At 36.1% G+C, this 57,671-nt stretch carries 45 protein-coding genes and 1 tRNA gene (2 of these 46 running past the window's edge); 26 read left to right on the forward strand and 20 right to left on the reverse strand.

Annotated elements, in window-relative coordinates:
- The 13 genes in view from OZP10_RS14675 to OZP10_RS14735 are tightly spaced (at most 29 nt apart) and all read left to right on the forward strand, a layout consistent with a single transcriptional unit that may run on beyond the window.
- On the forward strand, positions 1 to 291 hold the 3' end of the coding sequence (locus tag OZP10_RS14675) for a DNA cytosine methyltransferase (protein WP_281631536.1). Its footprint begins 360 nt before the window's first position; only the last 291 of its 651 coding nucleotides appear in the window; the start codon falls outside the window, past its left edge; it ends in the stop codon at positions 289 to 291.
- Positions 272 to 2,740, forward strand: coding sequence for a TraG family conjugative transposon ATPase (locus OZP10_RS14680; RefSeq protein WP_281631537.1), 2,469 nt, complete (start codon positions 272 to 274; stop codon positions 2,738 to 2,740). The genes OZP10_RS14675 and OZP10_RS14680 overlap by 20 nt, the downstream gene beginning before the upstream one ends.
- 13 nt (positions 2,741 to 2,753) lie before the next feature.
- Entirely contained in the window at positions 2,754 to 3,437 is a 684-nt protein-coding gene (locus OZP10_RS14685; RefSeq protein WP_281631538.1) for a conjugal transfer protein TraI, read from the forward strand.
- A gap of 15 nt (positions 3,438 to 3,452) precedes the next feature.
- Positions 3,453 to 4,067: a hypothetical protein gene (locus OZP10_RS14690; protein WP_281631539.1), complete on the forward strand. Its 615-nt coding sequence runs from the start codon at positions 3,453 to 3,455 to the stop codon at positions 4,065 to 4,067.
- Positions 4,068 to 4,077: 10 nt separating this feature from the next.
- Complete coding sequence (locus tag OZP10_RS14695; protein WP_281631540.1) at positions 4,078 to 4,713, forward strand: TerB family tellurite resistance protein; 636 nt, start codon at positions 4,078 to 4,080, stop codon at positions 4,711 to 4,713.
- Between the two features lie 4 nt (positions 4,714 to 4,717).
- Complete coding sequence (gene traJ / locus OZP10_RS14700) at positions 4,718 to 5,923, forward strand: conjugative transposon protein TraJ (protein ID WP_281631541.1); 1,206 nt, start codon at positions 4,718 to 4,720, stop codon at positions 5,921 to 5,923.
- A gap of 17 nt (positions 5,924 to 5,940) precedes the next feature.
- Positions 5,941 to 6,567, forward strand: coding sequence for a conjugative transposon protein TraK (traK, locus tag OZP10_RS14705; protein ID WP_281631542.1), 627 nt, complete (start codon positions 5,941 to 5,943; stop codon positions 6,565 to 6,567).
- A complete protein-coding gene (locus OZP10_RS14710; protein ID WP_281631543.1) occupies positions 6,564 to 6,821 on the forward strand; it encodes a hypothetical protein in 258 nt (85 codons plus the stop codon). The genes traK and OZP10_RS14710 overlap by 4 nt, the downstream gene beginning before the upstream one ends.
- 12 nt (positions 6,822 to 6,833) lie before the next feature.
- Entirely contained in the window at positions 6,834 to 8,120 is a 1,287-nt protein-coding gene (traM, locus tag OZP10_RS14715) for a conjugative transposon protein TraM (RefSeq protein WP_281631544.1), read from the forward strand.
- 15 nt (positions 8,121 to 8,135) lie between these two features.
- Positions 8,136 to 8,978, forward strand: a complete 843-nt coding sequence (gene traN / locus OZP10_RS14720; RefSeq protein WP_281631545.1) for a conjugative transposon protein TraN — start codon at positions 8,136 to 8,138, stop codon at positions 8,976 to 8,978.
- A 29-nt stretch (positions 8,979 to 9,007) separates the two neighbouring features.
- Complete coding sequence (locus tag OZP10_RS14725; protein WP_281631546.1) at positions 9,008 to 10,162, forward strand: hypothetical protein; 1,155 nt, start codon at positions 9,008 to 9,010, stop codon at positions 10,160 to 10,162.
- A 5-nt stretch (positions 10,163 to 10,167) separates the two neighbouring features.
- Entirely contained in the window at positions 10,168 to 10,455 is a 288-nt protein-coding gene (locus OZP10_RS14730; protein WP_281631547.1) for a hypothetical protein, read from the forward strand.
- A gap of 20 nt (positions 10,456 to 10,475) precedes the next feature.
- Positions 10,476 to 10,898 (forward strand): hypothetical protein, encoded by a 423-nt coding sequence (locus tag OZP10_RS14735; RefSeq protein ID WP_281631548.1) that lies wholly within the window; start codon positions 10,476 to 10,478, stop codon positions 10,896 to 10,898.
- 510 nt (positions 10,899 to 11,408) lie between these two features.
- Here the strand turns inward: OZP10_RS14735 and OZP10_RS14740 are convergent.
- Together OZP10_RS14740 and OZP10_RS14745 are read right to left on the reverse strand one after the other, a co-directional pair.
- Complete coding sequence (locus OZP10_RS14740; protein ID WP_281631549.1) at positions 11,409 to 12,974, reverse strand: SCO family protein; 1,566 nt, start codon at positions 12,972 to 12,974, stop codon at positions 11,409 to 11,411.
- Between the two features lie 3 nt (positions 12,975 to 12,977).
- Positions 12,978 to 15,209 carry a tyrosinase family protein gene (locus OZP10_RS14745; protein WP_281631550.1) on the reverse strand — a complete coding sequence of 744 codons (2,232 nt, stop codon included), beginning with the start codon at positions 15,207 to 15,209 and terminating at the stop codon, positions 12,978 to 12,980.
- A 406-nt stretch (positions 15,210 to 15,615) separates the two neighbouring features.
- Between OZP10_RS14745 and OZP10_RS14750 the strand changes: the two genes are divergently transcribed.
- The 6 genes from OZP10_RS14750 (at position 15,616) to OZP10_RS14775 (ending at position 20,555) form a co-directional block, all read left to right on the forward strand.
- Positions 15,616 to 17,217, forward strand: coding sequence for a hypothetical protein (locus OZP10_RS14750; RefSeq protein ID WP_281631551.1), 1,602 nt, complete (start codon positions 15,616 to 15,618; stop codon positions 17,215 to 17,217).
- 127 nt (positions 17,218 to 17,344) lie between these two features.
- On the forward strand, positions 17,345 to 18,019 hold the full coding sequence (locus OZP10_RS14755) for a DUF4339 domain-containing protein (protein ID WP_281631552.1): 675 nt from the start codon (positions 17,345 to 17,347) through the stop codon (positions 18,017 to 18,019).
- Positions 18,020 to 18,194: 175 nt separating this feature from the next.
- On the forward strand, positions 18,195 to 18,485 hold the full coding sequence (locus OZP10_RS14760; RefSeq protein ID WP_281631553.1) for a hypothetical protein: 291 nt from the start codon (positions 18,195 to 18,197) through the stop codon (positions 18,483 to 18,485).
- An 80-nt stretch (positions 18,486 to 18,565) separates the two neighbouring features.
- On the forward strand, positions 18,566 to 18,982 hold the full coding sequence (locus OZP10_RS14765; protein WP_281631554.1) for a hypothetical protein: 417 nt from the start codon (positions 18,566 to 18,568) through the stop codon (positions 18,980 to 18,982).
- Positions 18,983 to 19,124: 142 nt separating this feature from the next.
- The gene (locus OZP10_RS14770; RefSeq protein WP_281631555.1) at positions 19,125 to 19,769 is read left to right on the forward strand and encodes a hypothetical protein; all 645 of its coding nucleotides are present in this window, start codon (positions 19,125 to 19,127) and stop codon (positions 19,767 to 19,769) included.
- Between the two features lie 84 nt (positions 19,770 to 19,853).
- Positions 19,854 to 20,555 (forward strand): competence protein CoiA, encoded by a 702-nt coding sequence (locus OZP10_RS14775; protein WP_281631556.1) that lies wholly within the window; start codon positions 19,854 to 19,856, stop codon positions 20,553 to 20,555.
- A 105-nt stretch (positions 20,556 to 20,660) separates the two neighbouring features.
- On the opposite strand, the gene OZP10_RS14780 is transcribed toward OZP10_RS14775, so the two are convergent.
- Positions 20,661 to 21,020: a winged helix-turn-helix transcriptional regulator gene (locus OZP10_RS14780; RefSeq protein ID WP_281631557.1), complete on the reverse strand. Its 360-nt coding sequence runs from the start codon at positions 21,018 to 21,020 to the stop codon at positions 20,661 to 20,663.
- A gap of 100 nt (positions 21,021 to 21,120) precedes the next feature.
- Between OZP10_RS14780 and OZP10_RS14785 the strand changes: the two genes are divergently transcribed.
- The gene (locus OZP10_RS14785; RefSeq protein WP_281631558.1) at positions 21,121 to 21,720 is read left to right on the forward strand and encodes an FMN-dependent NADH-azoreductase; all 600 of its coding nucleotides are present in this window, start codon (positions 21,121 to 21,123) and stop codon (positions 21,718 to 21,720) included.
- Between the two features lie 273 nt (positions 21,721 to 21,993).
- Here OZP10_RS14785 and OZP10_RS14790 read toward each other — a convergent pair.
- Positions 21,994 to 22,078, reverse strand: a tRNA-Ser gene (locus OZP10_RS14790).
- Positions 22,079 to 22,343: 265 nt separating this feature from the next.
- Between OZP10_RS14790 and OZP10_RS14795 the strand changes: the two genes are divergently transcribed.
- The 3 genes from OZP10_RS14795 to OZP10_RS14805 all read left to right on the forward strand — a co-directional run bounded on the left by OZP10_RS14795 (position 22,344) and on the right by OZP10_RS14805 (position 29,465).
- On the forward strand, positions 22,344 to 23,417 hold the full coding sequence (locus OZP10_RS14795; RefSeq protein ID WP_281631559.1) for an HNH endonuclease domain-containing protein: 1,074 nt from the start codon (positions 22,344 to 22,346) through the stop codon (positions 23,415 to 23,417).
- A 234-nt stretch (positions 23,418 to 23,651) separates the two neighbouring features.
- Positions 23,652 to 28,385, forward strand: a complete 4,734-nt coding sequence (gene avs2 / locus OZP10_RS14800; protein ID WP_281631560.1) for an AVAST type 2 anti-phage system protein Avs2 — start codon at positions 23,652 to 23,654, stop codon at positions 28,383 to 28,385.
- 3 nt (positions 28,386 to 28,388) lie between these two features.
- Positions 28,389 to 29,465: a ComEC/Rec2 family competence protein gene (locus tag OZP10_RS14805; RefSeq protein ID WP_281631561.1), complete on the forward strand. Its 1,077-nt coding sequence runs from the start codon at positions 28,389 to 28,391 to the stop codon at positions 29,463 to 29,465.
- 433 nt (positions 29,466 to 29,898) lie between these two features.
- Here the strand turns inward: OZP10_RS14805 and OZP10_RS14810 are convergent, their stop codons facing one another.
- The gene (locus OZP10_RS14810) at positions 29,899 to 32,841 is read right to left on the reverse strand and encodes a type I restriction enzyme HsdR N-terminal domain-containing protein (RefSeq protein WP_281631562.1); all 2,943 of its coding nucleotides are present in this window, start codon (positions 32,839 to 32,841) and stop codon (positions 29,899 to 29,901) included.
- Positions 32,842 to 33,384: 543 nt separating this feature from the next.
- Entirely contained in the window at positions 33,385 to 34,608 is a 1,224-nt protein-coding gene (locus OZP10_RS14815; RefSeq protein ID WP_281631563.1) for a site-specific integrase, read from the reverse strand.
- 996 nt (positions 34,609 to 35,604) lie between these two features.
- Between OZP10_RS14815 and OZP10_RS14820 the strand changes: the two genes are divergently transcribed.
- Both OZP10_RS14820 and OZP10_RS14825 read left to right on the forward strand, forming a co-directional pair.
- The gene (locus OZP10_RS14820) at positions 35,605 to 36,405 is read left to right on the forward strand and encodes a hypothetical protein (RefSeq protein WP_281631564.1); all 801 of its coding nucleotides are present in this window, start codon (positions 35,605 to 35,607) and stop codon (positions 36,403 to 36,405) included.
- 66 nt (positions 36,406 to 36,471) lie between these two features.
- Positions 36,472 to 37,125 (forward strand): hypothetical protein, encoded by a 654-nt coding sequence (locus OZP10_RS14825; RefSeq protein WP_281631565.1) that lies wholly within the window; start codon positions 36,472 to 36,474, stop codon positions 37,123 to 37,125.
- A gap of 437 nt (positions 37,126 to 37,562) precedes the next feature.
- On the opposite strand, the gene OZP10_RS14830 is transcribed toward OZP10_RS14825, so the two are convergent.
- The 6 genes from OZP10_RS14830 to OZP10_RS14855 form a co-directional block, all read right to left on the reverse strand.
- Complete coding sequence (locus OZP10_RS14830) at positions 37,563 to 38,738, reverse strand: sialidase/neuraminidase family protein (RefSeq protein WP_281631566.1); 1,176 nt, start codon at positions 38,736 to 38,738, stop codon at positions 37,563 to 37,565.
- 895 nt (positions 38,739 to 39,633) lie between these two features.
- On the reverse strand, positions 39,634 to 40,956 hold the full coding sequence (locus OZP10_RS14835) for a TolC family protein (RefSeq protein ID WP_281631567.1): 1,323 nt from the start codon (positions 40,954 to 40,956) through the stop codon (positions 39,634 to 39,636).
- A 15-nt stretch (positions 40,957 to 40,971) separates the two neighbouring features.
- A complete protein-coding gene (locus OZP10_RS14840) occupies positions 40,972 to 42,558 on the reverse strand; it encodes a DHA2 family efflux MFS transporter permease subunit (protein WP_281631568.1) in 1,587 nt (528 codons plus the stop codon).
- A 1-nt stretch (position 42,559) separates the two neighbouring features.
- Positions 42,560 to 43,654: an HlyD family secretion protein gene (locus tag OZP10_RS14845; protein ID WP_281631569.1), complete on the reverse strand. Its 1,095-nt coding sequence runs from the start codon at positions 43,652 to 43,654 to the stop codon at positions 42,560 to 42,562.
- Positions 43,655 to 44,055: 401 nt separating this feature from the next.
- Positions 44,056 to 44,904, reverse strand: coding sequence for a helix-turn-helix domain-containing protein (locus tag OZP10_RS14850; RefSeq protein WP_281631570.1), 849 nt, complete (start codon positions 44,902 to 44,904; stop codon positions 44,056 to 44,058).
- 94 nt (positions 44,905 to 44,998) lie between these two features.
- Entirely contained in the window at positions 44,999 to 46,408 is a 1,410-nt protein-coding gene (locus OZP10_RS14855; protein WP_281631571.1) for an MFS transporter, read from the reverse strand.
- Between the two features lie 7 nt (positions 46,409 to 46,415).
- On the opposite strand from OZP10_RS14855, the gene OZP10_RS14860 reads away from it, so the two are divergent.
- Positions 46,416 to 46,538 carry a hypothetical protein gene (locus OZP10_RS14860; protein ID WP_281631572.1) on the forward strand — a complete coding sequence of 41 codons (123 nt, stop codon included), beginning with the start codon at positions 46,416 to 46,418 and terminating at the stop codon, positions 46,536 to 46,538.
- A 19-nt stretch (positions 46,539 to 46,557) separates the two neighbouring features.
- Here OZP10_RS14860 and OZP10_RS14865 read toward each other — a convergent pair whose 3' ends face one another.
- From OZP10_RS14865 to OZP10_RS14900, 8 genes are all read right to left on the reverse strand, one after another.
- Positions 46,558 to 47,733 (reverse strand): FecR family protein, encoded by a 1,176-nt coding sequence (locus OZP10_RS14865; RefSeq protein ID WP_281631573.1) that lies wholly within the window; start codon positions 47,731 to 47,733, stop codon positions 46,558 to 46,560.
- Positions 47,734 to 47,776: 43 nt separating this feature from the next.
- Complete coding sequence (locus OZP10_RS14870) at positions 47,777 to 48,340, reverse strand: RNA polymerase sigma factor (RefSeq protein WP_281631574.1); 564 nt, start codon at positions 48,338 to 48,340, stop codon at positions 47,777 to 47,779.
- Positions 48,341 to 48,433: 93 nt separating this feature from the next.
- Positions 48,434 to 49,474, reverse strand: a complete 1,041-nt coding sequence (locus OZP10_RS14875) for a TlpA disulfide reductase family protein (protein ID WP_281631575.1) — start codon at positions 49,472 to 49,474, stop codon at positions 48,434 to 48,436.
- A 12-nt stretch (positions 49,475 to 49,486) separates the two neighbouring features.
- Positions 49,487 to 50,902 (reverse strand): PKD-like family lipoprotein, encoded by a 1,416-nt coding sequence (locus tag OZP10_RS14880; protein ID WP_281631576.1) that lies wholly within the window; start codon positions 50,900 to 50,902, stop codon positions 49,487 to 49,489.
- 73 nt (positions 50,903 to 50,975) lie between these two features.
- Complete coding sequence (locus OZP10_RS14885; protein ID WP_281631577.1) at positions 50,976 to 51,758, reverse strand: DUF4843 domain-containing protein; 783 nt, start codon at positions 51,756 to 51,758, stop codon at positions 50,976 to 50,978.
- Positions 51,759 to 51,770: 12 nt separating this feature from the next.
- The gene (locus tag OZP10_RS14890; RefSeq protein ID WP_281631578.1) at positions 51,771 to 53,189 is read right to left on the reverse strand and encodes a RagB/SusD family nutrient uptake outer membrane protein; all 1,419 of its coding nucleotides are present in this window, start codon (positions 53,187 to 53,189) and stop codon (positions 51,771 to 51,773) included.
- A gap of 12 nt (positions 53,190 to 53,201) precedes the next feature.
- Entirely contained in the window at positions 53,202 to 56,576 is a 3,375-nt protein-coding gene (locus OZP10_RS14895) for a SusC/RagA family TonB-linked outer membrane protein (RefSeq protein WP_281631579.1), read from the reverse strand.
- An 88-nt stretch (positions 56,577 to 56,664) separates the two neighbouring features.
- A protein-coding gene (locus OZP10_RS14900) for a FecR family protein (RefSeq protein ID WP_281631580.1) crosses the window boundary here: on the reverse strand, positions 56,665 to 57,671 show its 3' portion. It continues 193 nt past the right edge of the window; 1,007 of the gene's 1,200 nt are visible here — the last part of the coding sequence; the start codon falls outside the window, past its right edge; its stop codon occupies positions 56,665 to 56,667.

Below are 57,671 nucleotides of genomic sequence, written 5' to 3' on the forward strand. Positions count from 1 at the left end.
CCCCTGATATGTCCCGATGCCACTTTGCAGCGCCATCTTTTCTGGTCCAATTTCAAGATTCTGCAGGCTGATATGCAGGCACCGATAAAAATACGCCATGCGCAAATACCGGATCTGGAGGAGGCGTTAGGGTTCAGTCTAAAGGATTTCAGCATTGCAAACAAAAGGCAGGTTCTTAGAAACTGTGTGGATCCGAAGCTCGGAAGCCATGTTTTAAATTCTGCCAGATGGTCAATGCAGAAAAAAGTGAAAATTAGTAAAGCAAGGAAAAATGGAAAGGGAGTTAAATAATGTTTTGCCGATTATGGATGTGGAGCATGACTGTATTATCTCAAAACAAGGAGATATCACAATAGTATTTAAAGCGGTTCTGCCAGAGATTTTTACATTGTCCGATCAGGAATATGAAGCTTTTCATCAATCCTGGATCAAGGCGATAAAGATGCTGCCTAAGTTTTGTGTGTTTCACAAACAGGACTGGTTTTTACAGAGTACCTACAAAGCAGATTTTTCAAATGATGATAACAGTTTTCTGAGCAGAAGCAGTGAGCGTTTCTTTAATGAAAGACCCTTTTTGGATCATTCCTGCTACATTATTCTGACTAAGAAACCTGTCGGGAGAAAGAATTCAAGTTCTTTATTTTCTACGCTTATTAGAAGATCTATTGCACCAGAAGAAACTCTAATCACTCAAATACTTCAGGATTTTTTAGATTCAGTGGGCCAGTTTAAAAGAATTATGGAAGACAGCGGTTTTATTAAACTAGACCGTCTTTCAGATGATGAGCTGAGAAGCCAAAGCCGTAAAATTGGTTTTATAGAGAAATATTGTTTTTTATCTGAAAAGGAGGAATCCTTTATTTTCAAGGATATTAAGTTTAATGATGGACTTCAAGTAGGGGATAGGCATTGCCAATTATTTACTCTTGGAGATGCAGCCGATTTGCCTGGACTTTGCGGTTCAAGAATCAACTTTGACAGATACTCTACTGATAAAACGAAATTCAGTATTGGATTTGCATCAACACTCGGCCAGCTATTATCCTGCAATCATATTTATAATCAGTATTTGTTTATTGAGGATGCTCAGAAAACAATTCAGAAATTGGAAAGCAAAAGGCTTAGACTTCAGTCTTTATCTGCTTACAGCAGAGAGAATATGATTGCAAGAGATGCTGTCAACGATTTTCTAAACGAAGCAATCACTCAGCAGAGACTTCCTGTCAAAGCTCATTTTAATGTACTGGCTTGGACTGATGATAAAGAAGAACTCAAAGAAATTAAAAACAAGGTGTCGTCAGCTCTTGCCCAAATGGATGCAGCCGCCAAGCAGGAAACAGTCGGAGCACCTCAGATTTATTGGGCAGGAATTCCGGGAAATGCGGCAGATTTTCCGATGAATGACACTTTTGATACTTTTTCAGAGCAGGCAGTTTGTTTTCTAAATATGGAAACTGGCTATAGATCGTCTTTGAGTCCAACGGGAATTAGACTTGGAGATCGTTTGACAGGAAAACCTGTTCATGTGGATATCAGCGATGAACCTATTAAAAGGGGAATATGCACTAACAGAAACAAATTTATACTCGGGCCTTCGGGAAGCGGTAAGTCTTTTTTTACCAATCACATGGTTAGAAGCTACTATGAACAGGGAACACACATTGTTTTAGTAGATGTTGGTCATAGCTACAAAGGATTGTGCGATATGGTTGACGGCTATTATTTCACTTATGATGAAAAGAACCCGATTCGATTTAATCCGTTTTATATCGGTGAAGGAGATAATCTGGATACGGAGAAAAAAGAAAGCATTAAAACGCTGCTGCTTGCACTCTGGAAAAAAGATGATGAGACTTTTAATAGAAGTGAATATGTAGCACTGTCTAATGCGCTGCAGCTTTATTACGAAAAGTTAGAGACAGATCAAAAACTCTTCCCGTGCTTCAATAGCTTTTATGATTTCCTGAAAGACGATTTCGTGACTATTCTCCAGGGAGACAAAGTAAAGGAGAAAGACTTTGATGTAAATAATTTTCTCTATGTGCTTAGGCCTTATTATAAAGGCGGAGAATTTGATTACCTGCTCAATGCTACAGAGAATCTAAATCTTTTAAAAGAGCGGTTTATTGTATTTGAACTCGATAACATCAAAGATCATCCTATACTATTTCCAGTCGTGACTATTATCATAATGGAAGTTTTTATAAGCAAGATGCGAAAGCTGAAAGGAATCCGCAAAATGATTCTGATCGAGGAAGCCTGGAAGGCCATTGCACGCGAGGGAATGGCAGAATATATAAAGTATTTGTTTAAGACTGTGAGGAAGTTCTATGGTGAGGCAATTGTAGTTACCCAGGAAGTGGAAGATATTATTTCTTCACCAGTGGTCAAGCAGGCGATTATCAATAACAGCGATTGTAAAATTCTTCTGGACCAGAGCAAGTATCAAAACAAATTTGACTTGATACAGGAACTGCTGGGACTTACTGAAAAAGAGAAGGCTCTTGTACTTTCTGTAAATAAAGCCAATGATCCAAACAAGAAGTACAAAGAAGTTTTTATTTCACTTGGCGGTATGCTTTCCAAAGTTTACCGTACAGAAGTTTCTTTGGAGGAATATTTAACTTATACCACCGAAGAAAGCGAGAAGGTAAAAGTGAACGCTTACGCCGCAAAGTTTGGCGGTGACATCAAAAAAGGAATTGCTGCATTGGCTCAGGATATGAGAAACGGAAATTAAATGAAAAGGAAAAATGAAAAGAAAATTAATTGCCAGCCTAATTTGTCTGCTGCTTATTAGTACCCCTGCAAGACCAGCTGATAAAGTAGCCATACTTCCAATACTGGAAATTGTAAAGGCTGTAACCAAGAAAGTGATCAAAGCTATTGATCTTCGAATCCAAAGACTTCAAAACAAAACGATTTGGCTTCAGAATGCACAGAAACAGGTTGAGAATATTCTTTCTAAATTAAAACTGGATGAAATCTCAGACTGGACCAAAAAGCAGAAAGATCTTTATAAAGGCTACTATGAAGAGCTGGCTAAAGTAAAGTCAATCATTACTTACTACCAGCGTATCAAAGAGATTGCCCAGAAGCAGACCAAACTTGTTCAGGAATATGAGAGAGCATGGAATCTGTTTAAACAGGACAGCCATTTCAAAGTCAGCGAGATTGATTATATGGAGAAAGTCTATACGGGAATACTAGAAGAAAGCGTAAAGAATATTGATCAGATTTTTTTTATACTGGATTCTTTTACCACGCAGATGAGCGATCTGAAAAGACTAGAGATTATTAATAAGGCGGCGGAACAGATTGATTCCAATTATGATGACCTTTTAATGTTTAATCAGCAGAATGTATTATTAAGTCTGCAGAGAGCAAAAACTGAAGCTGATGTAAATCAAGTAAAACAATTTTACGGAATTCCGTAAGACAAATAAAAAACTATGAAAAAATTAATCTTACTACTCTTTATATTGATGGTTTTTCAGTCAGTAGTGCATGCGCAGGCAAAACAGAGAAAAGAATTGCTGCTTCAGATAGCTGCACTTCAGGTTTATATGGATTATGCCAAGAAAGGATATTCCTTAGTGTCAAAGGGATTAAATTTTATAGGCGATGCTAAAAAAGGAGAAGTGAATCTTCATAAAGATTACTTTGCCTCCTTATTGAAAATCAATCCCAAAGTCAAAAATTATTACAAGACAGCCGAAATCATCGCGATGCAGTTTAAAATAATGAAGATCTGCAAAGTAATTTTCGCAGAACTCAAAGGCAACGATCTTTTTCACGGCAGTGAGCTCGATTATATTGAAAGATCTTTTGACAGACTGCTTAACAGCTGCACAGATACTTTAGAAAACCTTTTGGTTCTGAGCACAGATTCAAAACTGGAGCTTAAGGATGATGAGCGCATAGAGCGAATAGATGAGCTTTATGATACGATGATGGATGATTATAATTTTTGTCTGACGTTCAGCAGTCAAGCAAAAATGCTTTCAGATTCCAAAGCGGGAGAGAAATCAGATACTAGGTCTTCAGCTTTCTTATACGGCTTATAAAAGAATTTCTATGAAAAAGATAATTTTTGGAGCATTGCTGATTTTATTCAGCATGCTTCCCTTAAAAACAAATGCACAGTCAGCCGAAATTCAGCAGTTGATCTTAAATATCGAAAAACTCTCTCAGTTCAAAAAGATTTTAACCGATATGAAAAAAGGCTATGAACTTTTATCAGGCGGCTATAAAATGGTAAAAGATATGTCGGAAGGAAACTTCAGTCTTCATAAAACATTTTTGGATGCACTGATGCAGGTCAGCCCAGCTGTAAAAAATTACAAAAGAGTAGGTGAGATAATCAATTTTCAAATCCTTCTGGTCAAAGAAAGCAAGAATGGACTTAGCAGGTTTTTAAAATCCGGAAATTTCAGCCCTAAAGAAATCACATACTTTGAAAAGGTCTACGGCAATCTTTTAAATCAAAGCCTTAGAAATCTAGATGAACTTACCTTGGTCGTGACTGCAGATAAACTCAGAATGTCTGATGATGAAAGGCTCGAAGCGGTAGATAAAATTTATTTAGAAATGCAGGACAAGCTTTTCTTCTTGCGATATTTTAATTCTACATCTAATCTTCTGGCACTTCAGAGAGCAAAAGAAGGAAGTGATATACAGTCATCGAAGTCCTTTTACGAATTAAAAAACTAGAGCGATGAAAGGCTTAAAATTTAAAAAAGAAATTGCTTTAACAGCAATTCTTCTTCTGATGCCTTTTGCAATGTCAGCACAAGGAATTGAAGAAGATATGCAGAGCCTGCATTCAGTCTTAGACCAACTCTATGATGAGATGATGCCAATGTGCAGCAATCTCATTGCAGTAGGGCAGGGTATTGCTGGATTTGGAACCATCTGGTATATCGCATCTCGGGTCTGGCGCCATATCGCAAATGCGGAACCGATTGATTTTTACCCTCTTTTCAGGCCATTTGTAATCGGATTCTGCATTATGATTTTTCCTTCTGTTCTTGCTCTCATCAATGGAGTTATGAAGCCCACTGTTACAGCCACCGCTGCTATGGTTTCAGGCTCCAATAATGCGGTTGCAGTACTGCTAAAAGAAAAAGAAAAGGCAATCAAAGAAACTGATCCTTGGAAAATGTATGTAGGTGCAGCCGGAAACGGTGACCGAGACAAATGGTATAAATATACTCATGACGGTGCTGATCCTTCAGATGAGAGCATGCTGGCTGGAATTGGCAATGATGTAAAGTTTGCTATGGAAAAAGCATCCTACAGCTTTAGAAACTCTGTAAAAGAATGGATGAGCGAGGTGCTCAGAGTTCTCTTTGAAGCGGCAGCTCTCTGCATTGATACCCTCAGGACATTTCAGCTGGTTGTATTATCGATTTTAGGGCCACTGGTTTTTGGAATAGCAGTTTTTGATGGATTTCAGCATACGCTAACAGTTTGGCTGGCGAGATATATAAATATTTATCTCTGGCTTCCTGTTGCCAATATTTTCGGAAGTATTATCGGCAAGATCCAGGAAATGATGCTCAAACTGGATATTTCACAAGTCCAAAGTTCGGGAGATACTTTTTTCAGCAGGACCGATATGGCTTACCTGATCTTTATGATTATCGGCATAATAGGATATTTCACTGTTCCTTCAGTAGCTAATTACATCGTTAATGCAGGAGGAGGAGGGGCTTTGGGGCAAAAGGTCACAAGTATGTTCGGAAACTCGACGGCTTCCGTGGTCAGAAGTTCATCTAATGCTGTGGGAATGGCTGCTGACGCTATGGGAGATGCAGACCGCAGAATGACAAGCAGCATGGCCGCAACAGCTGGAAGCAGCCCTTATTTTGCGGAAAAAGGGAATTTTATGGCAGAAAAACTAAAAGGGAATTCCAATTAACTTTTAAAGGACCGAATATGTTTACCAAAATGAAAAATATTGATTCAGCATTCAGATATGTGAGAGGCTTTACAATGATGGTTATTGTGGGCTGTATATCGATTTGCTGTTATACGGTTTACAAAAGTTTTAAAACAGTAGGCCAGATGCAGGATAAGGTTTATATTCTTGCCAATGGAAAGGCTCTTGAAGCTTTTGCTTCAGAGAGAAAAGATAATATTCCCGTAGAGGCACGAGATCATGTGAAAACATTTCACATGAATTTCTTTACGCTCGATCCTGATGATAAAGTTATTAAAACCAATATAACAAAAGCTCTCTATCTGGCAGATGACAGTGCGAAACGAATTTATGACGATCTGAAAGAGAACAATTTTTATTCTGGAATAATATCAGGTAATATAAGCCAAACTATTCAGATCGACAGCGTAAGTATTGATACAAAAGAATACCCATTTCGGTTTAAATGTTATGCGCGCCAGAATATCGTCCGAACTACCAGTGTTTTGAAAAGAAGCCTGATTACCGAGGGCACTCTTCGAAACGTATCAAGAAGCGACAACAATCCACATGGCTTTTTGATTGAGCGATTTTATACTCTTGAAAATAAAGATCTGGCAGTTGAAAATAGAAAACAGCGATGATGAAGTCTTTATTCAATAAACAGTCTGAGCCTTTTGTATATCATAAATATTATCTGCTGCTGCAGGAAAAGTGGGCAGTCAAGATGAATAGTTTATCGGCGGGAATGTCAAGAAGAAAACTGATCTGCGCACTTGTACTATTCACGCTATTATGTTCAGGCTATCTGATTTATATTCTGTATACATCATTGAAAAAAAGTCCTGAGAAATCCCAAAGCGTGAGCTATGTTTCTAAAATTAAATCAATCAATTAAAAAAATAAAATTATGGAAGAGAAAATAATTTCTGCAGGCGAATCTAAAAAAAGAAAAATGTTTTTGGTGCTTCCACTTATAACACTTCCTTTTATAACATTTTTATTCTACATCTTGGGAGGAGGACAAGCGGAAGTTAAGACAGCTGGGAACGATATTAAAAAGGGATTTAATTTTGAATTGCCTCTGCCCAAATTTAAAGAAGACTCAGCCCTTGACAAAATGAGCTATTATGACCAGGCAGCTGTAGACTCCATTAAACTTCATGAGCAGATTAAAAAAGACCCTAATTATTCAACCGGAAGCTTATCGGATGAAGATATGGATTCTTATTCTAAGGAAGATTATGAAACCGGAAATTTTTCCAAAGAAAGAATAGGTTTTAATTCTACGGCGATTCAGAACAAAAACGAACAAAAAGTTTACGAAAAATTAAGGGCTCTTCAAAAAATAATCAATCAGCCTTCTCCAGTCAATAATTACGGGCAGGACATGAGTGAATTTGAGGATAACAGTTCAGGAATTGACCCTGATGCGGTTAAAAAACTAGAAGGACTCATGTCATCGATGAGCACTCCTCAGGAACCTGATCCCGAACTCCAACAGCTTGGAGGCATGCTTGAGAATATTTTGGATATTCAGCATCCTGAGCGCGTTCAGGATCGCTTAAAGCAGTCCTCAGAGGATAAGAAAGGAAAAGCGCTGAGTGTAAATAAAAAGAAAGAAGAAAATAATATCAGCTCTTTACAGGACAATATTACATATCAGAATGTTCCAAAATCAAACGCTTTTTATTCTCTAAATGAAGATTCAGAACTGGAAGAAACACAAAATTCTGTGCAGGCAGTTATACATGAAACACAGACAATTGTAAACGGATCCGTAGTCAAGCTAAGACTGGCTCATGATATTCTTTTACATGGAACCACGATTCCTAAAAATACATTTTTATATGGAATTGCAGCTTTGAAAGGAGAGAGACTGGAAGTTAAGATTACCAATATCCAATTTAAAAATTCAATTTTCCCAGTCGAACTTGCTGTTTACGATATGGATGGCATAGATGGCATTTACATTCCGGGAGCAATTGACAGAGATGTTGCTAAAGCTTCAGCGGAACGTTCGATTCAGACTTTGGGTCTAACAGGAATCTCAGAATCTTGGGGAGCACAGGCTGCCGGAATGGGAATCGAAGCGGCCAAAAGTCTAATGAGTAAAAAAGTAAAACTCATTAAAGTTGTGGTAAAGGCCGGGTATAAGGTTTTACTATACGATGAGAAACAAAAGGAAGTAAAATAATTAAAAGCTAAAAAAATGAAAAATTTCAATTGGTTGTTTTTGGTTTGTTGGCTCCTGATTGCCCTGCCAAGCTGCGCACAGTTCATAAAGAGAGACACTGGTTTGAATCAGAATGAATTCAAAAATCTGCTTATTGGGTATTCAAAAACCACGAGCATTGTTTTTCCATATGCAATAAAAAGCATTGACAGGGGCAGTCAGGATATTATAATTCAGAAAGCCAAGGGAGTAGAGAATATTTTACTGGTCAAGGCCGCCAAGCAGAATTTTGAACAGACCAATCTGACAGTTGTTACTGCCGATAGCAAACTATACGTCTTTGTGCTGAACTACGATGAAGTTTGTCCAGATCTAAATTATAAAGCAGAGGACTTGGCAGCTGCAAATGATGATGTCTTATTTTCAATTGACAATGAAAACAAGAAGAAAATAGAGCAGTCCGCTTCCCTTGCATTATCAAAGAAGAAAAAGATCAGTTTTGCAAAAAAGTCAAAGTTTCAGATAAGTATTGAAGTAAATGGAATTTTTATTCACGAAGATGTTCTTTATTTAAGAGTTGCTTTTGAAAACAAATCCAAAATTAACTACGATATTGATCAGCTTCGCTTTTTTATAAGAGACCAGAAAAAATCAAAGCGAACTGCATCACAGGAAATAGAAATCCTGCCATTGTTTTCTACGTCATTAGCTTCTGTCATACCCTATAAGTCTGAAGTGATGAAAGTCTATGCACTTGAGAAATTTACCATCCCGGAGAATAAATATCTCACACTTCAACTCATTGAAAAAAGTGGGGGACGGCATTTAGAGCTAAATATTGATAATAATCGAACTGCTAAGGTATCTCCAATTCCTTAAATCGACTCTGATCCTTTTTAAAGAATATTATGATAATCGATTTAACTGAAACTGAAATGATATTGTCGTTTACGGAAGAAATGGCTTCCTATGGTTATCGCTATGTGGCTTTTAACACAGATATAGTAAATAACGCGGATACGATTGAGTTTTTTAGATCATCACCCGATGCCCAGGAATATTGCTTAGTGATGACAAATGATGCTAATTGCTACATAAATAAACCGATTGATCCGCTTCTTGAAGATTTAAGAGCACTTGTGCAGAGCGGATTGGATCTTTCTTTAATTGAAGCGATCGATTTAACTGGATTTGCTCGAAGATTAAGGGATAGAAAAGAATTATTAGAAAATAACTTAAATACAAACAAAATGAATCAGAAAAATTTTGAATACCTGAGAGACCAGTTGAAATATACTGGATTTGGAGAAACGTTCGATGCTGAACTGAAAGCGAACATGATGAAAGGAGACAAGGATTTTAAAATTATGCACACCGGCATTATGAACAATGGATTGCCAAATAAGGACACTTTGACTGTCGAACTGAATTTCAAGAAGTCAGACCAGACCGATTTGTATTTTTTTAATTCCTATCATGTGAATCTGAAAAAAGAAGAAAACAAGCCGGGACTGGAGCAGACTTTTTACATCAATAATGACAGTGGGAGCATAACCATGAAGGAAGCTTATAATTTAATGGAAGGCCGATCAGTAAATAAGGATTTTAGAAGCAAAGAGGGAGAAAGCTATAACTCATGGATTTCTTTAAATTTTAAGGATGCCGACAACAATGGAAACTTTAAGTTTAATCAGTATCATCAGAATTACGGTTATGATTTGGAGGCAAGCATTGCAAAACATTCCATTAAAGAGCTCGATACGCCGCAGTATAAAGAAGATCTTATGAATTCGCTAAAAAAAGGAAACCTTCAGTCTGTAACTTTTGTAGCTGGCGGTGTGGAAAGCAAAATGTATGTGGAGGCAAATCCCCAATTCAAAACTATAAATGTTTATGACGCTAATCTTAATCGAATCAATCAACGTGAAGGCAAGAATCAGAAGCAAGGCGAGTCTGAAGGCCAAAGTTCTGGTAAAGATTTAAATGTCAATCAAGAGAACTCTGACGATAGTGAAAAGACGGATAAAAAAATGCATAGAAAGATAAAATCTAAATCAATATAGATGTGATGGATAATTTAAAACCTTTATCAGCTTTTTTTCTCGCCATTGAAAAAGATTTTCGTATTGGAACCGCACATATCGCTATATATGCGGCACTTCTTCAATTTCGAAATGATAAAGGTTTTACCAATCCAGTTCTGGCTTACAGCATAGAAATCCAACAGATTGCTAAAATATCATCTCCAAAGACTTATCAGAAATGCATGCGCGAACTAGATGAATACGGATATCTGGTGTATGTTCCGACAAGAAATAAAAATAGGCGCAGCAGCATCTATTTTTCCGTGATATGAAAATGTTAAATATCGAAGAAATGAAAGAGGAAAAACTTTTAAAGTTTTTGGGAAAGGCTGCAAAGTTTGACAAGAGGCTACGGTTATTAGAAAATTTATTAGCTTCCTGCCAGACCGGCATCCTGCACATGGATGCTTCAAATGAAAAATGCAAATGCCTATATAATAAAATTGATTTTGCGCAGCTGTTTTATATTTTAATGGATGAAGGGATCCTGTTTTTTGACAAATCAGATGAAAAAACTAACCGAAGCAAGTTTCAGGTTTTCTTGGAAACTAATTTTACATATTCAGGTGATAAGGGCATACAGGTTAGGGTAAAGTCAATAAGCAGACAGATTTCGGAATGCAAAGGATACACCTATAAAGAAAAGCAGCTAACATTTTTAGAAGGTCTTATTGAGAAACTGCAGAAAAGGAAAAGTAAGCTTGAGAACTGGTAGGCATTATAGATGAAAAGTTTAATAAAAATGAAATTTTACACTGATGACAAAGACAGAAAAGAAACTCTCTATTATATTGGGGGTAAAGCAGTTGATTGAGCCAATCTTGTTAAGGCTGGAATCATTGGACTCAAAAATTGGAAGACAAATTCATGATACAGATTCTTTATACTACCGAAATGAAGACTTGAAAAAAAAATTCAAGCTATCCAACAATACGATTATAAAATACAGGCAGACCGGAATTCTCCCTTACACCAGATTAGGAGATATTTTTTTTTACGATAGGAGCAAAATAGATAAGATACTGCAAACCAACGCTAAGTAAATATTATTTTTCGAATAAAATAGTGGTTTAAATCCAATGATTCAGACTATAATCATTGGATTTATTCTTAATGCCGCAGACTCACCTTAGTCACACTTTTCTTTATTTTTTATGAATAATATTTAAGATTATGAGCGTAAAACTAATAATGTAAATTTTTTAGGCTTGTTTATGATGAGGGATTAATTCATTTTTAGTTTTCTGCTAAATTGTGGCGAGGCATTTAATATTGACCCTATAAAAAGAAGAAGAATAGCGATTATTTGAAATCCCTTTATTGAAATAAAATATCCAAATATTATTAAAAGAGCTGATCCGGCCGCACAAAGCAATAGTGGAATATAATTGTTTTTTTTGACTGCCATGCAATATAGCGAATACAAGTTTATTGCTATAAAAACAAGCAGTATTGGAAATAAGTATTTTATGTATGGAGTAAGCTGTATACCGGCAGCACCAAACATGCTCAAATATGCGGCTATGCATAAAGGGCATTTCGGAATAAATAATAGCAAAATGGAAATAATCATAGTCGAGAAGGAACGGGTTGCAGATTTTATTTTTTCAAATGGTTTTCTCAGGCGCTGGTTATATAGTTTTATTTCATTTGAAATTTCTTTAATTATTTCCACGTTGTTTATCTGGCCTCTTTCAAAACGAAGCAAAATTTCTCCGGAGGGATCTAAAAAATATAATTCGATAACATGCCTGTTGACAATATTACCTGCGTAGTTTACACCGAGATCAAAATAATCTGCGACAGAATCAAATTTATCCGTTACTCTCAGCATCTTAAACTGATCACTGAAAGTGACACCTCTTGCTTTACCATATTCTTTTAGCCTGCTAGGATTATCATAAATTGAATCGTAGCTTATGGCAGCTAATTTAATTGGGAGCTCGGAATTCTCGCGATCCAGTTTCCTTTGCAAGTCGGCAAAATTGCTTATGGTCAGTGAGCATTTCAAAGGATTGTCACACCGGGTGTAAAAAAAACAGAGAAGAGTAAACTGTTTCTGGAATATATCGTGAAAATTCATTTTATATCCGTCCTGATCCTCAAAACATATTCTTTTTACATTTCTATTTTTATTTTTTTTCGCACCTTCGGACATTATGCTTATAAAACGACTATAATCAATTGTACAGCAGTCCGTTGGATTTTGCTCATTTTGTTTGATTCTAAAAATTGTCTGCTCTAGTATTTTTGAATTTGCAGTGTTTATTTTACGTTCTGCCAATAACTTCACTAAATCATCCAGTATCGGTACAGAATAAATATCCAGCCAGTCTATAGTTTTCAAAATTTCGTTTACGGCTGATGTTTTATTTACTAATGGATTTTGCTGATAATAAGTATCGAAAGATATATAACTGTCATAATTAAGTATATTTTTCAGAGCAGTTAAAAGCAAGTTCGACATTTCATATTTCCTGCATGACGTTTTTCTTAATGCGGCAGCGGCAGCTGCAACCAGATAAGGTTCTCTGCTGGATTGAAGTTCCTCGTAGATATAGATTAGCGCCGATTCTGGAGTTTCGGAGAACGTAAACGAATATAGAAGAAAGCCGCGCATCCTTATTACATCATTCATGCTCTTTTCCCTATATACTGGATGCTGTTCTTTTAGGAATTCACATAATTTTATGCCAGGCTTTGGAGATAGCCTTAAAATAGAAATAATTTCTACAAAATCAGATTCACTGATAATGCCTGCAGATTTATCAAGAAAACTATAATTATCCATGACTTATTTATTTCCTGGCTGGTTTTTAATAAAAGATTTTATGCCTTTGGAAAGATCTTTAGAAACTTGCTCCTTTTTGATCTCTTTAAGCTTTCCAATGAATTGCTCATCTATTATTTTATTATCAAAATCAGAATCGATGGTTTTAATGGTGAGCGTTCTTATTTGATCATTCTCATTATTATCCAAAATTATATCCTTTGCGATTTTTAAGAAGCCATTGGAATTTTGTTCTTTTAAAGACAGCATGCTGTTTTTGCGTACATCAAAGCGCTCTTTAGAATTATTTGCAACATTCAGAAGCAGACTTTGCGCAAGAGGGTCGCCTGCCAGTAAGAAAGCGGCCTCAGACCTGCTGTCATTGTTGCTTGAGTGTTCAAGGATTTTTCTCAATTCCGGGTAGATTGCGGCATGGTCGTCGTATCCCAGAAGATGAACTGCCAGATCTTCCGGCAGGAAGGCTTCGGCAGGATTTTTTATTCCATTCAAGAGGTTTCGCTGTATAAATTCGTCCTTGTTTTTTGCAAGATAACCGCAGGCTAATTTGCGGATTTCTATATTATTATCACGTATTAGGCCTCTAAAAGTTTCGATTACTTCAGGTTTTAAAAGAGGAAATATCGGTGAGCTAAAAGCTAGAATTTGAATTGTGCGAAATGCTTGTTTTCTTAGGTCTGGGTGAACTTTAGTATTGGCAACAAGCCCCAGAATATATTTAATTTCGTCTTCGTCAACCGAAATTACTTGAGTTAGTTTTGACAAAGCCAGTACCCTCATTCCCGTTGTACTGCTGCTGTCTTTTAGAATATCTAAAGTTTTTTTTGTAGTTTCTTGATCTGTTATCATATCCATTTGGCTTAATGAATGAATAATATCTTTAAAATCTGAAGCTTTTTTAAAATCTTTGATTGCTTCGTTGCTACTATTAAAGTTTTTAGAAATTTCTAATTCTAAATTTTCAAAATGCTTTAATTTAAGAGATCCTGCGATTTCAGCTTGTCCGAGATTTGATATCATAGGTCGATACGGAACAGAATCATAATCAAAAAATAATGGAATACCTGTAATCCTTCCCTGATAGTCGATAGAATCCTCAACTTTAGGTTTTTTGCCTGGATGCAAAGTCAAAGGAGATGCAGGCATTGGCCCACTTGGTGATGTGACGGGTCTTCCATTTCCCTTTAATTCATTCCATGGCCACATTGTATCTTTTAAAAGATCTCCAATTCTATTAGTGAATTGATTATATGCCGCGTTATCAGCTGGATCAAAAAGGCGATTATCTAATGAAAGATCCTGCCATTGCGCCCATAAACGATCAACATTGCAATGCAGCATAAAAAAAAGAGGATCCTGAGGGGCCCTAGAAGCATCACTTATGGCTCCATCAAAAGACATATGAGCATTGCCATGAGGATTGAATTCCATCTGTGCAAAGTCCAAGAAGCCATTTCTTCTGCCTAAAGTTGTCTCGTAACTTTCTACCCTTGCTTTTTCACTTTGAGCATTGAAATCTGGTAATCTTGTTAATGAAGGCTGATTTGCGATGCGCCATTTGCTTAAAGGGTTAGTGGAATCAAACTGAAGCTGTCCTACGGCTGTGGTATTTGGGATTCCCATAAAACTTGTGCTGAAAACTTTTGGTGCAGGCGCTTGGAAATCCCAATAAGGGAGTGCAACGGAAGGCTCGATTTCTTGAAGCTGACGCTCTAAATCCAATAGATACATTCTGTGCCAGGGCAAAAATGATGGGCGTCCATGAATTTCGCGATCAGCAGCTTCATTATGCATGTCAAGGTACTTTTGATATTTGCCGGAGGAATTTAGTTTATAAAAAGCGTTAAGGAAGAGGTCACGCTCATTTGAGGTCAAGTCGTTTGCGTTCTTGCGCAGTCTAATTTTTGTTTTGACTGTTTGAATTGGAGTTCCATTTGAAGATATTTTAATCTCCGCATTGTTGTCTTTAAATGGTTTAATATTGAATTTGGCGCCGATTAAAAAATCGAAAGTCTGATCTTCTGAAGTAACCGTGAAATTTAAAGCAGGTTTTTCTGCAGACTGGATGCCAGTATAAAATGATACTTTTTGCTCAGAAGTTTTGGAATTGGATAATTCAATTACTGAATTTTGTTCGTTCTGAGAAATATCTAGAAACCTTATACTGCATTTTACAGGAGTATATCCAATGTAAAATTCTCCTGAATTTTGTTGGTTAAATGTAAATTCTATTGTCATAATTGGTAAGATTAGTTTTATGCTAATTTAAGAAAAACTTGATATATATATATTATCTTATGTACTGAAAATCAATCAAATAGGTATTTATACGTGAGTAATGACCTACTTATTCGTGTTGGATGCTTTTTGTTGGTAATATCTCTTAATGTAGAAGTTTATTAGTTTGTCAAGCAATCATGGATTATTTCCAAAACTGAAGGCAACTTTTTGAAATTTTTCACTTGATTTATTTTTTGAGATTCCAATTAAGGATCAATTAAGAAACAGGTATATATACTTGTTAATTTGTAAAACCAAAAAATTATATTTGGCCACTAGTACATAGGTTGCGTACAAGCTAAAGTTGGATTTAAATAATAATTGTTTTTTGCTAATTCGCAGATTATTAATTTTTTACAAATAAATGATGACAAGAAAATTACTTTATTTTTTAATTTTATTAAGCACCACACTTTCTGGCCAAAATTCCCAAAAAGCGCCGAACGAAATAACAAGGATTGATGTTTATAACGGTATTTACGAAAAAATAAAAGACAGGCTGGCTATGTATTGTGGGTCAGATGAAAATGACAAGGGAAAAATTTCAAGGGTCGCAACCAGTGATGGAGCTTTTGCCAAACAATCAAGAGTTATATTTAATACAGTCGTGACAGGCAATAAGGATGCCGTAAATAATGGTTCTGCCTTTGCTTATTCGCAAGACAAAGACAAACATAAATTCAGTGCCAACATGACTTTCGCAGATAAGGACTGGAAGCGTGATTTAATTGAAGTGGGCACAAATATCACAAGCGCGGATGATAATTTCAAGTATTATTCAAAAGGCAAATGGTCAAGTGATATTGGTGTCAAAGTAGGGTACAATATGCGTTTGTCTACTTCCCAATATTATATCGACACAACTTGTGCAAATATTAGCGAAGTACGCGAAATAGCCATGCGCGAAAGATTGGCCAAAATAAAAGAGGCCTTGAAATTGAATCGGTCATATTCTGAGCAAAAAAAAGAAATTCAAAAATTGAACGATGACCAGCTTGAGGGACTTAAGTATGACAAAGAAACTGTCAAAACGTATAAAAAAGATATAGATGAACTTTACAAACAGTTGGCTGTTTTGAAAGACATAGAAAAAATTATCGATACAGCCAAAGCTCAAGAAGCTATTGTGTACCGTCAATTTGAAAAGGAATTTAAGGCTAACAAATCTGGGCAGTCGGTATTTGTGGCCACAGAAGAGCAATGGGCGAAAATTAAGAATGCCAGGGATTCAACCGTAACAGCTCATATTAAAGAGTATGTCGACAAAATGCTGACAGAATTTGACGTAAAGAATAATCCCTTTCACGGATATAGGATCTGGTGGTGGAATTTGAATGCCAATGCAGCAAATAGTCCGCTTTCCATCAAAGGTGATACGCTCATGGTTGAAGATATACAGAAGCGCTATACAGGCCGCCTGAAATCCAATATTGAATCTTCTATAAATCTCAGTCATGTAGGATTGCTGACAATTCAATACTTCAAATTTTATACTTCACTAAATCAGCATAGTTTTCTTGATTCGCCAAATCTATTGGATAACATCTTAAAAGTTGTTCCAAATCAAAATGATAATATTTTATATTACAATATAGTAGACGAGGAAAATAATATAATTGCCAGATATGATCATATTAGGGAATCTCAGTACAGTTGGGATATAGGTATTGTCTATTCCATTTTTGGTCTGTTTGACAAAACATTGGGCGCTATAGTGAAAGCGAATTGGAATGTTCCCGCCTTTCATAATATTGGCATCCCATATGACCAGAATTATACTCTTTTGGCAGGTCCAGCTTTTAGGGTGGCAAGCAAATCAGAATGGAGCAGTGCGACATTTACAATTACAACTGGAGTTGAAAGGCAATTGGCTGATGTTGGCGATTGGGGAAACAGGTTTGTGGTTAAGGCTTCAGTGGGAATCCCTTTTACAATATTTGAAAAAAGCAAACCGGAGGCCAAATGATCCTCCTTGGATTTGAAATACTCAACTTTAATGTCAACTAGCGTGCTGATAAATTGAAGAACTAGGTTTGAATCGTAAATTCTGTGCCAGAAAGAAATTAGCAGTGACTCTAAAAAAATAGAAGGATATGAGAGAATATTATTTACATAAAGGAATCCAGCAAGAAGGTCCGTATACGATCGATGAATTAAAGAATAAAAACATCACAAGACAAACTTCCATTTGGTATGAGGGTCTTCCAGAATGGACGGCTGGCAGCAATATTGAGGAGTTAAGCGAACTTTTCAAAGTTTCGCCTCCGGACTTTACACCAGCAGCAAACATAGGATCAAACACGAACAACTTAGCAGCTGAAGGACAGAAAAGAAACGGGAAAACTACTTTAAAGGTTGTTGGGATTCTAGGTTTGCTGGTTATTGTACTAATTGCGGTTGCCAACACAAATAATAATTCCGATCAGGGTAATGAAAGTTATATTGAAAAGGTAATTACTATTGAAGAGGCAGAACAGTCACAACCGCAAAATTTTTTAGCGGCTTCAGGAAATTATAATGAAAACTTTTGGGGAACAAAGCTAAAAGTCCATGGTCTGATAAAAAATAATGCAACAGTTGCAACTTATAAAGATGCGGTTGTAAAGATTACGTATTACAGCAAGACCAAAACTGCTCTTGGAAGCAAAGAATATACAATTTATGAAGTTTTTGATCCACATTCAGAGAAAGCTTTCGAGCTGAAAATTGATAATTATAAGGATGTAGAATCAATTGGCTGGGAAGTCATAACTGCTACTGCTATGTAATCTGCAAGAATAGTTACTCCTGCGACTGCTGTAATTGAATATTATCTATTGATTTAAAGGCATTTTCGAGTAGAGATATCTTATTTTTGAGGCAGTAAAAGTGCCAAAATCTTTTAACCTGCTCTACTGTAAAACGCTTAAGGAAAATAAAAAAAACAATCAAAATTAGAAACTAATGGCAAAGTGCAACTTTAAGGTCGATTACACCGATCCGATAGAAAAGCTGATTGACAAAGCAAAAAGCGGCATCACCTCAATGGGAGGAACCTTTGAGGGTGATACCGTGAACGGAAAATACTCAATTCCTACTAAGGCCGGAAAAGTAACAGGTCTTTATCTGGTTCAAGAAAATTCAATTATATTTGAAATAACTGACAAACCAGGCATAGTATCATGCAAGAGAATTGAAAACGAACTAAGAAAGTATTTAAGTTCGACGGCTGCCGATATTTTAAGCTTCGACTAGCCTAATTTAAATAAAATTGTTCATATTCGGATTGCTGCAGCCGGTAAAAGCCGTTTTGTAACATTTAAATCTAGACCATCATGTTAAATAAAACCCTGACTGAAATCAATTCCACTGTCGATTTTATCACTTTCCTCCATACCAATTTCATGACAAAAATCGATCATGACAATTTTCCTGAAAAATACAAACAAAGCAGGCTGCCGGAAGAAATTTCAAAATCTATGGAAGATAAGGCTAAGCTAAAAAATATCAGGGATAGGGAATTGATTCGTGATAATATTTACCTGCAATACAAATTTGATATTTTTGAGTATCCATTTGTGGTGTTTTATGAAGTCAACAGAACGAAGAAATTAAAACCTTTCAAAAAACAAATCGACGCTCATAACTTTGCAAACCTAAATCTTCATCAGGGAATTTACTCAATGCTTATCTCAATCATGAACCGTGATATTGAATGCCAATTATATAAACCATCCACATACGCCGAATGATTATGTCCGGAATTGCGGCAGCAACCGCAGCGGCATCCATTTTTCAAAATGATACAGCGAAGTGTGCGGTTGTCGCCCTGCAAAATAACCAATAGATGACTGACCGCTTTTCATTGGACTTTTTTAAACCACAAAGCAAACTATGAATCCCATCACAAGAAAAACTGAAAATATTGAAGGTATTGAATATTCATTCCATCTATCGACCGAAGCAGATCAAAAACATGTGAAAGGCTATATCAAGCTTTTAACTCATGAAGACAGTTTTAGGAAATTAGATAATCCGTCTTTGGTTTTAAAACGCATGTTGTATTACAATATCTACTCCGAACTGAATAAATATCTGGTAGTCAAAACGGCCACAATCGAAAATGATACTGAATACCAGGCCGTTTTCGAAATTGTTGACCTTGATTTGAAAAATACCGCACTTACTGAAAACATTCAATCAGAAGACAATCAGGAAATCATAATATCCATAACGGTACTGAATTCATTTTCGGATTGTGATGAATATGTCCAAACCCCATTTGGCCTAAACTCAAGAACAATTTTAGACCAGTCCACCCAAGACATAATGAACCTGTTTAGAAGTACAGTTCTTCAAATTAAAGTCAGTGATCCTGGATATTCACAAGCGTCGTATACAAGCATCATTGAAAATGCGGCCGATGCATTCAACGAAAAAAGATTTGGAAATGCATTTCTGCCGATAGAAACAGAAAGATTGAATTGCAATCCAAGAGAAGTGCAGATAAAATATACCATAATGCCCTCGGGATTCTAGAAAAAAATAAGCTTTCTTGTTCCGTTAAGGCTTTAGTTTTTAAAGCTAGTATGCGGAAACCTATTTACCAAAAAACACTAAACTATGTCAGACTTTGCAGTAACGATTGATGGGGAGATTTTAGATGCAAATCTTTACGATGATGATTCCTGGAATGATTTAAAAAAGAATTATGAGATAGGAAAAATAAAAATGATCTGCTGTGATGCCAATGCGATTCCAAAGACAAGCATGAAATTCACGAGGTTCTTTGCACACCAAAACGGAGAGTGCGCTACAGCTCCCGAAACAGTATGGCACAAAACGGCAAAGAGGTTCATAATCAACCAATTGTCTAAAAAGGGAATCACGGCGGTACAGGAAAAGATAGGACCCGATTGGATTGCGGATATCTACTTTGAAATCAATGATAAAAAATATGCAATTGAAATCCAGAGATCTCCCCAAACTTTACCTATCTATCTGGAGAGACAGGCAAAATATAATAACTCCAAGGTTGAGGCAATATGGCTGCTGAAACATCCGCGATATAAAACACTGACCAAGGCAATTTATTACCATATCTTAAAAAAGGACTATAATAATAAATTTCCATCCAGCGGCGGTATAATGCCGTCAATAACAGAGCTGCCGGTTTTTTATATCGATGAATCAGACTTTCAAATAAAAGGAGTAGGCAAATTTGATCATTCAATTCCCGATTTCATCTCGGCAGTAGTGGAGAACACGGTATTTTTCGATAGATGGTGGAAATTAAGAAGCAGTGATTCTTTAAATGAACTTTAATTGGCCCGCTGTGTTTTGAAGCAAATGGAGCTTTCGTTTTGAATAGCAATATCTTTAATAAAAAATAAAGCCGATTTTTTTTAAGCCAAAAGCAATTGCGGTAATTCAATCTTTTTCAGTAATTTTCCTTTTGTGCTGCTGTCCCCATTTTGCCAAAGTTGAAACCACATCTTTGAGTGTGGAAGCATAATCAGTAGGCAAATATTCTACTATGACAGGCGTTTCATTGGCATGAACCACTCTTTTAACCAAACCGTTCAATTCCAGTTGTTTTAATTCGCTTGAAAGCACCCTTGCTGAAATTCCTGTGATGGTTCGCTGAAGCTCATTGAACCTATTGTTTCCGCTCACTAGAGCAATAATGATCCGCAACTTCCACTTGCCGCCTAAAACGTACAGCGCATCTTCTACCGCACTCAAATTTTTTGAGCACTCGACTTCAGTGTAAATTACTTTTTGCTTCATTTTATTCTTCAATAACCTTTTTATTACTAGTAACCTATTGTATACTACTAATTTTTTAATAGTAAATATATATAATTTAGCGATATCAAAATTTAAAAAAATGAAAAAAGTATTGCATATTATTTCCAGCCCTAAAAAAGAGCTTTCTGCAAGCAGAAAATTAGGAAAAAAGGTGATTGATAAACTACAAGAAAAATTTCAAGAAGTACAGATTAAAGAGCATGATCTTAATACTCTTCCGCATTTGAATGAAACTCAAATCAATGCATTCTTTACACCTGATGAAAATCGGTCGGAAGTACAAAAATCAGAAACCGCTTTTTCAGATGCTGCTATTGCAAACCTGCTGGAAGCCGACATTTTAGTTGTAGAAGCCCCAATGTATAATTGGAATATCCCTTCAACATTGAAAGCCTATTTTGACCAAATAGCAAGACCCGGAATTACTTTTCGCTATATAGGAAAAGGAATGCTGCCGCAAGGATTGCTTAAAAATAAAAAGGCATACATTGTTACTTCGTCTGGTGGGATTTACACTGATGGAGATTTGAAACCTTACGATTTTACGACGAATTATGTTCGATTTTTTCTAGAACTTATGGGTATTGAAGTAGTAAACATTTTCAGAGCAGATGGTCAGGCAATTAGAGGTCAACAGGAGGCAACACGGATAGGATTGGAAAGCATCACTGTTGAATGATCAGTATAATCTATGCATTAATTGGTACTGCCTGCAAAAGTCCATTTGCAATCTTCGGTTCAATGCGCTAAAAGCACTCTTCATTGTCTCCATTTTTTATTGCCAAATTATATCTTTTCTAAAATCGATTTATTGCTGAACATGGCAGTTTGTGCGTATGGTTAATTTCCCTATATTTTGATTTGGTGAATTATTTGAAAGTAAGTGAAAGGAAATAACCCCGATAATCGTACGATTTCGGGGTTTTTGATACCTCTTGGTATTTTTTTTCAGCGGAGGAAGAGGGATTCGAACCCCCGGACCTGTTACAGTCAACAGTTTTCAAGACTGCCGCATTCGACCGCTCTGCCATTCCTCCAGTAAGATGCAATCATCTGCTGTTTGCGGGTGCAAAGATAAAATGTTTTTTCGATTGCAGAAATTTTTTCAAGACTATTTATGAAGAAAATTAAAAATGACTTTGAAAGAATCAAGGGAGGAAGATCTTTTAATAAAATTTTTTTATTGTCTATGAGAATAATTTTATTTATCAGGGCAAACAAAACTTTTTCATTATGAGCTAATTTCAGGCTTATAATCTTATACTTTTCCTATATTAGCACGTTTACTTATTTAGTATTTTTATGAATCTTCCATTTTTCCAAGATCTTCCTATTCCTAAACTTGCGTCAGCGTTTGGGAATACCTCCGCAACTTATAAATTTTATTGGTTATTATCTATTATTGAAATGGTTGAAGAAGGACAGTTAGAACCATCTAAAAGAGCTCTGTTTGCGCGCATGATTGGTAATTCGTGGTATACTGTGAATTATTTTCGTGTATCTTTTGGAAAACAAGACTTGATACAGCAGGCGGTACACTCTTTAGCAGAATGGGAAGGACTTGCTATCGATATCAAGAAAGATCTTTTAATAAATATCTTGGAGGTTTCTACATTAAAAAGTACTCAGCAAACACTGCAACATTTTAATAAAAACGTGCCGCATTGGTTTTTATCTCCGTGGTTCCGTAAAAATAAAGAAGGAAATGATGTAGCATACCGAAAACATATTTATGCTTCTTCGCAGAAGTATGAAAATAAATGTTTGTATGCTCTTTATGATAATCACATAGTTATCAATCCTATATGGACAGATTATTTAAGGTCAAATGCAAAAGTACTTAAGGATTTTATTTATTGGAATTTGACTTTGTTTTTACAGGTACGCAACCCGAATGTTCCAGATATAGCCAATAAGCTTATACGGCCGCCTCTTAGATCTTCATTACACAACCAGCGGAAAAACTATTGGGATAATGTATTTAAAGAGTTGGGCACAGTACACTGCATCTTTACTGGTAAAACTTTGACAATTAGTCAATATGCCTTGGATCACTTTGTTCCTCATGCTTTTGTGTCTCATGATTTGATTTGGAATTTGGTTCCGATCGATATCCATTTTAACTCTACCAAGAGCGATAAACTTCCGATAATGGAAATGCATTTTGACAGCTTTTTTAAATTGCAAAAAATAGCGTTTGAAATTATGCGTCGTCATAGTCCTAGAAGCAAGTTAATAGAAGAGTATCTGAGTATTTTTCCAGATTTAAATGATATGCAAGGTTTTGACTATACCAGATATAAGGAAAGCATTCAGCCACTTGTTACTATAGCGCATAATAATGGATTTGGATATCTGCCAATCGATCGCCAATAGGACTAAGCTTGAATTTATGATTTAATAGTCGTTTATAACCTTAGAAGATGGTAGAATGACTTCTTGAGTTTAATCTGAAGTCATTTCAATCTTTAAGCTAGCAAACTTTTTGGTTGTAAGAATTTGATTGAAGGAACAATGATCTTAAATAAAAATATGGCTATTTTTATCCTGTGAATAAAATCAATCCATCCATAATATCAGCGATCAAAAAAACAGTATATCAGATAAAAGATGAACAATAAAATTACTACTGAAACCGATAAAAAGATTTCCAAACTAACGGTCAGGTTAAAAGATGCTTTAAATGATGATTATATTGGAAGCGGTGTAATCTTTTACCAGAATAGTTTAAAGGATAAGATTTATGTTTTTACCTCGGCACATTGTCTTTTTGCTGACACTGACAAGTTTCAAGTTAAGATGGACGAGATTTGCGTAGATATATTAAGTTCGGATTTTTCTAATTATCAAACAATTAAAGTCAATGTCCAATCCGAATTATTGTTTACATCTGAGAAGAAAGATGTAGCAGTGTTAATTTTGGAGAAAAAGGATGTTGAACAGATTACAGGAGAGATCCCGAGATTAAATTGCGTAAAAGAACGCAGTACATATAGCAGCTTTATTACCAAGGGATTTCCTAAAGCAACATTGGGTGAAGAGATAGCCGTCCTGTATCCTGTTTGGCTGCAGCATTTTGAGAACTACAGATTTCAACTTGAATTAAAGGAAGCCTATTCAGCTTATGCAACTAAGGGGTTTTCAGGAAGCCCGGTCTTTTTATCGGCTGAAAATGAAATATACCTTTATGGAATTTTTACAAGATTCCGACCTGATGAAAAAGGAAAAGTGATCTATTGCCAATATCTGGAAACTGTAAATGAACTGCTTGATAAAAATTTCCTGCCGATAATTACATTTGACTATTTCGGCAATCATGGCCTTACAAAAGACTTTTTTAAAAAACATATCGAGCGCTCTATAGATGGTCTCGGACCAAGATTTACAGAAGAGCTTAATTTTAAGCTTCCCATTGCCAAATTTTTTAATGACATCGCAAAAGATACTGTTTTTTTTAGAAGATTTTTAAAGACGGTTGACGACTGGGTTTTAAACAACGGCTATAAAAAAAGCAGTTATGGTGACCATCTCAAGGAAATTGAAATCGAGAATGATCACATAAAATCCCAATGTATTGCTTGGATAGAAGGTTTGAATAATTCAGTAACTGAAAAAATCGCTGTTGACTGGCTTTATGAATCTTTTGAAAAATTGGATAATTTGATCAACACGAAATCAGCGGGCCTCTATGAATTGCGTAGAATTGAGGAAGAGCTGATTAAAGATGCTGCTAAGGATTACAGTTACCGGCCGCCCTACGACACGGAAATAAAAAGGCTTAGGGAAATCACAAGAAACAATAATGATTTTATTCAAGATCTTAATAACAAGGTAAATATAAAATTAGCGAATAGTCCTTGTTTGGTTATTAAGGGAGATGCTGGAAATGGCAAGTCGCACTTATTGGGGGATATAGCAAAAACAAGATTGGATGCTAAATTGCCTACGTTGCTTATGTTAGGTCAGAATCTAATCAGTACAAAGAATATCTGGGAAAATTTTAATTCCGAACTTGGTTTGGATTGTTCAAAAAAAGACCTATTGAAGGAACTGAACAATATAGGCACACAGATTGGCTCAAGGGTGCTGATACTGGTTGATGCAATAAATGAAGGCGGTGGCAAAGATTTATGGTATTCCAAGATAGCTGAGTTTATCAACGATTTTCAGGATTATCCATATATAGGCCTTGTGCTGTCAATTAGGACGACGTATCTGGAACATGTTATACCGGATACCGTTTTGCAGAATGTAAAAATCACAGTAATCGATCACCAGGGGTTTAAAGGAAATGAGTATGCAGCGTTGAAACTGTTCTGTGAGCATCATGGATTAAAACAGCCACATTTTCCTTTACTGGCACCAGAGTTTACTAAACCCTTGTTTCTGAAATTACTTTGCGAAGCAGTCAAAGAAACTCCCGAAAAATCCTTTCCTAAGGGGTTTCAGGGTATCAGCAGCATTTTTAAAATCTATATAGATTCGCTTAACAAAAGGTTTGAAAACAAGAGACCTGAATACAAAAACAGGAAAATCGTAGAGAAGGCAATCCATCTTCTAGCTCATGCCTGTTATGGCCGGGAGAGAAGAATGCTTCTACTGGACGATGCATTTGAACTATTTAATAAAAAGTTCCCCCAATTCATCCATCTGATCAATGATCTGATTGAAGAAAATGTATTCATCAAAAAGATTGAATACAATTACGACAATCAAATTAATGAGGATGTCATTTATTTTGCCTACGAACGGTTAGGCGATTTTTTTATAGCAGAGGAACTTTTAAATAATTATAAAAACCCTGCTGAGATTAAAACTGCTTTCGAAAAAGGAAATGAATTTGGAAAATTAATAGATTACGGATTTTGGCAATATGATGGCCTTCTGGAAGCTTTTTCGGTTTTGTTGCCTGAGAAGTACAATATTGAGATTTTTGAGGCCTTTAATTGGGTTTTTATGGAAGAATCCGACATGGATTACTATAAACAATCCCTTAACGAATTCCTATTAGACAGTTTGAACTGGAGAAGAATAGAAAGCATCGACGATATAAAGATAACGGATTGGTTAGAAAGTGAAAATTGCGGCATTAGCGATAATGCGCTATTTTTAAAACTGGTGGAACTTTCACCTATAATTGGCCATCCTTTTAACAGCGACCGTTTGTTTAAGATTCTGAAGAGATTGAGGTTGCCTAAAAGGGATTCCTTTTGGCAGAATCATCTATATTATTACAGCAACGTTGATGATGATGATACTGCACTGCCAATCCGCAGGCTAATTGACTGGGCATGGACCTCTGGTATATCCTTGAATATCGACAATGAGACGGCGAGGCTGACCGGACAGACTCTTGCATGGATTCTTTCATCTACAGACCGAAAATTGAGGGACCAGTCGACTAAGGCATTGGTTAATCTATTGGAACAGCAGCCTAAAGCTCTTTTGTCCGTTTTGAATGTTTTTAAAAACATTGATGACCCTTATATCTTGGAAAGACTTTATGCTGTTGCCTATGGATGCATTTTGAGGATACACAGCGATGAAGGATTAAAAATAATTGCTGAAACAGTGTACAATTTTGTCTTCAAAAAGGGAAATCCACCGGTACATATTCTACTTCGGGATTATGCACGAAATACAATTGAGTATGCTGTTTTTAAATATCCTGACTTGAAATTTGATTTGGAGTTGGTTCGTCCGCCATATTATGCAAAAATGCCAGACTATTTTCCGACAGCAGAAGATATAGATAAATTTGAATTGAAACAGGATGATGCTGAAGTAAAGAAAAACAACGGAAGAATGAATAATATGATCAGTCATTCCGTTCTGCACTGGGATTTTGGAAATAAAATTGTGGACAGTAATTTAGGGCATTTCTATTCAGTTCCTTTTTCATTCGAAGAAAACTATAAATCCTACCTGAAGACCCTTGATAGGAAGCAAAGAGGTACTTTAAGACATCTTAATTCAATTTTAAAAACTCGGGGAGATCTCATGGCAAAGGATTTTAGATATTCCAATGTTGGTAAAAAAGCACTCTACGAGGAATATATAGGTATTATTGAAGAAGCGTTAGGGAGATGTCTGGAACATTTGAAAAACGATTTTTCTGCATCTCAATTGGACTTTTTGGAAAAGAAGATAATTCCTGTCCTTGAAAAAAAATACCTGAAAAAGAACAGGCTCGCCAGCAGTTTGAAATTGGAGAAAACACCAATTAGAAGGTGGATTGTCAATAGAGTCTTCGAGCTGGGATATAATCATAAGATTCATGGTTTTTATGATAGATCCTCTGAGGAGCGTAGCTTAAGAAGTGGGAGTAAAACAGAGAGAATCGGTAAGAAATACCAATGGATCGCGTTGTTTGAAATACTGGCAAGGATTGCTGACAACTACAAAATTTATGACGACTGGTCTGGCAGGCAATCTTATTACAAGGGGCCATGGCAGTTATATTCCCGGGATATTGATCCAGTTTTTACGAAGAGATCTATGAAAAATGATGATGAGAAGGAAGTGAATGCTATTTTCGAAAGTCTAAATTGGTGGGATGCGGCGAATTACAACAACTGGAACCAGAATGATGCAGTTTGGGCTGCGAGTTTACATGATCTTCCATCAGTTAGAGATTTTGTAGGCCTGATGGATGATGAAGCTTCGGAATGGCTGGTTTTGGAGAGAAGCAACAGATGGGAAGAGCCTAAACCAATGGGGCAGGATCATTATTTTGATGGCAGAAGAAAAGATGTTTCCTATTTTGTTCAGGCTTACATAATCAATAAGAAAGATAAAACAAGGATGATAAAACGATTGGAGAGGGAGGACTTGAATGAATACCGTTTTCCGGAATCCCCTAATCCTTTGCAGCTCTTTAACCGTGAAAAATTCTGGTCACCTATATATTCTGACGTCGACAAGGAAAAGAAATGGAGGTTGATCGAGGAGTTGAATGCAAAGGTAATTGTAGCCTCTACTGATGCCGTGGGTGAAATGGCGAATGATAAATCAGAAGCGCACTGCTATTATGACATGCCATGCAGGACTTTGTTTGAGGGAATGGAACTGAATTATGGCGATGTAGACGGAGAGTTTAAAAACAAGGAAGGTCAGATTGTCGCAAAAGATATAGATAATAAAAACCTGATAGTTAAAAAATCAGAAATACTCCCTTTTTTGGAAAGAAATAAATTAGATATACTTTGGATTTTAACTGGTGAAAAGCTGTCCTTTTCGTCTCAAGACTGGAAAAATAGTTTTCGATACAATTTAAGCGGTGTGTTTTATTTAAATCAGGCGAATGAAATAACAGGAAATATTGTCTCGACAGAAAGCGATTAAGATATGCAGATCAAATTTTTTCAAGCGGAGTGCGGCGATGCCGCAGCTATAAGGTTTTTAGGCAATGACAATAAATATCATAATGTTCTTATTGATTCAGGGTATGAAAGAACATTTCGTCACGTATTGGATGATGAGATTCAGAGTATCGCCTCTAGAGATGAAGTGATTGACCTATGGATTATTACCCATATCCACGACGATCATATCGGAGGTGTTATTAAGTATATAGAAACGGTCAGAGATGGTGAAAACAAAGACATTGTAGAGCAATATTTATACAATGCCCCCCGTATTTATGATTTCGAAAAATCTAGCAAAATTATTAGCGAATTTGTAAGCTTAAGCCAGGGAGATGCACTGTATGAATATTTAAGTTCAAATAAAAAACTTTTGGATTATGATGTGACAAATGCCATGGAGTCAGTTGAATTATTTGGTCTAAGGTTGACAATTTTGTCCCCAACAAGTAATATGCTAAGCAGATTGAGGTCAAAATATGGATTTGATAACTACAAGCAGCTTGAAAGGCAAGAAAGTGAAGAAATAAGCGAAGCGGTTTCAGCAAAACAAAATGACTATACTACCCTTATTGGTGATTTTGATTTAAATAAATGGAAGGAAGATAATTCCATTGAAAACGGAAGCAGTATATCTGTTCTTACTGAATTTAACAGCACCAAGGTTCTTTGGCTGGCGGATTCACATCCCTCAGAAATTGAACGTTCATTACGTACGCTTGGTTATAGCCAAAATAACAAAATTGAATGCGCTTGGGTCAAAGTCACTCACCATGGCAGCAAAGGAAATAATAGTGATGATCTCTACGATTTAATTGATTGCAGTAATTTTTTGTTTAGCGTCGATGGGGTGAACAGGCACAATTTGCCCTCTAAGGAATGTATTGCTCGAATTTTAAGGAATAAGCAAAGGCCTGAAAACTCTAAATACAATTTTTATTTTACTTATGACAATCCAGTTCTTAGAAGTATTTTTGATAGAGAAAATGATACTATTTATGAGCAGTATAATTTTCAGGTATATTATGCCGATCAAAAATTTGTTGCAATTGATCTTTAAATTTAATGGACAATCTTAAACTAATTTTTATGGGAGATAAGAATGCAGCAATGATTTAATACTTTAATCTTAAATTATATAAGAAAGCATTTTTTTTAACTAAAAATAACAAACTCAATCTGAACTTGACTTCACTGATGGCAGCACAAATTGGAAATCCAGTATGACAAGTTATTCAGCAGGAATATAAATAAGAGGTAACCTGCGTGGGAGAAACATTTTAGTATGGAACTTCGGATCTCTGCAATAAGTAAATTACCTGATATATTCCCTTAAAGAATTCAGCAGAAGAATGCATTTTAAGAAATCCTGCAGATTTCTGCTGACTTTCTGTTTTTAAGTCCTATCTGTGTATCGTTCAATTACTTAGTCTGCAGATACTGCGTTGCGAATTTCGATGACTGTAATATTGGAAGTCCGAAGTGTTAATGATTTAATCTTCATTTATTTTTATTAAATCATCGATGTCACTTTCAAGCATTTTGTATAACCAGCCTCTTACAACACAGTTTTCCTCAAGTTTTGAAGCGCTTATTCCCTCGAAGATCTGGACATTGTATCGATAAGATTCTTGAACCTTCAGGATCAATTCCATTGAGAAATGTCTCACGCATATGATTCCATGTTCTGTAAATGCCTTTTCCCCCTCTTCGAAACTTTTGAAATAAATGCCAAAATCACCCGACTGCGAGTGCCGGTAGCCAAAACTGCCCCACTGAAGGATGTCATTATCTTTAAGGTAAACAATGTATTCGTGTGGCATGCTATTGTAGAATTTAAAAGAATCTTTGAATGTCGGAAAGTTATACTCCACAAATTCCTTGTAACAGGATTCAAGGTGCTTGAAAAAGCTTGTAGTATATTCTTTGGCCTGACTTTCACTGAATTGGACTGTCCGCATGCGGCTGGAGTTCTGCAGTCTGCTCTGCTGGTACATTTCTTTTGTTTTATTTAGGGAAATATCGGCTAGCGGAAGATAGTGCCCGTCAATCTGACGGTATCCTTTTTCAATCAGCACATCCACTATCTTTGAGAGTCCTTCAAATGGAGGAACATGACCTTTTGTTGTGAATTCAGGAATCGGAAGATTTTTGGTTAAAGTGCGTTCAATTATCTCTGCCAGTTCCCCCTGTGCAATATTTTTATATTTATAGTGCTCTTTGATCTTAAAGAGATTCACCTTATTTTTTAAATCAAAAAGGTCAATAGGATAAATCTGCTCATATCGGGGCATGTAATAATCTTCTACTTTGTAGTCATACTTTAATTTTTCATTATAGTTATACAATATGGCTGCGAGTTGTTCGAATAGAAGAGTATCTGAAGTAAAAGTGGGGATGGATTCCTTGCCAATTATTTCTCTGAGCTGCTTAAAAACTGACTGTCTTACGATCGTGTCATTGTCTTCCACCAATAGAGAGAGGTTGCTTGTTCTGTATGATTTGGCTCCTGTCTGTAAAAATGGATTGTTTTTGTATGGAGCTTCAAAGGGATTACTAAGGTTAAGGTACAACACATTATCATTGTACTTTTCCGGTAGTGGAAATAAGGAATATCCATCGCCGTAAATGAGGTCTTGTGGCAGGATAATGCCGATTTCACCTGCTGTATAAGGCTCGAACTTTTCCTTGAACGTGGAAAAATTTTTATCAAGATAAGAATTATAAGAGGTAACATACGAAAGGCATTTGTCTTTCTTAAATGAAACCAATGTATTTTTATGATTGTAGGAAGCATTTTCAATATAAAAGTCAATTGCGCTTTTGCCAATATGATTTTGATATAAATAGGCAAGAAGATCATACAATTCTCCATTGCTTTTTTTATCCAATTTATGAATTTGGTAGCAGACGATGTAGTCGCGGATTTTCGAGTAGTAGAAAGATACATTATACGAATCCTCGTTGTTGGATTTGATCAGTATATTTCGGGTGAATAGATCTTCAGGTATTTTCTGGTCCAGAGCATAGTTTAATCTTTCAACGATATGGTTGATATCTATACCGTCATCTTTATGAAATTCCGGATGTGAATAATTATAATCCATCAACAGGTTTGCAATTGCGGAAAGTGTTCTTGTTCCTGCCTCGTAGCCGATCACTGTTTCTTCAAGCGTCTGTTTCAGGTATTTTGATATAAGTTCTCTGTCGCTGATTTTTTTAGGAATCTGTTTTCCAGTGTAGACTTCACAGAATATCTTTAAAAAGAATCCGTTCTTTAGTTCAGGAAGCAGTTCGTTGGAAATTTTACCTTTAAAACCGAATTCTTCCTGATAGAGGGGAAGAATTGCAGTTAATTCCTCATCGGAAAATTCAGTTAACTGATAACCCGGGTTTTCCAAACTGCTGTTAAACTTGTGGAATTGTTCTATCTCCTGATACAAATGTGAAGGCTTATTTTTGATTTTCAGAACGGTGTTCCAGATATTGGATTTACAGCTGATAATAATTTTTATTTTATCAGTATTTTTTGCAATAAGAGCCATTTCGCTTAATTCCTGTGCAATGCTGGGATTTGTGCTCTCATCAATGGCATCGATGAAAATGAGGATATTCTTGTCGGTATAACGGCCCAATTCATCAAGTTTTTTCAAAACAACATCTTTTTCGGTTCTGCTGGAAAAAGTAATATTGAGATCCTGAGCAATGCATTCGCAGGGGGAGGTGATAATGGCGCAATTATAGAAGAATACGAAAGAGTCATCCAGTTTCTGGAGGGCCAGGGAACACATTGTATTGGTTTTGCCTACTCCTGCATCACCCACCAGACCAAAAACGGAATCATCTGAAGCTGTAAAGGCTTCAAATAAGTGTGCGAGTGCTTTTCGCTGAACATATAATTTTTTTATAAATTTCGCATAGCGACTGCTCGAATCGCCAATGATAACTCCCATGCGGTCGTTGACGTTTGATTCACAGAAGATTTTCAGGTTTTCAGGGGACAGTGCAATAAAATTCTTAAGGGCCTCATATTTAACCTTTAATTCGTCATCAGTAGACAAGGTATATCCATTTTTATAAAAGGCAGATTTTTCCGAAATAGCACCTGATAACTCTTCTTTAGTAATTGAATCATATATTTTAGTTGAAACCCCGTTCGAAATTATGGTGAAAGGCGCTATTTCATCCAGTAGCCTTGCATAGGAAATTCCCTGATCCCTATCCGCATCCGTAAGCTTTTTTGACTCTGCTTTTACTTCAATGACAAAAAGATTCCTCCCATGCCTTTTAACAAGCATATCAGATCTTCCTGTGGCATGTTTGGTTCTTCCAAGACGTATAGAAAAGGAATCTTCAAAGGTGATTTCTGATCGATCGATCCCTAAGTCCAGTAAATAGGGCAGCAGTAATCTGCCGGTAATGTCAAATTCGCTCATAAGCATTCAAATCAGATTAAGTCGTTGTGGGTTGGATAAGGCGACATTAATTGCTTTATTTTTAGTGTCGTCCGCATCACATCTTGTGACGGATTCCAAATACCTCACAGTTTTGCCGATAATGTAGCAGAATTGATAGGTCAGAATCTTTTAACAAATATAATTGTTCCAATGGACATTTGTTAATGATGCTTTTAGATTTGAAATGTAAGCGCTTTAAGTTGGTTGTAACGTGCGAAAAATAACTTACTGTATGATAAAGTTTTTTAATTTTAGAGAGATGTCTTTTTTTTTACTCTTCCATAAATAAAGTGGTTCATTTTTCTACGCAATATTATTATAATAACGAAAGATTAAATTGTGTCCACACTGTAGACACAAATTGTAATATTCTGCAAAATTTTCAATTTCAATTGCGACCGCGCTGCGGACGCAATTGGAAATGTAATTCAAAAATTTTAAAATCTTATAACATACTATTTTTTTTAAAATAGAAGAAAGGTTCTTAAAAATACTTCAAATTCATAATTCTCTTTATAGAAATTACCTAAACTTAGATTTTAGTTTCTCCATGTCTTCCATAATGTTTGCATCCAAAACTTTCGCATAATGCTGAGTCTGTTTTGTATTTGTGTGTCCCATCATGGCTGATACGTTTTCCAGTCTTACACCATTCCCTAATGTGACAGTGGTGGCAAAAGTGTGTCTGGCAACATACCAAGTAAGATGTTTCTCTATGCCGCATACATCCGCTATTTCTTTAAGATATGCATTCATCTTCTGATTGGATATTTTCGGAATAAGACCTTTCTGCTGATTTTTGTATTTCGAAATAATTTTCTCAACGGTAGGTAGGACTGGGACATTCGCTCTAATGGCAGTTTTTGCTCTGCTTGTCATAATCCATAAGTTTCCACTAGAGTCTTCGGATAAGTTTCTTTCAGTAAGTTCCAAGGCATCAACAGGCGCATATCCTGTGTAGCAGCTGAAAAGAAATATATCTTTAACCTTTTCCAGACGAGGCATTGGAAATGTTTTATTCTCTATTGTGTTCAGTTCCTGCTGTGACAGGAAGACGGCATCTTTTACGCTAAGTCTGCCGTCATAAATATTGAATGGGTTTTTTATGATCAAATCCATTTTAATAGCATAATTGCAGGCAGTCTTATACATTTTCATATATTTTACTACCGAATTGTTTTTGATGCCTATCTGCTCTTTAAAACTGCTCTCATACTTAAGAAACTGCTCCAATTTGAAGACAAAGGAGCTTGATATTTCAGATGCTGGCATGTCTTCCTTTTGATAGTTGCTAGAGATGAAATTCAAAAGCAGGTCTTTTGCTCTTTTGTATTTCTGCAGTGAAGCCGATGCCCGCTCTCCAGTATTTACTCTTTTGGTGAAGAAATCATTGTATGTATCCATAATCTGAATTATGGAGGTTTCTTCAGGCTGGTCGATTTTGACTTTTCCTGTGAGTTCAGCTTTTAGTAATTGAAGGTTAACCTCAGGATCAATTCTGAAGAGTTCAGTAAATTTTTTAGCTGCATTAAGTTGGAAAAGCTCAAGTAAGTTTTTCATAACAATCTCCTTTTCAATTTTAAGGGTATTTCTAAGGTTGTTAGTGCTGACCCATCTTTCTTTTGAAATGGCTTGTCCGGTTGACATTGATATTTGTTTGTCATTGTAGCTCAAACGGGCATAGATTGGAGATTCGCCATTCTTTTTTGCTCTGTCGGATTTCTGGTAAAAAATTACTTTTAACATGTTATCTAGTTTTAAAATTAATAATCAAATTGAATTAAAAATTTTAAGAGAGCCCATTGATAGCAGGGAATTCCCGGGGAATTCTTTTGTTTTAGTTACCCTTTTTTTGAGAAAAAAGATTCAAAAAATGATAGGGTAACTAAAAGGGTAACCATTCTTTGATAAAACATGTGCTTTTTGAAAAGTGTGTAAAAACGAAAAAGCCTCTAAACACTAGTGTTTAAAGGCTTTTGACTTTTAAAGTTTCTTTTGAAACTTCTACTGGCGGAGAAAGAGGTTCCCGCTTTGTATCATAAACCCCAGTAAATACAGGGTATTTCAGCTTTTTCGTTTCATGGGTCAACTAACAGGTCAACTTTAAACCTGCTTGTCCGCATAAGGTCAAAGGTAATGAAAATGATTTGTTATTATAATAATTTTATTATTTGTTTGGGAAGGAGAGCAGGATTCAAACTTTAAGTTTCGAAGTTCCGTCTTTGCTACGTTGTTCATTTTGTCTTAAACCTAAATGTATCGATTCTGCACCTAAAGTCAAATTTATACACTTCAATATTTTATTTTAGAAAGAAATAAAGATAATGTGATGATATTCAATAATATTGCTTACTTCCTTTTGATATTTATATTCAAGTGAAAGCAAATTTGAAATAAATATAGAATTGTTTAAACCATTTTATGTCTTTTTTGATCTTTTTTGATCTTTTTTTGAATCGAATATATTGAAAATGTGAAAAAACAGATTACTACGCAAAATAATTGCGTACATTATTACTTTCTTTGAACTGAGAAATTAATTAAGCTCTGCAGCTGATTTTCTTGATTGTAATACGGGGGTGGATGTATATCTAAAATTTAAATGTTAAGAAGAATTGCTACATAGCAGATTTCCAATTTTGATAACGAACAAATATTCTTCTCTTGTTGTTAAAATTTTTAGTACTGTATCAATTTAGAATTATAAAAGATTTATGAATAGTAATATTAAATTGCAAGAATATGAGTGAATTTGAAGATGAAATTTTTAAGAGGTTTGAATTATCTCACAGAGGATCTGTACAAATCGATCTATATAGTACTGCTAGTCAAAATTTAAAACTTTTTGAAGAGTCTATTAAGAAAACATTGACTAAACATGAGAACAAGCATAATAAAATGTGCGAGAAAGCCTCAGATATTTCAGAAAAGATTTCTGAACTTCAGATAGATTTGTCAGGCCTTGATTATGAGGAAAAACATATAAATTTACAAAATAAAATATATGAACTTCAAGAAAAGGGTTATTCATACTATATTGAAAGTTATTGGATTGACCAGCAACTAAAGGCAATAAGTGAAATGCAGATAATCAATGCATTTAAAAATCTAGAAATCAATATAAAGTCATTAATTTATATAGCCTATCCAGAAATTAACTTAAAGGATTTTTACAAATGGGAAAATTTAGTCCAGTTTTTTAAGAGTAAAAATATTAAAATGGCAGAAATAGAAGGCTACAAAGAAATGGTTGATTTGAAGTCTTTAAATAATGTAATTAAACATATTGGTCAGTTAAATGTGATAATAAGAAAAATCGAAGAGTTTAAAGGAGCGGAAGAATTAAATTATGTTAGTTTGATTAATTTTTACGAAAGGATAAAGAATATAATTGAAACTTTTTTGAGATTACTGGTTATTGAAATTGAAAAAGAGTTATTTCAGTTTGATGAAGATAGAATTATAGAGATTGCTAAAGACCTTAAAAATCGAATGGAATTAAATGAAATTGAAAGTTTAATACTAAAATTAAAGAATGATTAGATTTTTATAATGATAGTGCACGGAGGATATCTCAAACTTTACGTAATCAATAAAAAATGAAAAAACATGAAAAATAACGAACAAGGAGAGGAGCAAACTATAAAATTGGCCGAGGATATGGAAAAGTCATTTTCATATGTTAATGATTTTTCCAAGGCGACCAACTTACGATTATACATTTTGGAACACTCATTACATGTAGAAGAGTTAGTTTCTACAGCTTTAGGTTATATACTTGAAATTGATTGGAAGAAATCAAAATCATTTGGATATAGTTCTGTGTCGTTATCGTTTAATCAAAAAGCATTAATAATTCAAGATTTGAAAGGGTTAGATAAAAATGATATTGAAAAGTTAAGCTGTTTTATGGCTATTAGAAACAAATTTGCTCACGTAAAATCAGTAAACACTTTTGAAGATTTTTTTAATAGTGGAAAAAATGGATCAGATGTAAAGAAAAGTTTGATTAAATTTTATCCAATTGAAAATTCAATAATAGACGATGACTTAAAGTTTAAAATTTCCTTTTTCAGATTATTTCTTGATATATGTACTTTTTTGCTTAGCAAAGTTCTAAAGCATGAATATGAAAGAGGACGAAAAGATTTTAGTAAAGAGTATTTTTCTTCGATTTTGACTGAGTTAGGAAATATAGAAGTAGGAGAAGAAATTTTAAAACGTGCTTTAACAAGAACCAAAGTAAATTTAAATATAGATTAACTGATCAATGCAAAAAGAATAAAGATGCTACTTTACATGTTTAATGAAGAAAAATAAAGAGGGATTAATAATTAATGTATCTGCAATTAAATCCAGATCAATTTTTCTTACTTTCTTCGGGAAATTGCCTAAAAAACAATTGTAATTGCTGTAATATTTGTAACATAGAATAAAAAGCAGACATGATATAAAATTTGAGTAATTTTTTCTTAATCCTCCCTTCGCTTTTAACTCGTAAATAGATTTTGGTTCAATGCCAACCAAGATGGATTTTAAGCAACAGATAACACGGCAGCTTTAAACTCATTCACGACATCAAATTATTTTAGTAGTTGCCTTGTATTTTGTGGCAGAAATGGTATCGTCATCACAACAAAAAAGGATGAGTAATTTATTTGCTCATCCTTTTTTATTGTGTTCTTATTTCAAAATATTTTTTATTTCCATTTAGAAAACCTAAGTTCAGAATTATTTACGTAATCTATCCAAAAGCAGTAATATTCAGATTTTTGTATTAATAGCTTTTGAAAAGCACCAATATATTCTTCTTGTTTGAAAGGTGCTGATTCACGAATAGTCTTTTGATCTATAATCTTGTTATTCTTGTCAAATAATTTGTAAAATACTGAAAACGTATCGTTGCTGTAGTCAGTATAAAGGAAGTGTAAGTTTCCTTTAGCATCAAACTGAGTCGATAATAAATTTCCTTTTTCTGTTATCTTAATAGGTTCTAACCACTTACTGCCTCCGTCGTTACTTAGCGACAACCATAGTTGATCTGGCTGATGAGGATTTTGAGCGTTCATCGCCACGTTGTTTTTATAACCGGACAACTCAGACATACCAGGGCCAACGTTGTCAATACCTTTACTTACTATAATGGGAGCTTCAAATGCATTAGCGTCAGTTCCTGGTTTCTTTTTTATAAAATACATCTTATTGCCTCCATAAGTACCGCATGAAACAGCGACTTGGTTATCTTTCAGTAGCGTTATTGAAGCGCTTAAGTGGGCAACCTTCTTACCTAGGATAATTGTAAATGGTTCTGTCCATGTTTTTCCTTTATCTCGCGACATCTGATATTTTAGCGAATTATTCTTACCTTCTGGGTATTCTGTATAGACTAAATGAATTTCATCGCCAAACGCAGCAATGGCCGGTTTATCCAGTAATGCATTATCACTTTTAATCGGTATCGACTTCAGTTCAAATTGTTTTTTCTCAAAATTAAATTCATAGATCGAAATGTTTCCTTCGTAAAAACGTTTTCCAATATGCATTACCGCTAAAAAAGTATCTCCCTTTGGATTTGAAGTCAGATAGGGATTCCCTGTGCCAAATGTTTCAGGAAGATCCACAATACCTTTTTCAGTCCAATTATCACCGTTATCATTTGAAAATTTATATGCGACTCTTGTATTTGTAGCAGATTCGTCGTTATCTTTTCTGTTGGGTCTTTTTTCCAGCCAAGCCGCCACAATTCTGTTTTTTGATGGTTTGCAAGCTGTCACCTCAAACGTTCGGACATCATTAAGAGGCTTTGACGGAACTGTTTGGGCTATGATGGAATTTAATGATAAGATTCCGCATAAAAACAAAAATTTAAATTTCATAAAAATATTAGTTAACTGTTATAGTATGGTTTTTTAAGTTGTTTTTTTGCTTGTTATTTAAGGAATAGTATTGATATCCCCCGTAAAGCACAACTCTTTTCTTAATAATCAAAATTTTTCGAAATGGGTGACTTATTTCAGAAAGAAAAATTCCCAATTAGAAAAAAAAAAGTTATTTAAGTTATCTTGATGACAGTTTTTGCCTCTGAACTTTTAATAAGTATTTTGAGCAGTTTTTTTATACAGTGCTTTTAAGAAAGAAGATTTTCTACAGTAACTGTTTGAGGATAATATTAAATCACGACAGGATGTGATTTTTTTTATTTTGTAAGATCTGCAAAATGTTAAAAATTTAGAGGGATGTAATTCTTTATTTTCCATAAGTAAATATTTTATTATCTTACGACTATAAAGGTTTTTTTACATTATAAAAGCAGGAGGGGATTTTTCTGCTCCAGCGTAAAAAAATCGGACGCTGAATGATAGAATTAATATGTTCCGGTCAAAAGGAAATATTTCGACGGCTAAATTGATTTTATAAATAATGTTTTATTTCAGCTTTGATTTAAGGGACTGAAAATTTAAATCTGCTAAAATGACTGACGAAAAAATAGAGAAAAAATTGAAAATTATATGGAATGAAATTCCGCCTAAGCAGCTTACCGCTGACAAGCAGCGCTCTTGGGATAAATTCAGTTCAAAGATATTCTGCAGTTAAAAGAATTATAGTTGAATGAACTGGAAATTTAAATTCTGCAAAAAATTGAAATGATTGTTTTTCCAAACCAAAATCTAAATTTTAAATGGAAAAACAATCATTAAGTTTATCTACTGCTTATTGTTAAAAGGAATTATAATTATACAGGAAAGTGCCATAGTTACTTATAAACGATTGTTACAAAGTGCCTGCAGCCATTTCATAATTTAATTTAGCCAGAAGAAATTCATAAGATGCTTTGATGTAATTCTGCTCTGCACTGGTCATGGAGGATTCCGTGTTAAGAATTGTATCATAGCTTAAAGCACCATATGGAAGCTGCTGCTGCTGATTTTCATAAACTTTTTGCGCAAGATCATAACTGTCTTTTGTGCGTACTGCATTTGTCTGTGCATTGCTAAGGGATATCACCGCTTGATTAATCTCGTAAGAAATGTCAGCTTTTTTCTGTTGGAAATTAAACTCAGTCTGTCTGGTCTTTAAAAGTAATTGGTCGACACTAACAGCATTGGTAAAATGTTCTGTCAGCGGTATGCTCAGTTTTAATCCTATTGCGCTAAATCCCGACCACCACTGTGTATCAGTATAATCATAGTTAAATTCCATATTCTGAAACTGCTGAGAGTAGTTTGCTACTAGTGATAATGACGGAAGAACAGACTGGCGCTGTTTTTTTAATTTTAAATTTTGATCGATTTTCTCAAACTCCAGCTGTCTTATTTCGGTTCTGTTATTCTGCTGGGCAGCTGTAACATCTGGCAGCTCTTTTAAAAAAGAGTCTTCAAGCTTATCAGACAGTTCTAACTTGACATTGTTCTCCACGTTGATTTCATGGCGAAGCGTATTTAAGCTGATCTCATAATTTTGTGTGGTGACTGAGGACTGCTGCTTTGCATTTTGATAATCAAGTTTTGCACGCAGATAGTCATTTTCGATTAAGGCACCATTATCGTACCTGCCCTGAGCAAGATTAAAATATTCTGAATATCTTTTTTCTTCATTAAGAGCAATTTTTTGCTGCAAATCACGCAGAAGCACATTTAGGTATGCTTCACTGACTTTTTGTTTGATTTCAATTTCTTTTCCTCTGTTTCTCTCAGCCTGCCATTGAGCTGAATTTTCTGCTATTTTTATATCATTTCGAAGTGATGAGGAAAGTATAGGCTGGTTTAGTTCCAGTGAATAGATACTGATGCTTTTTGCTCCCAGAGCCAGTAGGGTTGGTTCAGTAATTCCTCCAAAACCCGGCGGTACAAGTATCGCTTGAATCTGAGGATGATAACTGACATTTCCTGTAATTTTTAAATCGGGAATGTAGGCCTGTTTTCGCCCTTTAATTTCTTTTTCAGCTATTTCTGTATCGTATCTGTTGGCCTGTACATCAAAACGATTTTTAAGAGCAAGTTCTTTTGCTTTTTCCATGTTCAGCGTCAGAGGCTGCTGGGCTTTTGCTGTATGAATCATTAATACGGCTATCAGTCCTGTTATATAGATTTTCATAAATTTATGTTTTAATTAATGGCCCGTAAGGGCTGGTTTTTCGATCTTCTTTTTTTTATAACGAAGCAGAAGTATTATAGGGATACATCCGAGAATGATCAGTCCCATGAGGAAAAATCCCTGACAATAAGCAAGTACTGCCTGCTGGCGTGTAAAGCTGTTTACAAGAAGTCTGTAAGCACCGCTGGCGGCTTCATCTGCTGCATATCCAGATTCGATAAGTCTCTGGCTGAGTCCGGCCAGACGTTCTGATGCATACTGGTTAAAATCTGTAAAATTTACAGACAATGCGCTTCGAGCCTGTGCGGTTCTTGTATTTAAAAAAATATTTATAAAAGCAATTCCCATAGCCCCGCCCATCTGACGCAGCATGTTGGAAAGCCCCGTGGCTTGTGCTAAATCACGTCCTGTTAAACCCGCTACCGCAAGTCCAATAACAGGAGACATCATAAAAGCGGCACCTACTCCCCGCAGTAAAAATGGAATAAAAAAGAAACTGCTTCCCGCATCGGGTGATGCATTGGAAATCCAGATAAGAAATGTAGACATCAGCACAGTGCCGATTATCATTATGATTTTTGGATTTACACCTGCTTTGGTAAGCCGTGCCACGACTATCATCGCCACAGCAGTAGACATAGCGCCAGGAATCATAAATGCTCCAGTCTGGGTTGCAGTCCATCCAAGGGAGGTCTGCGCAAAGAGAGGGAATATAAATACCGAGCCCGTTACGGCGGTGCCTACAACAAGGTTAAGTATATTTCCCATACTTAAATTAAAATTTTTGTACAGTCTTAAATTCACAGCTGGATAGTCAATTTTTAATTCACGCCAGATAAAGCTGGATAGACCAAGAACTGCAAGTAATGCAAAAATGGTTATTTCAGTACTTTCAAACCAGTCTTTTGCTCCTCCTTCCTCCAGCATATACTGAAGGCTTCCCAGACCAATGATCAGAAAAATGATTCCCCACCAGTCCATCTTATCTGGCTTTTTGACTCCTGCCAGATTGGGAACATATTTCCAAGCCAGAAGAGCAGCAACAACTCCAATTGGCACGTTTATGAAAAATATCCAGTGCCAGCTGAAATTATCAGTAATAAATCCCCCCATTACAGGTCCGAATGTTGGTCCCAGGATCACACCAAGGCCAAAAATCGCAGTAGCGGTTGATGCTTTTTCAGGCGGGAAGGCCCCATAGATTATGGATTGAGATGTAGATAATAGTCCGCCGCCGCCAAGACCCTGAATGAAACGCCATAAAACGAGCATCCATAAATTATCTGATAGTCCGCACATTAGGGAAGCAAAAGTAAATACTAGTACGGATCCCGTAAAATATCTCTTACGGCCAAAAAGCGCTGAGAGCATAGCAGAAAGCGGTATAACTAAAACATTTGCAATACCGTAGGATGTTACTACCCATGCGATTTCAGTTGTGCTTGCACCAATATTACCGCTTATTTCGCTCAAAGCCACATTTACCACTGTGGTGTCAATTAATTCAAGAAGAGCACAGACAATAGTGGTTGCAACTAAAATGAATCTGGCTGATCCCGTGGGGTATTCTATTGGCGGAGCAGTTTCTGAGGTTTTACTCATCTTATTTTATTTTAACTTTTACAAATGCGCTCAAGCCGGGATAAAGTGCTGAGAAATTACGCTGTTCAGTTTTATCGAGCTGTATCCTTACAGGTATACGCTGGACAACCTTTACAAAATTTCCACTGGCATTGTCGGGTGGCATAAGAGAAAACTTTGCTCCTGTAGCTCCTCCCGCAGATTGTATTTTACCTTTTAATTTTAAATCTGGAAAAGCATCTATTTTGATCTCTACGGATTGTCCGGGCTTTATTTTACCCAACTGTGTTTCTTTAAAATTGGCTATTATCCACAAATTTCCATAATCAATCACAGCACATAAGCTTTGTCCGGCTGTAATGTAGCTTCCTTCCTGCACATATCTTTTGGTGACTAGTCCTGATCGGGGTGCAATGACATAAGCATGATCCAAATCTTCTTTCGCCAGTATCAGGTCTGCTTTACGCTGTTCCAAAAGGGCCTTGGCAGTTCCAATTTGTTCTTTGTCAGATTGCGCTGAGGCCTGCTGTCCGTTTGCCGTCGCTATGGAAGCCTGCTGGCTGCTGAGTGCCTTTGCATAGTCTGCTTTGGATATTCCCAGCTGGGCAAGAATGATTTCGTGCTGTTGTCTGGTTACTGCTTTTATTTCTAAAAGTTTTTTACTGCGTTCAAAATCTTCTTCAGCCCTTTTAAGATTTGTTTTCGCAGCAATGACAGCCTGCTGATTGGAATTTGCTGTGCTTAGTGATGAAGCAGCATTGTTGATACCTGCATCTGCGCGTCTTGAGCTTACTTTTATCTGTGCATAGGCATCAGCTAAGGAAGCTTCGGACTTTAGTACTTTTGCTTCAAGTGCAGTGGTATTAAAACGAATCAGTGTATCACCTTTTTTTACCTGCTGGTTGTCAGTAAAGTATATTTTATCAACATAGGCTGTTACTCCTGCCTTGAGAGTTACAATATCGCCATCCAGCTGTGCGTTGTCGCTTGTTTCGTAGTTACGGCCGCTAAGCCAATAATATGCGCCTGCCCCAATAATTAAAATCAGTACAGCTAGAATGATTATTTTTTTTTTAGATGTTACCTTTGTTTCTTCTTTTTCTTCTACTTTTTCCATTTGTATAGTTTTGATTTTAAAAATACTTTTTAATGACTGCTGTTGTTCTGCATCAATCTTTAGAGATTGCCTGAAAACAGTAGAAAATATTTTATTTTACTATCGCAAAATTCTCTAAACTTAAAGACGTTACAAAGTCCATTAACCGTCAAAACTTGTCCAAATGGTATGTTGCTTCGATGCTGGCTAAAAGCAGGAAGAACTTAAATAATTTTATAAAATAAAAAGCAGGATTAAAATAGTGAGCTTTAAAATCAGTTATTACAGGAGGGTCATACTGATTACATTTAGCGGAAGTTTTATCAAAGCCCGGAAATTGATTCAGATATTAAAATTTATGGACGATAAAGAAAATGTACTGAAATTTTAACGCATATTGAACAATATTTCAGCATCTGATTTTAGATAATCTCGGCACTCTTTATTTCTTTGCGAAATTGATATGGAGAGACACCGCTGTTTTTTTTAAAGAATTTCGAAAAAGAAGCAAGATCCGAAAATTTTAAGTCATCTGAAATATTAGCAATTTTTTCATTTTCATCTGCAAGCCTGTTATATGCTTCCCTTAAAATCAGCTGCTTTAAAATGTAGGTTGGAGGGAATCCCGTAACTTCCTTATTGCATATTGAAAGATATTTGATACTCACATTGAGCAGGTCTGAATAATACTTAAGTTCTCTATGTTCATTGAAATTTTTTGTAGCCAGTTCCAGAAAATCAAATACCAATTGCTTTTTTCTTACACTTAGTTCTGTAGCACTTGAATTTAAAGCTTTGTCAACATGGCTGACCACCATGTAGATCAGAGAGGTAAATAATTGGGTGACAATTTCATTATTGTATACGGCGTGTTCCTTTTCTTGTTTATAATAGTAAAGTATATCAAGAAGGGGCAGCATTGATGAGGTAAAATCTTCTGAGTGCACAGATATGGAATTACGCTGCTGGAAATTTACAGCTCTGTACATTTCAAAACGATTAAATTTAAAACGCAGTTTTTTATATGTTTTGACATTTATGTCTATCAGGTAAAGATAGCTATCTGAAGAAATTTCAATAAATTCATAAACATTTCGAGGCATTATAAATGCAACATCATTCTTTGAATAAGTGTTAAGCTGCTTATTTACTTTAAAAGTTATTGTGCCTGCCTTAATAAAAAGAAGTGAGGGGAACTGTGGTCTGAACAGCTTAAGCGAAGCGATTCGATTTATTAAATCTTCTTTTTGATAAATAGAATATGCAAGCATAGTTTTAAATTGTTAATTGGCTGTTCATAAAAAAAATGTGCTGTATACTTTATCTTTTGAAGTTTAATGTGATTAATACTAAAGACCCTCTTTTTTAACTTGGGGATTTCAAGTTATCCCCATCTTTAAAATGAAGTCTTCTAAATACAAGGCCTGATAAGATTGTTAATGCACCCACAACTAAAAAGGTGTAACGAAATGCATTGTGAATTTCGTTATGAATTAATTTTACATCGCCTTGAAAAATTTTGAGTACAAGAAGACCAAGTGCAATCCCAAAACCAATTGCCAGCTGCTGATTGACAGAAACAAGAGAGTTGCCGCTGCTGGTATGATAATTTCTTAAATCTGCGATAGAAATGGAGTTCATGGAGGTAAATTGTATGGAGTTAAAGAAACCCAATACTGCAATAATAGGGACGTACCAGTAGATGGAAGTGTGGATTGACGGTATGGCAAGTGTACAAATTAGTATTCCTATTATAAAAGTGTTGATCATTAACGTTTTTCTATATCCAAAAATATTTAAAATTTTTATCACTGCGGATTTGCCAAACATTGCGGTCAGCGCCATAGGTGCGACAATCCATCCTGAGGTGACGGCGGACTGCCCGTAAGCAATCTGAATCATCATCGGCAGCAACAGCGGGATGGAGCTGAAACCAAGACGGGTAGCCAGATTGCCTAGTATTCCAACTCGAAATGTTCGCACCTGAAATAAGTTTAAAGGAAAAAGAGGATTGTCATCTCTCACTGCATGGCGGTAATACCAGTAAAGCATCATAAATCCAGACATCAAAATCATTAGAATAGGGGAGAGACGCACAGTACTGCCAAACAGCTCTAAAGCAATAGATAAAAGTAAAGAAGCTGATGCAAAAATAAGAAATCCTTTTAGGTCAAAATCTATGACGGGAGACTTGTAGTCGGGCATAAATTGGACACTTAAAATAATCGCCAGAAGAGCTATCGGGATGTTAATTAAGAAAATCCAGTGCCAGGATAAATAATCAACCATGTATCCGCCTACCAGCGGTCCGAGCACCGGACCTATCAGAGCGGGGACAATGGCAAAATTCATTGCTTTCAATAGTTCTTTTTTAGGAAATGTTCGGATTAGAGCCAGCTTGCCTACCGGAGTCATCAAACTTCCTCCAATGCCCTGAATAACCCGGGCAATAACCAAATGTGTTAAATTCTGCGAAATTGCACATAACAGAGATCCGATACTAAACAAATGCAGTGCAGCAATGAAAACTTTTTTTGTGCCGTATTTGTCAGACAGGAACCCGCTTACAGGCATAAAAAGAGCTAGGGTCAAAACGTAGCTTATAATAGCATTCTGCATCTCAAGAGGAGATTCGTTTAAGTCCTTTGCTATAGAGGTTATTGAGGTATTAAGAATCGTGGAATCCAGCATCTGCATAAAGATGGAGGTTGCCAAAATTACAGGCAGTATTTTTTTTACATTTGTGTTGCTGCGTTCTTTAATAGTTGTATTCATAATTTAAATGCTTTCCAAATATAGAGGCGGAATAACTGAAAAGTTCCACACTGGAATTTATAATTGGAACGAACAGCTTTACGCCGAAGTAGCTTTCTTTATTGATATTCATCAAACAGAGAAAAACTAAACAGGGCAGATGCTGAACTTTAATAAATAATTATTTTATTATTTTTGACTTTATATTTTAAACCAAAATCATCCTGCATATATTTCATAACTTTTTCCAGATTGTCACTTCCAAAATTTGCATTAAGAAGGCTTTTATTCAATAGAGTGCTCTGATTTTCGATTTCGACATTAAAATGCCTTTCAAGTGCGCGAATTATGATATCAAGAGGCACCTTGCGAAAGATTAGCTGTCCGTCTACCCATGCGGTATAATTTCTTGCAAAAACCTCTTCCTTGTTTAGGCTGTTTGAGTTTTTGTCAAGCACGCCCATTTCATCAGGTTTTAAGTTAACTGCATCACCAGATGCGGATTTGACCTCTACAGCACCTTCCAGGAGTACAACTGAAGAAGATTTTTCTTCTGAGTATGAACGGAAGTTAAAATGTGTTCCCAGAACTTTAACGTCCATAGTATTGGAATGCACAAGGAAAGGATGTTTTGTATCCTTTGAGACTTCAAAATAAGCTTCACCAGTCACATAGACTTCCCGGTTAGCACTTTGTTTTATGAATTCCTCTGGATATCGGAGTGTCGATCCTGCATTTAATTCTACTTTAGTTCCGTCTGAAAGAAAAAGAGTAAATTTTTTACCATATGGTATGCTTATCGTATTATACTGGAGTGATGCATAATTTGATGATCCGCCATAAGTTGCCGAATTGCCGCTCTGGCTTGCAATAACTGCTCCAGATGAGTTTTTTAAAGAACTCTTTGAATTGCTGTTAATGATCTTTTTTGTTCCGTCGGCCATTGTTATTACTATATTTTCTTCCCCTTTAACTGCGGCAGTCAAAGGCTGGGATGCAGTAAAATATTCTGATAAAAAATAAGTTCCTGTCAGCAGAAAAATAAAGATGGCCGCATATTTTAAAATCGATTTGTATGATAATGCTGCATCAGATTTGATGTGCGGTGCATTCTGTAATGGATGGGACACTTTAGAAACTGTCTTTTCCCAGGCTTTATTTACATCTATGGTCTGGACAAAATTTATCTGTCTGGAATTTCTGTATGCAGCAACATGCTCCAGGAAAATCTGTTCATATTCCTCCTCTAAAAGCATTGCCTTTAGTTCAGCGTGCTCATTAGCTGTAAGCTCATTACTGAGATAAGCTGTTATGAGAGGCAGTATATTTTCTTCCTTAGTTAACATAGGTCTTTTATCTTAATAATCATTAATCTTAAAAATGGGTGACTTATTTTATAAATAAAAATATAATTAATAAATATAATGCCGTGCGTAATTGTTTTAATGATCTTGTATAGTGGGTTTTAACTGTGTTTATGGAGATGTTTAATTCTGCTGCAACTTCGTTATATGTTTTATTATGAAATACAATCGCAGTAAATACTTCCCTTCCTTTTGCAGGTAGTGCTTCGATTTCCTGATACAGTTTTGTCTTTCTGGTTTCAATTGCTTTTTCATCCAGAAAGTCATCGTCATATATTAAATTAATCTGGCTTTCGATGCTTTCAAAATAAATCGTTTTGTCCCGCTGTATAAACTGCAGCGAATTATTTTTCACAGCCCGATAAAGATAAGGGGCAGCTGTTTCCTCACATTTGAAATAAAGCTGCTGGTCCCAGAATTTGATAAAAACTTCCTGAACAATATCTTCGGCAGCGATGTACGAGTTGCAGAATTTTAAGGAGTAGGCTGCTAAAGGGACATAGTATAGGTCAAAGAGCTCTTTGAATGCACTCTGGCTGTCTTCCCCTTTTTTCAGTTTTTCCAGTATTAATTTATCGCTTTGCTGCATATTTCAAATCAAATTAGCCATACTGCCGAAGCAGTATGGCTATAAATATAATATTAAAAAAAATAAGAAAAAATTTTTTACTGTCCCTTTCTCTTACTTTAGTACTTCTGTAAGTTTTTCCTCTAAAGCTCCTCCGCGAAGATCCTGAGCGATGATTATTCCATTCTTATCAATTAAAAAAGTAGAAGGGATGGCATTAATGTTATAATAGTCCATTACTTTGCTTTTTTTGTTTTCTCTGTCTCTTACCTGAGTCCAAGGTAGTCCATCTTCTTTAATTGCAGCTTTCCATTTCTCCGGGCTGTCATCAATTGAAACGCTTAGAACGGTAAAGTTTTTATCTTTATATTTATTATATGCTGCCAGTACGTTTGGATTTTCTGCACGGCATGGTTTACACCAGCTTGCCCAGAAATCGATGAGAACATACTTTCCTTTGTAAGACTGTATATTTACATCTTTCCCGTCTACATCTTTCAATGTGAAATTTAGAATTTCCATTCCTTTGGCTCCTCTTTTCATAGTTTCCATTTTCTCTTTAAGAGCAATACCTCTTGAAGAAGCTTTTAATTTTGGGCTTAGAAAGTCATAATATGCCTTAACTTCATCGTAGTTATTATAAAGTTCCGCGATTAAATCAAAAGCGACGTAACTGTCTGGATGAGCTGCTACCCACTGCTTGTTAAACTTAGCACGAAGAGCGGCACTCTCACTGATCCCAAATTTAGCGCCGTCTTTTGCTTCTTCTGCTTTCTGTGCAGCACGGTGCTCTTCCCTGTAAGCGGCATATTCATCTACAGTTTTTAATCCTGAAAATTTAATAGTTTTATAATCAGTCATATCACCTGTAATCGTTAGTGTTCCCGGTTCAAGATATGTAGCTACCAGCAGCTGAAAAATCTTGATTCTGTATTTTTTAGGTTCGGTGCCTACTTCAAACTTATCGGAGAATATTCCGTTTTCAACAGGTATGCTTTTAATAGTTTTTGTTCCGTCCTCCGTAAATTCAACTATTTCAATGTTTTGGTTAAGATCGGCAATGGAACCTTTTATAGTTAGATTCTGCGCTGCCGCAAAGTTTATTATTCCCAGCAGTACGATACTGTAAAATAGTCTGGATTTGTTTTTTTTCATGATTTTTTTTGATTATTTATTTCTGTATGCTACTGATTTTATTTCCCCAAAACCGGTGTAATGTTCAGAAAAAGTGCTGTTAACGATAGTACCAGTTCCTGAAAGACTGAAAACAAAAACTTCACCGCTGCCGCCATTGTTAACAGCAACTGTAATTTTTTTATTGTGCTGCGGGTCTGTAGGGTTTATTGAAAAGTCCAGATAAGGGTTTTTATATGTTTTTATATCTGCAATTTTCGCTGTGGCTGGGAATTCATAAATTTCAACAGTTGTATTGGCTGCGATATCATATTTGTATAATTTATTTCCTAGACCAATATATGCCAGTTCTGCACCGCTGGAAATTGCATCAAAACTTGTGATCTGGTCAATTCCGGCCAGCGCAATTTCTTTATTGGCAGAAGGTATACCATTGTTTAGAGAATACAGGTAACATTTTGAAGTGCTGTCGTCCTTCATAATGAAATGATACCTGCCTGCGGTTCCTTTTGCTGCCACAAGCATGGTGCGGTTAACAGAGGCCATGTTGAAAAATGCATTTGAAGCAGTAGCAGCTGCAGCATTTATGCGTACTTCTCCCATCGCAGCGAATACAAATTTTTTCCTGATATTATCGTAGAAGTATGTATTTCCGAAGTATGCATTAAAGGATTGGTTTACAAAAGCCATAGGATAAACAGAATCATAATCACCTGTCAATGGTGCTGTATAAGCTCCCTCGAAACCTGCAAACATGCTTGTTGAGTGAATTTTGCCGTTGTTGACAATATATGCAGTAGAACTCAGTGAACCTATAGCTACATCTGCAGGTGCAGATGAAACTAATGGTAGTCCAAATAGTTTTTCGCTAGTGCTCAGCTCAGTAAAACTGTTGGCGTCAAAAAGATAAATATTATCGGATGCGAAATAATATATCTGATGATTATCTGTTAAATCATTAATTGGTGCTGCAGCGTCAAAAGCCATTCCGGAATAGGTCTTGCCATTAACTTCTTCAGCAGGATTGTAAATTACAAGGCCGTCTTTTCGGATGAAAGAGAGCTGTCCGCGCCCATCTTTATTGTTTGCAACCAGCCAGCCTTCATAAAAACCAGAATCTACTTTAAGGGTGTATCTTTGTGTATATACGACTCCTGTTTTTGTATCAGTGATACTGTATACTAGATGATAGGTATTTACATCAAGTCCTATAGGTTCATTAAGGTCTTTTTCTGTGGATAATACAACTGGTGTTTTCCCTGAAAGGGTAGCATAGGCAGACCATTCATACTTATAAGTTCTGTCATCCTTTATAGAGTTCGAAATTTCTGGAACAATATTCAGGGTTTCAAACTGGATAACACTGTAGCTGGTTGTATCGGTCACAACTGATATTTCGTTAGTCGGATCATAACTAAAATCCTGGTCGTCGGTCTGACAGCTGGCCATAAGTATTAAAAATACCGCTGTAAGCGCGTACAATATTTTATTTTTCATATTGATTTTTTTTAAAGGATTTATATTACTCAAACAAAACAGGTTGTCCATTTTCATCTATCATTTCTCCGTTTTGCTGCTCATATGCTTGTAATGCATTCTGCATCTGTACCAGATAACTCAATGTCTGGTTGTAATTCCATTGTGCGGCAAGCTCCATTTTTTCTGTTCCTAGGGTTTTCAGCATGAACTGAAATTTAGTTATGCTGAATGTACCGTAACCAGAAGCCTCCAAACCAGCCCAATAATCCGGCTCTGTAAGTTTATTATTGAAATTCACCACATATTTATCCATGTTAATTGTGGTCGATGAGTTACGTATACCTCCGTTGGCTATTACAGTTGTGCCTATCTCTCTGCCCAGGGCACCGATTTTCAGGTCTTTTGTTTCAATAACTTTCAATACAATCCTGAAATCTTTAGTTGTCAGATCTGGGGTATTAAACAGCACAAGTGGGTATTTCACTGCATACTCTCCCGCAGGCAGCATCACTTTAGGTAGCTCAAAATTAACGCCCTGAACTGCTGTTGTTCCTTCTGCGGCTGTAACGCCTATTTCCCTGTCATAAGATTTTATTTCGCCTGTAAGACGCATATCTATAAATATGGTGTCTCTTTCCAGCTCTGTTGTATTGTAGGCGAAAGAGTACGATAAACTATCTGCTTCAGTGCTCCCGCTGGCTGTAAAAAAAGCTATTCCCCCATAATTCTCATCGATTGTAATGATTTCAGATTTTTCACAGCTGCTGAAAACCAGCACAAAGAAAATCATCAGTAATGCAGAATATAAATTGATTTTATTTTTCATAATGTTTTGTTTTTAGTCATAGCTGGGATTAAATTCTAATTCAGTATCCGGTATCGGCAGTACATAGGTCTGACCTGTCAATGTTCCCGTGTAAAAATTTATCGATGCTGCATTAAGGCGTTTATAGTAAAAAAACATCTGGCCTTCTGCATAAAATTCTTTCTGCTGCTCTTTAGTAAGTTCTAATCTGAAATTAGCCTCCGTAATGGTCGCAGCGTTAAGTACTCTGCTTACGTTTCTGTTGGTTAGAACAGTATTTAGAAATGGGGTTCCCGCCGCGGCGCTTCCTGCTGTTTCTGCCAGGATGTAATACATTTCACTAAGTCTGATTAGCGGCACGATCTGATCCATACGCGTTTCCTTTGCAGTTGCACCACTGGTCTGCCAAAACTTTGAAGGAAAAATAGATCCCGATTCCGCGCCAAGAAGATAAAGTCTTCTCATATCAGTGCTTCCCCCTGATGAAAGTTCAAATATAGTGTTGAAATCTTTTTCTGGTCTTGTTAAACTGTTTCCTGTGCTACCTAAATAATAGTGAAAATAATTCTGTTCCCAGGTGGTGATGTCTTTGGCACGAAGAGCAAAAATAAGCTCTGTGCTGAAAAGTCGGTCTCTGTATTCCTCTGCAGCAGAAACTCTTGATAAGGGGATAAAGCTGTATTTTTTAGAATTGACTACTTCAAGTGCTGCTGCATTTGCTGCTGCATTATCGCCATAGTAAAGATTTACCCTTGCCTGAAGTGCTTTAACTGCATAATAGTTTACTTTAAATCTGCTGCTCAGCAGTGTGTAGTCAACTCCCGCATCATCCTTTAGAAGCGTTGCGGCTTCAGATAGGTCTTTTAATATAAGCTCCAGCACCTGTTTTGTTGTAGAAGGGGCAGTAGGCTTTTCGTCAACAATAGTTTTATAAGGTATTGCTTTGCTGTCTGCACCAAAAACCATTGATTTTCCAAAAATTCTAAGCAGGTCAAAGTGAAGATAAGCTCTAAGGACTAAAGCTTCACCTTTATAATGCTGTTTTTCCGCCTCAGTTAAAATCCCGCTGCTTTTTGCCGTATTCTCCAGAACCTTATTAGCCGCCGCAATCTGCGTATAAGTCTCTTTCCAGATTGAATTGGTTAATGTGATGACTTCATCAGAAGTGTAGTTATAAGCTCTGGTCTGCACAAGAGGCGCAGTGGTTCCTTCTGTTGCATAATTCTGCGCAAGGGCAGAAACAAATCCCATAGAGAGATTATCGCCGTACAGTGGTCTGGATGCCATCTTTGCGTATACACCTGTTACTGCCTGCTCAAATCCGATTGCAGAAGAAAACAAATCATCTTCCGACAAACTTGATTTAGGTTCTACATCAAGGTAAGATTCACAGCTTGATGCACCGCCTATAAGAATCATTGATAAGATTGTATTTCGAATTAACTTTTTCATGTTTATTATTTTTTAAAAGTTAGCCAGCAGTGTTAATGAATAAGCGCGGGCATAAGGGTTTGCTGTTCCTCTTTCAATTTCAATTGAACTCCATCTTGCTACATCATTGGCAATGAATGTAAGCTTTAACGAGCTCATCCCTAATTTTTGTAAAATATAATTTTGTCTGTTAAAATTATAAGCTAAAGATCCAGACAGCATATTGATTGTGTTGTCTTCCTGAACAAATCTTGAAGTGACTTTTGTCGGAGCTTTATCAACCGTAATTCTAGTATACGGACTCACATCTCCAGGCTGAGACCATCCTAAATTATAAGCTCTAACATCTACATTGTACTGCGGATCAACTGATTCTACTCTGTCTACTAAAGTCTGATTGTAAAGATCTCCTCCTAATGTATAGTCAAATATCAGTCCCAGTTCAAATCCTTTGTACATAAAATTAGTTCCAAAATTTCCTCTCCATTTAGCATCTGTAACACCAACGGCAACTTTATCTTTAGCATCCCATACATAGGTCTGCGTACCGTCTTTTTTCAGGTAGATTTCAGATCCCGTAACAGGATCAACTCCTAAGGAACGGACTGCATAAATCGTATTGATTGACTGTCCTTCTTCAAAAAGCACGTTAGGCACCGTCTGATCTGCGTTAAGTTCATTCAGATTGTCATTTGATGACCTAAGCTTGTTTGAAAGTTTCTTTAAAATGTTAGTGTTTGTGTACCCGTTGGCATATACACTCCAGAATATATTTCTGGTTTTATCGTCAATTAATTTGTATCGTACAGAGAATTCAAAACCTTTATTTTGAATACTCCCTAGGTTTTCCGCATATGTAGAAAATCCGGAAGATGGTGCCAGTGTAACCTGTGTCAAGGCATCTTTAGTATCTTCAATATAAAAATCAAAACGGGTGTCCAGTCTGTTATTTAATAAAACAGCATCCAGCCCGACATTAAATTTATAGACATTCTGCCAGCTCAATGATTTATTGCCAAGATTTACCAGCGATGTTCCGATAGAACCATCATATAGTGTTCCAACTCCATAACTGTATCTTGTCTGTGCACCGTATGCTGGAATATTGGTAGAACCTGTTGATCCGTAACTTCCTCTCAATTTTAAACGGTTAATCCATTCACTGTCTTTAAACATGGCTTCATTGTGGATATTCCATCCAAGTCCTGCAGACCAGAAAGTACCAAATCTGTTGTCAGCACCATACTGTGAAGACCCGTCTCTTCTCAAAGAAACGTCTACAAGAAATCTTTCGTCATAACTGTAGCTTCCGCTGTAAACAAGTCCAACTCTTCTAATAGTGCTTTCATCACCTGTAGGCTTTCCGTTAAGTTCATACTGCGCGGCAAATAATAAGTTATCAAGTTTATCATAAGGAAAACCTTCTGCAACTAATGTATAATATTCTGTTGTATTGCTTGAAAGGTTAAGACCCAGCATCGAGTAATATTGATGTTTGTCTCGGCGCAGATTAAAATTCAGGGTTGTTAAATTTTCAAAATATCTCAAGTCCTGATTCGTTTTAGTGTAGCTGCCTCGTCTGCTCACATCTGTAATTGCCTCGAAACGGCTGTCCTGCGCTGAAAAGAACTGGTCAGACTGCGTATTTCTTCTGTTTATCGTGAAATTACTTTCTAAAAACAATGAAGGCAGTATTTTGTACTGAAACTGGAAGTTATTCGAGAATCCGAAGTAACCGCTGCTGTTCACTGAATTTAATGTGGCATCATACAGAGGATTACGCTGGGTAAAAATCCTGTTGCCTATTGTATAATTTTCCAGATACATCTTAGGATTTCCATTCTCGTCGTAAGGTGCCCAGTACGGATTAAGTTTTAAGTATTCCTCAAAATCGCCGTATGGTGAATTATTGGCTTTATTTTGAAAAACCCTCAAAGAGTTGCTGAATTTAAATTTATTAGTTCTATAGGAAAAGTCAAACTGACCTGTATAATTATTTCGGTCTTGTTTTTTCATTACACCGTTTTGAAAATCAGCAGATACCTGCGCTCCATAACGGATTTTATCATCACCTCCCTGAAGATATAATGATGTCTGATTTCCAACTCCTGTCTGAACCGGCACTTTTGCCCAGTCCGTATCCACTCCGCTTAGGGCAGATTTTAATCTGTAGTTATAAAGTGAATTATACACATATTGATTGTCAGGCTCTGCTTTCGTATATATTCCCACTCTTTTTTCGAAGTCCAGTTTCTGTGTACTGTTTAAGTAATTATAAACAGAAAGATCCGGTGTAAGTACATTAAAGTCATTTATTAAAGTAACTCTCAGCTTACCCGGCTCCGGAGTTTTCGTAGTGAAGACCATTACGCCGTTTGCTCCTCTTGAACCGTATATGGCAGTAGCAGATGCATCTTTTAATATTGTAATGTTGCTGATAAGATTGACATCAAGGTCATAAATTCTTTCAATATCCACCTCGAAACCATCTAAGATTATCAGCGGAGTATTAGGGTCAGCTGATAATTCTCCCGTAAGGTTAGGAAAGGAATTTGTTCCTCTGATATTTATTTTAGGAAGATTATTAATGTTTCCGCCGGCGATGTTATTTTGCGCTATTCTAACCGAAGGATCAATAGCGGAAATTGCACTGAATATATTAGTGGCACTGATCTGCTTTATTTCTGCACCGGTAATTGTGGTTGCAGCTCCGGTATAGCTGTTAAGCGCTCTTTTGCTCATACCGGTATTTACCACCACAGCAACTTCAGAAAGTTCAGTAATATCTTCTTTTAATTTTACATTAACGGATTTTTGATTGCCTACAGAGGTTTTGTAAGTAAGAAAACCAAGTGTTTTAAATACAAGTACGTCGTCACCTGGGCCTCTTTCAAGCTTAAATGTACCATTGCTGGTAGTAACGGTGCCTGTAATGGCGTTTTCAAAGAAAACGCTCACTCCTGGGATAGGCAGTCCTTTTTCATCAGTTACCTTACCAGTAATAAAATCCTGGTCAGGGCTCTGGTCCTGCGCGTTGGCCGTTACGCTTTTTTTATTTAAAAAAACATGGTTGTCCGCCACCCTGAATGATGTTCCTGTACTTTTAAACAATTCTCTCAGTATAGTTTCAATTTTGGCATTGCTGATCTTAATTGTAACTACACGGTTCAAATCGACATCTTCTACTTTATAAACAAATTTGTAGTTTGTGTTTAGTTCTATTTCATTTAGCACCCTTTCAATTTTTACGTCTTTTAAATCAATTGACGTTTGGAAAAAAGTATTGCTTTCGGCATTCATTGTAAAGAAATTCAATAACAGCAGCAAGAAAAGCAGGCTGTATTTTGTCGGCTGGTATGCGCAGGGGCTGAACCTGCTCGGGCATAAATCATTAATTATTTTTCTCATTAATTTGCAGTTGGTTAGTTTAATTTAATTTTTAATTTTTGGATTAGTTTTTAGTTTCATAGGCATAAAATTTAGATGATTGCTTTTATTAATTCAGAACAATTTTATTATCCTGAATCTCATAATCTAAACCAAAATCTTCTTTTAGATACTCCAGCACCTGCGGCAGCTTTTCATCTCCAAAATTAGCATTGATTTTTTGATTTGATAAATTTTTATTTCTGCACTGAATCTGAACATTAAAATGACGTTCAAGTCCGCGTAATAATTCTTTTAAAGAGGCGTCGCGGTAGATGACCTTTCCGTGAAGCCAAGCTGTATATTCTTCGCTGAAAACTTTTTTTCTCACAATGGAACGATCATTTTTGTCAAAATAGCCCATCTGCTCAGGTTTGAGATTTACTGCGGCCTGCGCCGTTACTTGGGACTGGTTATTAGCCAGAGAAACTGCTCCCTTTGCCAGCACAACAAACGAATGGTCTTCTTCATCGTAGCAGTGCACATTAAAATGCGTTCCCAGAACTTTTACAGTCATATCCTGTGTATGTACGAAAAAAGGTGCTGTACTGTCTTCTGCAACTTCAAAATATGCTTCTCCATATACCTTTACATCTCTTGAGCTGCTCCCTTTAACAAACTTCTGCGGATATACAATAGAAGTACCGGAATTCAAATACACTTTTGTGTTGTCAGAGAGCGTAACGTTGTATTTTTTTCCGAATGGAACTTTTAAAGTACAGAATGTTCCCTGTGAAGAAGCGGCAGAGCCATTATGAGACAATGTGTTTTCAGCAGATTCCCCCATAAGTCTTCCTTTTGAATCCTTTACAAGTTTATTCTGTCCAGCGCCAAGTACAAAATTTTCTCCGCTTGACAGTGTTAGCGTGACTTCTGAGTTTTTTATTTCCAGTTTCTCTATCGATTTCTCAGCTGATACTTCTTTCGTTGCATAGAAGACTACAATACATGCTGCAGCAAGGGACGTATAAATACTCCATCTGGATAAATTTCTGCCTGCATTTGATTTGTTTTTTAAATGTTTCAGGTTTCCATGATAGGGCACCGAAAGTTTTACCAGCAGTTTTTTCCATGCAT

It is taken from the genome of Flavobacterium luteolum (assembly GCF_027111275.1).
In the GTDB taxonomy this organism is placed as follows: domain Bacteria; phylum Bacteroidota; class Bacteroidia; order Flavobacteriales; family Flavobacteriaceae; genus Flavobacterium; species Flavobacterium luteolum.

Excerpts from the sequence above, each read along its gene's own strand:
- OZP10_RS14680 (WP_281631537.1), top strand. The coding sequence starts at position 272 with ATGGAAAGGGAGTTAAATAATGTTTTGCCGATTATGGATGTGGAGCAT.
- OZP10_RS14685 (WP_281631538.1), top strand. The coding sequence starts at position 2,754 with ATGAAAAGAAAATTAATTGCCAGCCTAATTTGTCTGCTGCTTATTAGT.
- OZP10_RS14690 (WP_281631539.1), top strand. The coding sequence starts at position 3,453 with ATGAAAAAATTAATCTTACTACTCTTTATATTGATGGTTTTTCAGTCA.
- OZP10_RS14695 (WP_281631540.1), top strand. The coding sequence starts at position 4,078 with ATGAAAAAGATAATTTTTGGAGCATTGCTGATTTTATTCAGCATGCTT.
- traJ (WP_281631541.1), top strand. The coding sequence starts at position 4,718 with ATGAAAGGCTTAAAATTTAAAAAAGAAATTGCTTTAACAGCAATTCTT.
- traK (WP_281631542.1), top strand. The coding sequence starts at position 5,941 with ATGTTTACCAAAATGAAAAATATTGATTCAGCATTCAGATATGTGAGA.
- OZP10_RS14710 (WP_281631543.1), top strand. The coding sequence starts at position 6,564 with ATGATGAAGTCTTTATTCAATAAACAGTCTGAGCCTTTTGTATATCAT.
- traM (WP_281631544.1), top strand. The coding sequence starts at position 6,834 with ATGGAAGAGAAAATAATTTCTGCAGGCGAATCTAAAAAAAGAAAAATG.
- traN (WP_281631545.1), top strand. The coding sequence starts at position 8,136 with ATGAAAAATTTCAATTGGTTGTTTTTGGTTTGTTGGCTCCTGATTGCC.
- OZP10_RS14725 (WP_281631546.1), top strand. The coding sequence starts at position 9,008 with ATGATAATCGATTTAACTGAAACTGAAATGATATTGTCGTTTACGGAA.
- OZP10_RS14730 (WP_281631547.1), top strand. The coding sequence starts at position 10,168 with ATGGATAATTTAAAACCTTTATCAGCTTTTTTTCTCGCCATTGAAAAA.
- OZP10_RS14735 (WP_281631548.1), top strand. The coding sequence starts at position 10,476 with ATGAAAGAGGAAAAACTTTTAAAGTTTTTGGGAAAGGCTGCAAAGTTT.
- OZP10_RS14740 (WP_281631549.1), bottom strand. The coding sequence starts at position 12,974 with ATGGATAATTATAGTTTTCTTGATAAATCTGCAGGCATTATCAGTGAA.
- OZP10_RS14745 (WP_281631550.1), bottom strand. The coding sequence starts at position 15,209 with ATGACAATAGAATTTACATTTAACCAACAAAATTCAGGAGAATTTTAC.
- OZP10_RS14750 (WP_281631551.1), top strand. The coding sequence starts at position 15,616 with ATGATGACAAGAAAATTACTTTATTTTTTAATTTTATTAAGCACCACA.
- OZP10_RS14755 (WP_281631552.1), top strand. The coding sequence starts at position 17,345 with ATGAGAGAATATTATTTACATAAAGGAATCCAGCAAGAAGGTCCGTAT.
- OZP10_RS14760 (WP_281631553.1), top strand. The coding sequence starts at position 18,195 with ATGGCAAAGTGCAACTTTAAGGTCGATTACACCGATCCGATAGAAAAG.
- OZP10_RS14765 (WP_281631554.1), top strand. The coding sequence starts at position 18,566 with ATGTTAAATAAAACCCTGACTGAAATCAATTCCACTGTCGATTTTATC.
- OZP10_RS14770 (WP_281631555.1), top strand. The coding sequence starts at position 19,125 with ATGAATCCCATCACAAGAAAAACTGAAAATATTGAAGGTATTGAATAT.
- OZP10_RS14775 (WP_281631556.1), top strand. The coding sequence starts at position 19,854 with ATGTCAGACTTTGCAGTAACGATTGATGGGGAGATTTTAGATGCAAAT.
- OZP10_RS14780 (WP_281631557.1), bottom strand. The coding sequence starts at position 21,020 with ATGAAGCAAAAAGTAATTTACACTGAAGTCGAGTGCTCAAAAAATTTG.
- OZP10_RS14785 (WP_281631558.1), top strand. The coding sequence starts at position 21,121 with ATGAAAAAAGTATTGCATATTATTTCCAGCCCTAAAAAAGAGCTTTCT.
- OZP10_RS14795 (WP_281631559.1), top strand. The coding sequence starts at position 22,344 with ATGAATCTTCCATTTTTCCAAGATCTTCCTATTCCTAAACTTGCGTCA.
- avs2 (WP_281631560.1), top strand. The coding sequence starts at position 23,652 with ATGAACAATAAAATTACTACTGAAACCGATAAAAAGATTTCCAAACTA.
- OZP10_RS14805 (WP_281631561.1), top strand. The coding sequence starts at position 28,389 with ATGCAGATCAAATTTTTTCAAGCGGAGTGCGGCGATGCCGCAGCTATA.
- OZP10_RS14810 (WP_281631562.1), bottom strand. The coding sequence starts at position 32,841 with ATGAGCGAATTTGACATTACCGGCAGATTACTGCTGCCCTATTTACTG.
- OZP10_RS14815 (WP_281631563.1), bottom strand. The coding sequence starts at position 34,608 with ATGTTAAAAGTAATTTTTTACCAGAAATCCGACAGAGCAAAAAAGAAT.
- OZP10_RS14820 (WP_281631564.1), top strand. The coding sequence starts at position 35,605 with ATGAGTGAATTTGAAGATGAAATTTTTAAGAGGTTTGAATTATCTCAC.
- OZP10_RS14825 (WP_281631565.1), top strand. The coding sequence starts at position 36,472 with ATGAAAAATAACGAACAAGGAGAGGAGCAAACTATAAAATTGGCCGAG.
- OZP10_RS14830 (WP_281631566.1), bottom strand. The coding sequence starts at position 38,738 with ATGAAATTTAAATTTTTGTTTTTATGCGGAATCTTATCATTAAATTCC.
- OZP10_RS14835 (WP_281631567.1), bottom strand. The coding sequence starts at position 40,956 with ATGAAAATCTATATAACAGGACTGATAGCCGTATTAATGATTCATACA.
- OZP10_RS14840 (WP_281631568.1), bottom strand. The coding sequence starts at position 42,558 with ATGAGTAAAACCTCAGAAACTGCTCCGCCAATAGAATACCCCACGGGA.
- OZP10_RS14845 (WP_281631569.1), bottom strand. The coding sequence starts at position 43,654 with ATGGAAAAAGTAGAAGAAAAAGAAGAAACAAAGGTAACATCTAAAAAA.
- OZP10_RS14850 (WP_281631570.1), bottom strand. The coding sequence starts at position 44,904 with ATGCTTGCATATTCTATTTATCAAAAAGAAGATTTAATAAATCGAATC.
- OZP10_RS14855 (WP_281631571.1), bottom strand. The coding sequence starts at position 46,408 with ATGAATACAACTATTAAAGAACGCAGCAACACAAATGTAAAAAAAATA.
- OZP10_RS14860 (WP_281631572.1), top strand. The coding sequence starts at position 46,416 with ATGCTTTCCAAATATAGAGGCGGAATAACTGAAAAGTTCCACACTGGA.
- OZP10_RS14865 (WP_281631573.1), bottom strand. The coding sequence starts at position 47,733 with ATGTTAACTAAGGAAGAAAATATACTGCCTCTCATAACAGCTTATCTC.
- OZP10_RS14870 (WP_281631574.1), bottom strand. The coding sequence starts at position 48,340 with ATGCAGCAAAGCGATAAATTAATACTGGAAAAACTGAAAAAAGGGGAA.
- OZP10_RS14875 (WP_281631575.1), bottom strand. The coding sequence starts at position 49,474 with ATGAAAAAAAACAAATCCAGACTATTTTACAGTATCGTACTGCTGGGA.
- OZP10_RS14880 (WP_281631576.1), bottom strand. The coding sequence starts at position 50,902 with ATGGCCAGCTGTCAGACCGACGACCAGGATTTTAGTTATGATCCGACT.
- OZP10_RS14885 (WP_281631577.1), bottom strand. The coding sequence starts at position 51,758 with ATGAAAAATAAAATCAATTTATATTCTGCATTACTGATGATTTTCTTT.
- OZP10_RS14890 (WP_281631578.1), bottom strand. The coding sequence starts at position 53,189 with ATGAAAAAGTTAATTCGAAATACAATCTTATCAATGATTCTTATAGGC.
- OZP10_RS14895 (WP_281631579.1), bottom strand. The coding sequence starts at position 56,576 with ATGAGAAAAATAATTAATGATTTATGCCCGAGCAGGTTCAGCCCCTGC.